This is a genomic window from Streptomyces sp. NPDC102259, assembly GCF_044766465.1.
Taxonomy (GTDB): Bacteria; Actinomycetota; Actinomycetes; order Streptomycetales; family Streptomycetaceae; genus Streptomyces.
The window spans coordinates 1-41,508 of record NZ_JBIWMA010000039.1 but is presented as its reverse complement, the minus strand read 5'-3'; the positions used below and the strand labels follow the sequence as shown (position 1 = coordinate 41,508).

Below are 41,508 nucleotides of genomic sequence, written 5' to 3'. Positions count from 1 at the left end.
CGCCCGCGCGGACCTGCTTCCCGGAGCGCTGCTCGTCACCGAGGCCGGCGGACGGATCTCCGACGCCGAGGGCCGCCCCTGGACCCCACAGAGCCAGAGCTTCCTGGCCGCCGCGCCCGGCGTCCACGCCGAGGCCGTATCCACGCTCTCGCGCTGACCACGCACCACACCCCGCACGCACGGAAGGGCCAAGAACACCATGACCACGATCGCAGTTCTCGGAAACGGCCGCGTCGGCGGCAACCTGGCCGCAGCCCTCACCCGGGCAGGACACGAAGTGACGGTGGCGGACCGCACGCCGGGCGCCGCCGCCGACGCCGCCCGCACAGCCCGGATCGTCATCAACGCCACCCCGGGCGCCGGCTCGCTGGACCGGCTCGCCGCTCTGCGCGAAGAACTCCGGGACAAGATCCTCGTCGACGTCTCCAATGCCACCACCGACGGAGCCGACGGACTGCCCGCCGACCTGATCTACCCCGGCTCCAGCCTCGCCGAACAACTCCAGGAAGCCCTCCCCGACACACACGTCGTCAAGACCCTCAACACCATGCTCTTCCCGGTGATGACCTCGCCGGCCACGCTCGCCCAGACTCCGACCGCGTTCCTCTCCGGCGAGGACCTGCAGGCCAAGCAGACCGTGCGCGAACTGCTCATCGACCTCGGCTGGCAGAAGGAATGGATCACCGACCTCGGCGGGATCCAGACCGCCCGCGCCACAGAGGCCGCGATCCTGTTCGTACCGCACGTCATCCGGTCCGCCGGATTCACACCCTTCGCGATCTCGATCGCCCGCTGACGGTCGAGCTGCGCCGGCTGGAGGTAGCCGGAGACGGCGCGTGGCATGGATGGCTTTTGTACTCGCGCCATGTCCTGGCGGCGGGCTGGTAGGGCTCGGTGAGCCGTTTGAAGCACAGCCCCTCCATGCCGGCGGCTGTCCAGCCCAGCCACTCGAGGCGGTGTGTGGGATGAAGGCCGGCTCGCCTTCGAGGGGCTCCAGTAACGCCTGCCCCGGCGCGGCAGCGCAGCGACCAGTTCCCCGTCGAGGCCGGTGTCGTCGGGCAGCTGCGCGGCCGAGTGACCGGCAGCCAGGCGCCGCCGAGTACCACGCACCCGTGCGTCCGCGTCCCGATCACGACACGTAGCATGACGCCGTCGAACCGCGAAATGGGGGCTGACCTGTGGGACTGATCGTCTGGCTCCTGATGTTGGTTCTCGTCGTTCCGCTGACGATCCTGTCGTATGTGATCGGTAAAAGGACATCCCCGAAGATCGGCCTGCTGTTCGCCGCGGGCTTGGTCGGTCCGCCCCTTGTGCTGCTGATCGCCCCGCTCGTCGAGGCAGGCGGTGCCTCCGAACCGTCGCCCCGCATCATCTACGGGAACCCGTACGAGCCTGGCTCGCTTGCGGACGCCCAATACAAGCGCGGCTTCGACTTCGCCGCAGGTCTCGCCAAGCAGGGGCAGGACCCGGCATCCGGCATGGCGGACGACATCGCTCGCTGGTGCAGCGACCGGCTGACGCCAGCAGCAGGCTTCAAGGGCACGGTCACCACGGCGATGATGCAGGGCTGCATCTCGGGATCCCAGGAGCGCTCCGCACCTCCGTCGACTGCTCCTACAGGCGCAGTCCCCGGGTCGCTGACCAGGATGGATGCCGCCGGAGACGGTGAGGTTGTCGCCGGTGATGTAGCCGGCGGCGTCCGAGGCGAGGAAGGCCACGGCTTCGGCGATGTCGGCGGGAGCGCCGACGCGGCCGAGCGGTACGTCCCGGGCCCAGGAGTCGATCATTTCCTGGGAGACGCCCATCTTGCTGTAGGCAGGGGTGTTGACCAGTCCTGGGCTGACGGCGTTGACGCGGATGCGGCGGGGGGCGAGTTCGAGGGCAAGGGACCGCATGAGGGGCAGCAGAGCGCCCTTGGCCGCTGTCATCGCGGCCCCGAGCCCTTCGGCGGCGCCCACGGTGAACACGACCGAGGCGCCCTCGTTGAGGAGCGGCAGCGCCTTTTGCAGGGTGAAGAAGTTTCCCTTGACGTTGATGTCGAACAGGGCGTCGAAGGCGTCTTCGTCGGTTGACTCGATCGGGCCGGGGCGGGAGATGCCCGCGTTGAGGAAGAGCAGGTCGAGGGAGCCGAGTTGCCGGCGCGCCTGGTCCATCGCCTGGTCGATGTCCGGCAGGGACCGCGCGTCGGCCCGGACAGCCGTGACGTCCTCGGGAAGTCCGGCGTCGGCGACATTGCCGAGGCCGGTGACCATGACGCGGTAGCCGCGGGAGTGGAGCAGTTCGGCGGTCGCCTTGCCGATGCCGCTGGTTCCACCGGTGATCAAAGCTGTGGGTGCAGGCATGATGCGCTCCTTTGCGTACTTCTGGGCGGGGGGCGGCTCTGTCCGTGGGGCAGTGGCGGTGCTGTGCCACCGCCCGCTGGCAGCGTATGACAGTCTGGCAGCGACTGCTAAACAGGATGTGACTGTCGGCCTGGCAGTGCTGAGCTAGTCTGGTGACATGAAGCAGGAAGCCAAGTCAGCGACGGGCGCACCGACCACGCTGTGGGACCGGACGCGGCAGCTGGCTTCCCAGGAGATCCTCGAGACGGCGCTGCGCCTGTTCACCGAGCAGGGCTACGACGAGACGACCATCGCCCAGATCGCCCGGGAGGCCGGCGTCTCCCAACGCACCCTCTTCCGCTACTTCGGCACCAAGGAGGACCTTCTCGGCGGCGGCCAGGACCGGTTCGGCCAGGTCCTGATGGACACGATCAGCGAACAGCCCGCCGATGCCGGTGTCTGGGAGGCCCTGCGCGCAGGGGTTGCTGCCGTACAGGCCTTGCACGACAGCCGCGAGCAGGCACTGGAGCGGTTCCGCCTCCTGCACAACACCGCCTCGCTTCGTGCCGGTTGGCTCGAAAAGCGACTGCGGTTCCAGGAGAACCTGCTGCCGCTCATCGAGACCCGTATGGACGCAGCTGCCGGCAACGAGGGCGCGAAGGCCCGCGCGGTGATCGCGACGGCGTTCGCGTGCCTGGACGCCGCATCGATGACGTGGGTCGCCAACGACGGCAAGGGCGACATCATGGACCTGTACGACGAGTGCCTGGCTGCGGTGCGCGGCTGACCCGCAGCGGCCAACCAGCCCGGAAACCGTGGACGGAAACGGGGCACATCCGCTGCCACAGACCGGGTCCGTATCCGGATCTCCCAGCTGGGTGCAGACGGGCCACGCTGGCGTCATGCGCAACGGCACCGATGGCACGTCCGCTCCGCTACCTGGACTCCACAAGACGGGTGCTCAAGTCAACCCTCGAAGGACTTCCGGAGCCGACCACTAAGGGTGACGCGGGCGATCGGGGCGTACTTCGTCGTGGGCTGTCTGCGGCTGCTTCTGCGGCTGCTTCTGCGTCTCGGCCCAGGTCGCCAGCAGGGTGAGACCGTCAGCGCTGGGCGTACCGGGATCTGCGGTGTAGGTGGTGATGGAGACGTGCGGGTCGCCGGGCAGGGCGAAGTCGTCGTACGCGAGGTGCATCCTGCCGACCGCCGGGTGGTGGACGACCTTGCGTCCGCGCGAGTGCCGGCGCACGTTGTGCTTGGCCCAGCGGGTGCTGAAATCGGTGCTACGCGTGGAGAGCTCGCCGATGAGTTCGGTCACCTGCCGGTCCAGCGGGTCGCGCCCGGCGGTCGCGCGGAGGACCGCGACCACCTGGTCTTTCGCCTCCTCGAGGTCGATGTAGTAGGCCTCCGCACGCGGGTCGAGGAACACGTATCTGGCGAGGTTCGGTGGCTGCCCGGCCATGGTGAAGAGGTCGACGTACAGAGCGCGGCCCAGGTCGTTGGCCGCGAGGAGATCGAGGCGGCCGTTCTGTACGACGGCCGGCACGCTCATGGAGTCGAGGACCTGATGCACCGACGCGGTGATGGGGGAGGTGCGCTCGGGGCGTTTGCGGCGTGAGCCGGGTGCGACGCTGCGTGCCAGGTCGTACAGGTGGGCACGCTCGTCGTCGTCGAGTTGCAGCGCACGGGCGATCGCGTCGAGGACGCTCTCGGACGCGCCGCCGAGCTGGCCGCGCTCCATGCGGGTGTAGTACTCGACGCTGAGGCCGGCGAGCATCGCGACCTCCTCGCGCCGCAGTCCTTTGACGCGGCGGTTGCCTCCGACGTAGGGCAGCCCGGCCTGCTCGGGCGTGATCCGGGCCCGGCGGCTCATGAGGAAGCCCCGGATCTCCTGCTGAAACTCCATGCCTTCAAGGCTAGGGCGGCTGTTCCTGATGTGGGGGTCCCTGAGAGTGCCTGGCAGGCATCCGCGAGGCGAGGGACGGTGGTCAGGAACCCCAGAAAATCTGTGTGAAAAGGAATGCTGCAATATGCGTGGAGCTGTCATTCATGCCCCGGGCGACGTCCGGGTGGAAGAGCGCGAGAACCCCACGATCGTCGCACCGACGGATGCGATCATCCGTGTGTCGGCGGCCTGTGTGTGCGGTTCGGACCTGTGGGACTACCGCGGCATCAACGAGGTGACACAGCCGACCCCGATCGGGCACGAGTACGTCGGCGTGGTCACCGAGATCGGCGACGAGGTGAAGAACATCGCGGTCGGTGACTTCGTCATCGGTTCGTTCTTCGCCTCGGACAACACCTGTGAGATCTGCCAGGCCGGCTATCAGTCGCGGTGCGCGCATGCCGAGTTCGTCCGCGCCGGCGGGGCGCAGGCGGAGTTCCTGCGGGTGCCGCTGGCCGACGGCGCCCTCGTCGCCACCCCCGGAACGCCGGACGACGACCTGATCCCTCGCTCCTGGCCGCCTCCGACGTGCTGGGGACGGGCTGGTTCGGCGCCGTGGCCGCCGAGGCCGGGCCGGGCAAGACCGTGGCCGTGGTCGGCGACGGAGCCGTGGGCCTGCTCGCCGTCCTGGCCGCGAAGCAGCTGGGAGCGGAGCGGATCATCGCCATGTCGCGGCACGCGTCGCGTCAGAAGCTCGCCCGTGAGTTCGGCGCGACCGACATCGTCGAAGAGCGCGGCGACGAGGGCGTAGCCAGGATCAAGGAGCTCACCGGCGGACACGGCGCCCACAGCGTGATCGAGGCCGTCGGCACCCAGGAGTCGATGATGCAGGCCATCCGCTCCACCCGCCCGGGCGGACACGTGGGATACGTGGGTGTGGCCCACGGGGTGGAGCTTCCGGGCGAGGAACTGTTCTTCGCCAACGTGCACCTGCACGGCGGCCCCGCTCCCGTGCGCCGGTTCCTGCCCGAGCTGGTCCAGCTCATCTGGGACCGCAAGATCGACCCGGGCAAGGTCTTCGACCTCACCCTCCCACTCGATGAGGCCGCAGAGGGATTCAAGGCGATGGACGAGCGCCGCGCCATCAAGACCCTGCTCAAGCCCTGACCCCTCACCTGCACATGTCAGACGCCTCCGCCTGGGACCTCGAAGATTCTGGGCAGGTGGCTGGACCTTGTTGTTTCACCGGGAGAACATCATGAACCCCACCTACGACTTCTCCGGGCAGGTCGCCTTCGTCACCGGCGCCGCCTCCGGCATGGGCCTGGCAGCCGCCCGCGCCTTCGCCGACTCCGGCGCCGCCGTGGTGCTGGCCGACCGCGACCCCGATGCCGTCCACAAAGCAGCCGAGGAAATCACCGGCCGCGGAGGGCGCGCGATCGGTGTGGTCTGCGACGTCACCGACGAACAGCAAGTGGAAGCGGCAGTGCGGCGCGCGGTGACGGAGTACGGCCGGCTGGACATGGCGTTCAACAATGCCGGCATCCAGGTGCCGCCGACCGACGCGGCCGACGAGACGGCCGACTCCTTCGACCGGGTCAACGCCGTCAACCTGCGTGGTGTCTGGGCGTCGATGAAGCACGAACTGCGGCAGATGCGAGAGCAGGGCAGCGGCGCCATCGTCAACTGCTCGTCCCTGGGCGGGCTCGTCGGGCTGCCCGAGCGTGCGGCCTACCACGCCTCCAAGCACGGCGTCATCGGCCTGACCCGCAGCGCCGCGGTCGAGTACGCGCCCCGGGGCATCCGCATCAACGCCGTGTGCCCCGGCGTCATCGAGACCCCGATGGTCGCCGACATGGTCGAGAACCAGGCCGACGCCATGGCCGCGATCCTCAAGGAACAGCCCATCGGCCGCCTGGGCGCAGCGGACGAGGCCGCAGCGGCCGTCCTGTGGTTGTGCAGTCCCGGCGCCAGCTTTGTCACCGCCACCGCTCTCCCCGTCGATGGCGGCTTCACCGCCCACTGAGGTGTGAGGCCGGCCGCAGAGCCAGCACCGTACAGGAGACGACAAGGGCCGGCTTTCACTCCGTCCCCGGCGCCGGACACGTGGGCCCCTACGACAAGACGGCCCTGATGCTGTTCGACACGCTGGAGGAGTTGTTCACCAAGAACCCCCCGTGAGCACCACCTTGCGGCCCGGTGCTGGTGCGGGCCCGCATCACGGAACGGATGCCCGACATCCTCGGCTCAGCAGCCGGATTCTTCCCGCCTCACCCGCACCCTCTCCCCGGGCATCCGTCACCACTCCGCCTCATGGCGACGCACATAACGCACATAACGCCCCCTGCAAACGACGACACCTCCTCCTGCCCAGCCGCGGTCGCGGCTGATCCGCCCAGCGATGCGAAGGCGTACCCATGTCCAGTGAATCTGTGTCTGCTGTTCCATCGCCCACTGAACCGGGCGATCCCTCCTCGGCGCCCACTCGGCGGACCTTCATCGCCACCACCACCGCGGTTGGTGGCGTTGCTGTCGCGGGCGGCGTGATCGGAGGGTCCTTCCTCGTCGGCTCGGAGGAAGCGGCAGCTACCGTGCCGCCGGCGAGCCAAGTGTCCCTGACGGTGAACGGCACCCGGCGGGCGGTGACGGTGGACAACCGCACCTCGCTGCTGGACCTGCTGCGCGAGCACTTCGGTCTCACCGGTTCCAAGAAGGGCTGCAACGCCGGAGCGTGCGGTGCGTGCACGGTGCTGGTCGACGGGCAGCGCCACAACGCCTGCCTGACGCTCGCGGTGCGTCTGGAGGGCGCCGAGGTCACCACGATCGAGGGCCTGGCGGACGGGGAGCGACTGCACCCGCTGCAGCAGGCGTTCATCGACGAGGACGCCTTCCAGTGCGGCTACTGCACCCCCGGCCAGATCATGTCGGGCGTCGGGTGCATCAAGGAGGGCCACACCGGCTCCCCGGAGGAGATCCGGGAGTGGATGAGCGGCAACATCTGCCGCTGCGGCTGTTACGTGAAGATCGTGCGCGCGGTCGAACAGACCGCCGGCCGGAAGTGAGGAGCGGCCTTTCATGCATCCCTTCTCCTACACTCGCGTCTCCGACACGCGTGAGGCCATCGACGCCGGTCGCCGCGGCGGCCGTTACATCGCCGGGGGCACCACCCTGGTCGACCTGATGCGCGAGACCGTGGAGCGCCCCGAGAGCCTGGTCGACATCAGCGGCCTGCCGCTGCGTCAGGTCAGAGCCACCGAGGGGGGTGGACTGCGGATCGGTGCGCTGGTGCGGATGGCCGAAGCTGCCGCCCAAGGTACGCGCCCTGTATCCCGTGATCTCCGAGTCGCTGGAACTGAGCGCGTCCGCCCAGCTGAGCAACATGGCCACCATCGGCGGCAACATCATGCAGCGCACCCGCTGCACCTACTTCCGTGACGTGACGGCCGCCTGCAACAAGCGCGAACCGGGCTTGGGTTGTGCCGCGCTGAAGGGCCACAACCGCACCCACGCGATCCTCGGCACCTCCGACGCCTGCGTGGCCACGCACCCCTCCGACGTCGCCGTGGCGTTCGCCGCCCTGGACGCGACCGTGCACCTGCTGGGCCGGGACGGGGAACGCCGTATCCCCTTCGCTGACTTCCTGCTGCAGCCCGGCAGTACCCCCAACCGTGAACAGGCCATCCGACAGGGCGAGTTGATCACCGCTGTCGAGATCCCCGCGCTCCCGCGTCCGCTGAAGTCGGGCTATCTGAAGGTGCGCGACCGGCAGTCCTACGAGTTCGCCCTCACCTCGGCGGCCGTCGCCCTGCACATACGCGGCGGGGTCATCCGCGAGGCCAAGGTCGCCGCCGGAGGCGTAGGCACCGTGCCCTGGAAGCTGCCCGCCGTGGAACGGCACCTGGTCGGCGAACGCCCGTCCGCAGCCCTCTGGGCAGCCGCCGCGGACAAGGCAGCCGACGGGGCACGACCGCTGCGGTACAACCGGTTCAAGCCCGAGTTGCTCAAGCGGACCGTCGAGCGTCAGCTGCGCGTCGTGGGAGGCACGAAGTGAGTCCCTAGCCCCAGGCCGCCGTCGGCGCGCCGCTGTCCCGGGTGGACGGACGGCTCAAGGTCACCGGCCAGGCCCTGTACGCCGCCGAGCACGACGTCGAGAACGTCCTGCACGCGGTCATCGTCGACGCGAGCATCGGCCTGGGCCGCATCACCTCCGTCGACACCGGTGCCGCCGAAACGCACCCTGGCGTGCTGCGGGTGATCCATCACCGCAACGCGCCGAAGCTGCCGTACCTCGACAACCCCGGTTCGAACAACCCTGAGGGCCGGCGGCTGCGGATCTTCCAGGACGACGGGGTCCTCTTCCACGGCCAGCCGGTCGCCGTCGTCGTCGCCACCACCCTGGAGGCCGCGCAGCACGGCGCGAGCCTGGTGAAAGTCGGCTACGACGCGAAGAAGCCCTCGACCGACATGGCCAAGGCGAAGCCGGACGCGCCGACCAGGTACGCGCGCGGTGACGCCGCCGCCGGGCTGCGCGACGCGGCGGTGCGCATGGACCTCGACTACCGCATGGCGCGCAACCACCAGAACCCCATGGAACCGCACGCCACCATCGCCCGCTGGAACGGCGACGAGCTGACCGTGTGGGACAAGACCCAGTGGGTGGTCGGCACCCAGACCGAACTCTCCACGGTGTTCGACCTGCCCATGAAGTCGGTGCGGGTCATCTCGCCGTTCGTCGGGGGCGGCTTCGGCAGCGGGCTGCGCTGCTGGCCGCACACCGTGGTCGCAGCCCTCGCCGCCCGCGAGCTGAAACGTCCCGTCAAAGTCGTCCTGACCGGTCGTCAGATGTACTTCGGCACCGGCTTTCGGCCCTCCTACGACTACCGCCTGCGGCTCGGCAGCGACCGGCGGGGCCGGCTGACCGCCATGGTGCACGAGAGGGACGCGGAGACCTCGTCGTACGAAAAGTTCGAAGAGGCCATCATGCGCGCCGGCCAGATGTTCTACAGCACGCCCAACGTCAGCCAGGCGTACCGGAAGGTACCGCTGGACGTGAACACCCCGCTGTACATGCGGGGCCCCGGCTTCGCGAACGCGTCCTTCGCCATCGAGTCGGCCATGGACGAGCTCGCGAACAGGCTCGGCGTCGACCCGATCGAGCTGCGGCTGCGCAACGAGCCGGCCGAGGACGAGTCGAACGGGCTGCCCTGGTCCACCCGCAAGCTGCGCGAGTGTTACACCGTGGGCGCCCGGGAGTTCGGCTGGGACCGGCGCAACGCCAAGCCGCGCTCGACGCGTGACGGCGACTGGCTGATCGGTCTGGGCATGGCCGCGGCCGTGTACGACCCCGGGCGTTTCCCCGCGCAGGCCCGGGTCCGCCTGGACGCCGACGGTACCGCGGTGGCCGAGGCCGCCACCATCGACATGGGGCCGGGCACCTACACCTCCCAGACCCAGGTCGCCGCGGACGCCCTCGGGCTGACCATGCGCAACGTGACCTTCAGGCTCGGCGACTCCCTCTACCCGCCGACTCCGCCGCACGGCGGCTCGATGACCATGACGGTCGTCGGCTCCGCCGTTCTCGACGGGTGCGACAAGGTCCGCGGCCAGGCGATCAAGCTGGCCGTCGAGGACGAGCAGTCGCCCCTGTACGGCGTGAAGGCCGAGGAGGTCGTCGTCCGCAACGGCCGGCTGCACGTGCAGGACGCCCCGGCCCGCGGCGAGACCTACCAGCGGCTGCTGTCCCGCAACAGGCTCACCCACCTGGAGGCCGTCGGCGCGTACGCCGGGGCGCCGGAACCAGCGCGGCACTCGTACTTCTCCTACGGCGCGGTCTTCACCGAGGTCGGCGTGGACGCCACGCTCGGCCTGGTCCGGGTGCGGCGGATGCTCGGGGTGTACGACGTGGGCCGCATCGTCAGCCCCAAGCTGGCCGACAGCCAGGCACTGGGCGGCATGGTGGGCGGCATCGGCCAGGCGCTGCTGGAGCACACGGTCACCGACCACCGCGACGGCAGGATCGTGAACGCGAGCCTCGCCGACTACCTCGTGCCCGTGAACGCCGACATCCCCGACCTCAAGGCGATCTACCTGGAGGGCGAGGACCCCGATGCCGACCCGCTCGGCGTCAAGGGGATCGGAGAGATCGTCCAGGTCGGTGTGGCAGCCGCCATCGCCAACGAGGTCCACAACGCCACCGGCCGCCGCATCCGCGAACTCCCCATCACCGCGGAGGCGTTGCTCTGAGCCGGGGCGCCCTGGTCCATGGAGGAGAAGCCCAGTGCCCAGGGCGTCCCCCTGCCCGTCCGGCAGTCGGTCCCCCCGTCCGGCTGCCGGACCTTCCAGGGCCGCCGCCGCGTTCCCGCCCCCGTGGAGCGCAGCGGCGGCCCTTCCCCATACCCACGGAGACAGGCCCATGTTCAACATCGCGGACATACTGCACCGCTGGTGCCGTGAAGCACGCCCCTTCGCCCTGGCCACCGTCGTCGACGTCCACGGCAGCGCACCCCTGCCGGCCGGTACGTCGGTCGCGGTGGACATGGACGGCAACGCCGCCGGCAGCATCTCCGGTGGCTGCGTCGAGGGTGCCGTCTACGAGCTGTGCCGGCAGGTACTAGAGGAAGAGGGCGAGCCCAAGCGCGCCTGGTTCGGCTACTCCGACGACGACGCCTTCGCCGTCGGACTGACCTGCGGCGGCGAACTCGACGTCCTGGTCCAGCGCATCGACCCCGCAGCGCAGCCCCACCTGGCCGTCGCGTTCGACGAGGTCCGTCGGGGCAGGCCCACGGCTGTGGCACAGATAGTCAACGGTCCCGAGAGACTCCTTGGACGCACGTCGTGTGTCCTCGGAGACGTCGACACCGCCCACGCAACCCTGGACGACGGGGAGCTGGACCGGACGGTGACGGACCAAGCCGCTGTCCTACTGCGAGCCGGACGCACCGCACGCGTCGAGGTCGGCGGCGACGCGGACACCTGCCCCGATAAGCTGTCCGTCCTCGTCCACGTCCACGCGTCCCGGCCGCGCATGCTGATCTTCGGCGCCGTCGACTTCGCCGCAGCCCTCAGCCGGATCGGACACCTCCTGGGCTACCGGGTCACCGTGTGCGACGCACGCCCGGTCTTCGCCACGGCGGACCGGTTCCCGGAGGCGGACGACGTCGTGGTCGACTGGCCCCACCGGTACCTGGAACGAACCCGGGTCGACGCCCGCACCGCGATCTGCGTCCTCACGCACGACGCCAAGTTCGACATCCCCCTGCTGCGCCTCGCTCTCGACCTGCCCGTCGGCTACGTCGGCGCGATGGGATCCCGGCGCACCCACGACGAACGCCTGCGACGCCTGCGCGAAGCCGGTGTGCCCGAGGCCCGGCTGGCCCGGCTGCGCTCACCGATCGGGCTCGACCTCGGCGCCCGCACACCGGAGGGGACGGCTGTCTCCATCACCGCGGAGATCATCTCCCACGCCAACCACGCCACCGGCCTGCCTCTGTCCGACGGCAGGGGTCCGATTCATGGACCGCTCGTCCGACGCCAGGTCGACGGTCGGAGTAGCCCCTACCTTGCCGCACGCGTCGGCGTGGACCGCTGAGGCCAACAGACCGGCCTGCGCACGGCTCGGCGGTTCGGATGTGGTCCAGGCCGGGGGATCGGTGCTCGAGCACCACGCATTTTCCCAGGAGGACGTCCTTCGGCGTGGTGCGCAAGGTGGTGGGATCGCTGCCCCGGCGTTGGTTGCGTGCCTGCGGGCGACAAGGCGGCGGCCCCACAGCCGGCTCAGCTCGCGGGCGCGCCCCTTGTGCGGGGCCGTTACCCCTGCGGGGTGATGCGCAAGGTCCGGATGAGCTGGGCCAGTTCTTCACGAAAGAGCTTTCCCGGGCTAAGGGCCTGGGTCTGTAGGTGGCCGTAGATCTCAAGTGACACCAGGCCGTGCAGGTGGCTCCAGATGCGCAGGGCGAGAGCCACGGCGGCCGGGGGCAGGTCGGGGAAGGCCGGGCGGACCTTGTCGAGGAGACCGGTGTCGAAGTCGGACCACTCGAAGTCGCTGTCCGCGTAGCGGTGTTCGGCGTGCGGCCAGGCGGCGGCCGCCAGCGCGGTGATGCCGGTACAGACACGGTGGGCGGCGTCCGGGGCGGCGCCGCCCTCGGGGGGCCGGTAGCCGGGCACGGGGTCACCGTAGATGAGACGGAAGCCCTCGGGGTTGGCCAGCGCCCAGTTCCTGAAGGCGCAGGCCCATGCCTGGATCCGGGCGGCCGGGTTCTCGGCGGGGGCGGCGTCCCAGGCGGCGTCCACCGTGTCGGCCAGCGAGGTGTAGACGTTGTTGATCAGCGTGGTGACCAAGTCGTCACGGGTGGCGAAGTAGCCGTAGATGGCGTTGGCCGTCATCCCCATCTCGCGAGCGATGGCCCGCAGCGTGATCGCGTCGGGTCCTCCCGAGGCCATCAGCTCCAGCGCGACCTTCTTGATCTCGGCGGTCGTCTCGGCCCGCAAACGCTCGCGGCGCCCTTTGATGCTTCCCACGCTTCCCACGATCACTCACTCTACAGCGTCACAATACTGGGTGCCGTATCAATACTTCACGCCGTATAGTCACTGCGTGCCGTGAAGAGAAGATGACGGCACGGGCAACTGACGCATGAGCAACCAGGGGAGAGCCATGCACATCGGAGTCATCGGGGCCACGGGCGGCATCGGCAGTCGCGTCGTCACCGAAGCACTCGGCCGGGGGCACCACGTCAGGGCCTTCAGCCGCGACGCCACGCGGATCGACGAGGACCGGAGGAACGTCGTCTGGCAGAGCGTCGACGTCCTCGACGCCGACGCCATCGCCGCCGTCATACCCGGCCTCGACGTCCTGATCAGCGGGTTCCAGCCCGGAAATGCCGCCAAGGACATCGCCGACACGGTGGCCCGCTCGATCGCCGATCCCACGGTGTACGCCACAGCCGCGCGAGCACTCCTGAAGGCGCTGGAGAGCCATCCCCGGACCCGGCTTATCGTCATCGGCGGCGCCGGCAGTCTGGAGATCGAGCCCGGACTCGTACGGGCCGACTCCGACGAGCTATTGCGCGAAACCCTCGACGCGATCGGCCTGCCGAGGGAGTACACCGCCGCGGTGCGCGGCCACCGGGACGCCTTGGACGTCCTGCGTACCTCCAACCGGTTGTGGACCTACTTCAGCCCCGCGGAGGACATAGCGCCCGGCGAGCGTACGGGCCGGTTCCGGATCGGCGGTGATCAGCCCGTACTCGACGCGGACGGGCGCAGCCGCATCTCGGTTGAGGACGCCGCCGTCGCCCTCGTCGATGAGGCCGAACTGCCCCGTTTCGTCCAGCGCCGCTTCACCATCGGCTACTGAACCGACGGCTGCGGACCAACCCGGGGATACGAGGCAGCAGCGCTGGATGGCCACGGGGGCCGAGGACTTGTGCGGAGCCGCCTGGGTGGAGCTTCCACAGCGGTGGCTGAGCGAGCGCGGGCCCTCACCGGCCCATGACCGGGAAGACCTGGCCTCTGAGCTGCTCATGCTGATCTGCGGAGTCGCCGTCCGTCCTGCTCTGCCGTGGATGCTCACCCGCACGCACCGGCAACTCGCCACTGTGATGGCTCAGGTCCGAGACCCGGACGGATTCGCGCGCCTGCACCAGCTGGCCGCCGCCGGGCCGGCGAGCTCGCGCAAGGATGCGCAGATCGCCGCGACGCGGATCGCCACCCTGCTGGCGCCGGCCACGGTGGCTGCGGCAGCCGTCTGTCTTTTCCCGTGCTTCCTGTGCGGCTTCAGCCGCTCGGCCACCGAGGGGCGGTGTGCGGCCGGAAGCATGTGATGGTTCGCGCCGTCGAGGTGGAAAGGGAGCCCGGGCGTGTCACCGGGGCACGGGGTCACCGGGTCCGGTGAGACGGTGCGACCACGTCTCGGCGAAAAAACGATTGAGCCGGCAACCTTTTCGCTCTGACTGGCCACTTACGGGTGTACCGACGAGGGCGAGCCGTGGTCAGCGGCGCTACGCCCTCTGTGTCAACACCCGATCGGAGCACAACGTGTCACCAAACGACCCGAGATCCGCCGAGCAGCCGACGCCTTGGGATCGCACGCCCCGCCGTAGCCGGATGCGCCGGCGCTTTGTCGTGGGGGCGGTGGCGGTGCTCGCCGCCTCGGCCGGTGTCGGAGCCCTGGCGCCCAGTGCGGGCGCCGCGGCGACCGTCAACATCCGTGTGGATGCCGGTATCTCCCTGGGCAGGGTGCCCAGCAGTGGTGTCGGCCTCAATACGGGCGTGGGCGACGACCACATGGGCACCGCCAAGGTGACATCGCTGATGAAAGGCGCGGGAGTTCGGCAGCTGCGCTTTCCCGGCGGCTCCGGCGCGGACGGCTACCACTGGAAGACCCACACCATGGTCGGTGGCGGCTACGTCGCGCCCAACACCGACTTCGACCACTTCATGGCGACCGCGAAGAAGGTCGGCGCCCAGCCGATCGTGACCGCGAACTACGGTTCCGGCACCCCCCAGGAGGCTGCCGACTGGGTCAAGTACGCCAACGTCGACAAGGGTTACGGCGTGAAGTACTGGGAGATCGGCAACGAGGTATACGGCAACGGGCACTACAGCGACGGCAAGGGCTGGGAAATCGACAACCACGCCGACAAAAGCCCGACGGCGTACGCGAAGAACCTGGTCGCCTACGCGAAGGCGATGAAGGCCGTGGACCCCAAGGTGAAGATCGGAGCGGTGCTCACCACCCCCAGTGGCTGGCCGGATTCGATCAAGGCCCCCGGTGACAGCGCCGACTGGAACCACACGGTGCTCTCCATCGCCGGAAGCTCGATCGACTTCGCCATCGTCCACTGGTATCCGGGCGGCACCACCACGGCCGACCTGCTGAACACCCCCTCCCGGATCGCCGGTGTCACGTCCACGCTGCGCTCGCTGATCACCACCTACGCGGGCTCGCACGCCGCCTCGGTCGAGATCGCGGTCACCGAGACCGACGCTGCCTTCTCGCCCGCCCTGACCAGCCAGGCCGCGGCCCTGTTCGCGCCGGACACCTACATGACCTGGTTCGAGCAGGGTGCCACCCACGTGGACTGGTGGAACCTGCACAACGGCACGAGCGAAGCACCCACCACCGTCAACGGCCAGACCGACTACCAGGACGGGGGCATGCTCTCCGCCGGCACCTGCGCCGGGGGGAAGTGCGAACCGGCGCGCGACACGCCTTTCCCCACCTACTGGGGCATCCGCTCGCTGACCGCACTGGCGCAGCCCGGCGACACCATGGTCAAGTCGTCCTCGGGCAAATCGTCGGTCGCTGTGCACGCGGTGCGAAGCAGCAACGGCGGTCTGAACGTCATGCTGATCAACAAGAGCCCGCAGAACGCGGCGCAGGTGTCGCTCTCGTACGCCGGATTCACCCCGGCCGCAGGGGCGGTCACGACCGTGTCGTATGCCAAGGGCGGCACCGCCCTGACGACGGCGAAGCGGGGCACGGCGGTCGCACAGACGCTGCCGCCGTACTCGATCACGACCCTTCAGCTGAAGTCCGCGCCGGGGACCGCCAGCGCTGACAAGCCGTCAGCCGCCCCCACACCGACTGCCGCCGCGCCGGTTGTCTCCGCCTCCAGCATGACCGGCACCCGTGCCCAGGGGGAATTCGGCACACCCGTCGGCCAGCCGACCCCGAGCAGCACGTCCGGCGGCCTGGCTTCCACCGGGGCAAGCAGCGCTGTCACGTACAGCGGCCTCGGTGGCCTGCTGGTCATCGCTGCCGGCGGGGTGCTGGTGCTTCGCGGACGTCGCCGCAGGGGGTTGCACGGGAAGTGAGACCGCGGAGTGACTGACGGCCCGGCAGCAACGCAACCCACCCGTGGCGTGCGCGCCGGGCCGTCGGCCTCCGCGCCGGCGTCGGCGGTCAGGAAACAAACAAGGCCCGGGTCGTTGACCTGGACCTGGCCTACCTCGGCACCGGTCCCGACCCGTGGGGCGGCCCACGGGCCGCGTTCCGGGCCACCGTGGAACTGCCGCGCGAGGACTTCGCGATGAGCTACAACCAGGCCGGCACGGCCGCCATCGGCACCACGCTCCGCGTCGGGATCGACCTCCAGGCCGTCCACGGCCCGAGCGAGTTCTGGGCCAGGGGCCTGGACGACCAGCAGAATCGGCCGAGAGGGTCCTCCTCCTCTCCGGCGCCAAGCTGCCGGCCAAGCCATGATCGTTCTCGGCGCCAACGGCTGTTCCGATGTCCCAAGGCCGGCCCCAACGGCCGAGGTCCTGCCGACTGAAGACCCGCCCGCTCACGTCGAGCCCGCCTGGCGCCGGCTGCCGGCCGAGCGGGAACGGGCGCCACAGAGACCGCGCCCAGAGTGTCTCTCCGGCTGTTTCCTCCGGCTGGTCGCCTCCGTCGCTCCCGGCATCCGACCCGACCTACGAATCGGCGGCAACCTTTTCGGCGGCTGCGGCCACTGAGCAGTGCAACAGCAACACGCCCTTCCGAACGGATGGATATGCAAGAGACACGCCGGGCCGCACGCCAACGCAGGCGCAGACGCGGTCTGCTGGTGGCCACCACCACGGGGCTGGCCGTCACGGGTCTTCTCGTCTGCCTGGTCATGACGATGCAACCCGACGGCAACAACGATGCCGGGGCGGCTCCGGCCACGGCCGTGGCCAACTCACAGGAGACGCCCACGCCGACACCGCCGGAGGAGAAGCCCGCCACAGCCTCCCCGTCGGCCGGCGCTTCGTCCCCGTCGGCGAGCGCCACGGCCCTGAAAGCTTCGGCGACCCCGTCGGCGGCGCCGACCTCGGCCGCCCCGCGGACAGCTCCCGCCACGTCATCCCTGGCCGGACGGATCCGGCCCAAGAGCACCTACCAGGGGGTCGCCACCGTCTACCCGGCCGGGGTCGGGGACGGCGCCTGCTCGTTCGGCCCGAGCGCCGACATGATGATCGCGGCGATGAACGCCACCGACTACGAGACAGCCGCGGCCTGCGGAGCGTACGTGCTCGTCCACGCGGCGAACGGAACCTCCGTCACTGTCAAGATCACCAACGTGTGCCCCCTGCCCTGCGCACCCGGTCAACTCGACCTCAGCGAGCAGGCCTTCGCCAAACTCGCCCCCATCAAGACCGGCCGGATCGCGATCACCTGGAGCTTGCTGAGCGCCGACTCGGTCGGCACGGTCTCGATCCGCTACAAGGACGGATCCAGCCCCTACTGGTGCGGCATCCAGGCCCTCGGTCACCGCAACCCGCTCGCCCGGCTGGAGGTCCGCACCAGCAGCGGCTGGCGCCAACTCGCCCGCACCGGCTACAACTACTTCCTCTCCCCCGACGGCAGCGGGTGCGGTGGCGCGATCAGGATCACCGACATCTACGGAGAACGGCTGACCGTCAACGGGATCGCTCTGCGCCCCCATGTCGTGCAGCCGACACAGGTCCAGTTCGCACGGCACTGACCCCGCCGCAGACAGTGAGCCAGGGCCCCTCCGAACCGGGCCCTGTTCTCGTATAGCTACCGCCAGGTGGCGTGTAACGGTAAGTCACTACTTGGGGCCGCGGTCGCGCTGATGAAGAGCGGTGAAGTCAGCGTGCGCGGTCTCGACGGCCTCGGGGTACGCCTGGGTCTTCTCGTGCTCAGCGAGGACGGGTGAGCGTACAGACCCCCTCCCGCGTGGCGAGCCATGACGGGCACGGTCTCGCCTGCCCTTTGATCTCCTTGGGGACATCGACGGCCAACGCTGGAACCGTGTGGCGGTCAGGGCTGTGATGGCGCCTGTCGCGAAGGCCCCTGCGTGGGGGCCAGGTCATCCGCGGGAGCCGATGCCGGGCGGGTGGCGCAGGTCGGTCCAGCCGATGGCGCAACCACCGCCGACGGGAGCATGCCGGACAGTCACGAGGGGGTGATGGTGGGGCTACTTCCTTTCGTCGGCGGCACGTGCGCCGACTCGGGGGTGGTTGAAGTTCGCGATGGCGGTGTACGCGGCGGTGGTGACGTCGGCGAGGGTGCCGGCGTCGGGGTCACCGGCCCAGTATTCGAGGGCGGTGGTCGCGGCGTTGACGAGCATGCCGGCGGTGGCCGATGCGGCGAGGGCGTCGGCACTCGGGCCGAGCCGCTCGGCGATGACGGGGGTCAGCAGGTCCTGGGCGCGGCGGCCGGCGGCGAGCCAGCGGGCCTTGAGAGCGGGTTCGCCGAGCATCAGCCGTGCGATACGGCGCAGGTCGCCTGTAGATGTGCTGCTACTGCTGGCCAGGAGTGCGGCCCTGGGCGGCGTCGCGCAGGGGCTCGTCCGCGGGGCGTTCCGCGAGGACCTCCACAAGGGTGTTGACGCCCTGGACGAGTAGGGGGGTAAGCGCCTCCTCCTTGCCGCGCAGTGCCAGGAATTCGCCCTCATCCCCTGAGCAGGCGAGCGCCTGTACTTTTTCCCGTCCGAAGACTGTGCTGCGTAGCGGCACAGTCTTCGGACGGGAAGGCCGGAATCCTTGGGCTTCAGCCCGAGGCGCAAGTCGATGCGGTGCGGTTACGCGGCGCGGGTGAACTGCCACCAGTTCATGTTGGACAGGTAGCCGCTGCCGCCGGTGAACCTGAGGTAGAGGTCCTGGGTTCCCGTCACGCCGCTCACTGGGCAGGTCACCGTGGTCCAGGCCTGCCAGCCGCCGGTGTTCGGCACACTGCACCGGCCCACGACCGTCCCGCTCGGACTGCCCAGGCGCAGCTCGACGGTGCCGCCGTCGGTGGCGGAGGCCACGCGCGCAGTGTAGGAGGACGGGCCCGGCCCGAAGGCCACTCCCTTGACCTTGATGTAGTCGCCGTTGTCGATCCAGCCGACGTTCATTCCGCCGTCACTGGTCCATTCGGTCTCGATCCCGGAACCCCAGGCGATCGTCTCGGCCTCCTGGCGTACGTACGGGTCAAGCGCACCGAGCTGGGGTGCACCGGTGTCCGTCATGTTGATCGTCGGGATCGTTCCGTCAGCGTTGTAGGAGAACTTCTCCACTGCGACCGAGCGGGTGAAGTTGCCGCCGCCCGGGAGGGCGCCGTTGTGATAGAAGAAATACGAGTTGCCCTGAAAGTCCACGATGCCCGCGTGGTTGGTGAAGCTGTTGCCCTGGGCGGGCATGACTGTTCCACGGTAGGTCCACGGGCCGGTCGGACCAGGCGCTGTGGAGTAGGCGATGAACTCCGAGCAGCACTTGGCCGCATACACCATGTAGTACAGGCCGTTCCGCTTGTATACCCAGGGTGCTTCTTCGTACAGCGTGGGGCGGTCGGGGTTGTCGGTGCGGGTTCCGAAGCCCGCGGTGGTGAGCGGAATTTGGACGGGGCTGCCTGCGTAGGACGTCATGTCCGCGTTCAGCTTGACGTACCACAGGTTCGGATTGCCCCAGTACAGGTAGGCCTGGCCGTCGTCGTCGATGAAGACGGTCGGGTCGATCTCACTGTTCTCCACCAGCGGGTGGCCGAGGGCGTCCCGGAACGGGCCGGTGGGGCTGTCCGACACCGCCACGCCGATGGCGAATTGGCCGGTCGCCCGGACCGTCACCGGTACGTACCAGTAGAATTTGCCGCCCCGTTCGACGGCCTGGCCCGCCCACGCGTTGGCGCCCGCCCAGCTGAAGGTGTTCAGGCTGAGCGGTGAGCCGTGGTCGGTCCAGTTGACCATGTCGGCGGAGGACCACACCCGCCAGTCCTTCATCACGAAGGAGGAGGTGGAGCCGTCCTCGTCGTGCCCGGTGTAGAGGTAGACCCGTCCGTTGTACACCAGTGGGGCAGGGTCGGCGGTGTAGACGTTCTGCACGATCGGATTGTCCGCCCTGGCCGCTGTGGGATGCACCACGGCGGGAAGGACGGCGAACGCCAATATGAGGATCAGCCCCCAGGTTGCCCGGGCGAGTCTCGTACCGGTGGCGGGTGATCTCACTGCGGTCGGGTGAGCCGTTGGCCTGAGGACGGCGGTACTGGCCATGGTGTGGTCCTTCCTGGTGCTGCGGGGTCGGGGGCTGAGCAGCTGGTCAGATGCGGGGGGAGGGGCGTTGCTGCGCTCGGGTGTGGTCAGCGCGAACCGTGCGATGCGGACGGAGCCGCCGAGTGTCTGCGTGGCGTAGTGGTAAAGGGCGAAGCGGTAGCCCGTGAAGAACTGCCAGGTGTGGCCCCTGGTGAACCCGGGCCCCAGGCGGGTGCAGCTGGTGCCGTCGGTGCTGTGGAGAAGGTTCCTGACGGACCACTTGTCGTGGTCCGGATTGTGGTTCCCTTCCCACTTCGGTTTCACGGTCGTTCCGTCGAAGGTGTCGCCGCCGGTCAGCGGGGTGACCTGGCGGGGTGGGGGCGGCAGGACGGGGCTGGGGCACGACGTGCCCCAGGCGCCGCCTACGAGTTGGACGACGGGCCGGACGCGCCAGGCCTAACAGGAGGACCACGGCCGCGCGGCACAGGCGCGGGCATGGTGCGGGCGACGTCACACGATGCTTCAGGAGGCGATCACGGCTCGCCGCACGAACACCAGGTGCACCCGTCCAAGTCCGGCACTTGGCGTGTGGGGGAGAGCCTTACTGGTCGGATGATGCGGGTGCTGTCATGCCCGGCATGCGCACCATGCGCAAGCCGCTTCGGCCGGGCGTGTTCGATAGTGCGAACGTGAACCGGTCCTTCGGACGGCATGGATCCTAGGAGTTGATAGCGGACAGCGCAAGATCCTTGATCGACCCATTCATGCCGAAGACTGAGGAGTGGGTCGACCGGTCGCAGCGCACGGTGCGAGCCGACAAGCTCACGAACGCCTCCAGCTACTGGGTTCACCGGGGAGGAGCGGACGACGCGGCGGGCGGTCGCGCGGGCGAAGGGAACAGTGGCGGGCCGGCCACCGTCGTACTTAGCGGCCGTGGATCGCCGAGTCCGGTCTCTGGTTGCAGTTCGACTGGGGATGGGGCCCGAAAGTGCCTGGTCCGGGCGGTGGAAGCGAGCGCGAGACGCCATTGTTCTGCGCGTGGCCGGCGTGGTCCGGTTTCCGGGTGGTGATCCCGGTCTGGGACCGGACCCCGCCCACGGTGATCTCGTGGATCGACTCCACCTTGTGGGCGATCGCGGCGGCTACCAGTACTGCAACGGTGCTTGTTCCAAGCCCGCGCCCGCGCCATTACCTGACGCGTAGTCAAAGGTCCGTACAAGCAAGGGACTTGAGGCCAGCTGGTTTCAGTCTGTGAATGTTCGCTTGCGAATTTTGCGAGAGGTGTTGACGCTGATCACCGGAACCCTATTATCCAGTTGCTCGACACTTCGACCTGTGTTCGCTATGCCGAACACTTCAGGGCCGCACTACACCGCTTCCGGACAGCCCTGACGGGCCGAACCGGTGTCGCTTGCTCAAGGATGACGAGGTCCTTATGCGCAGACGTAGTTTCAGTCTCAGACGCCCGTCCGCGGTGTTGGCCGCCGTGGTCGCGGCCCTGGCGGCGTTGGCGGCGCTGCTCGTCGCCGGCCCGGCTCAGGCGGCCACCACCAGCGACGTGCGCGGTGTTGATTCCGGCCGGTGTCTCGATGTGGCGGGCTTCAGCCAGACCGACGGCGCGAACGTGCACGTCTGGGACTGCCACGGTGGCACCAACCAGCAGTGGACGTTGTCGGACAGCAACCAGCTGACCGTGTACGGCAACAAGTGCCTGGATGTCCGGGGCGGCGCCACCACGTCCGGGACCCCGGTGCAGATCTGGACGTGCAACGGCAGCGACAACCAGCAGTGGCGGGTGAACTCCGACGGCACGATCGTCGGCGTGCGGTCCGGGCTGTGCCTGGAGGTCTCGGGCTGGGGTAAGGCCAACGGCACGGGGGTGCAGATGTGGTCGTGCCACGGCGGCAACAACCAGAAGTGGACCGGCCTGTCCGGGGCGAGCAACGCGTGTGCCCTTCCGTCGACCTACCGCTGGACATCGACCGGCCCGCTGGCGGAGCCGAAGGCGGGGTGGGTCGCGCTCAAGGACTTCACCACCGTGCCGCACAACGGCAAGCACATCGTCTATGCCACGACGCACAACACCCTCGGCGGTAACGACGGGCGCTGGGGACTGACGACCTTCAGCCCCTTCGCGAACTGGTCCGACATGGCCACCGCCACCCAGAACACGATCCCCTTCGACGGCATCGCGCCGACGCTGCTCTACTTCGCCCCGAAGGACACCTGGGTGCTCGCCTACAACGGGGGTTGGCCATACAGCTTCTCCTACCGCACATCGAGCGACCCCACCAACCCCAACGGCTGGTCCGCGCAGCAGGAGCTGTTCACGGGCACCCTCCCGAAGGGGGGCCCTCTCGACGTGACCCTCATCGGCGACGACACGAACATGTACATGTTCTTCGCCGACGATGAGGGCGGCATCTACCGCGCCAGCATGCCCATCGGCAACTTCCCGGGCACCTTCGGTTCGTTCACGAAGATCATGAGCGACACGCCGCTCAACCTGTTCGAGGCGGTCGAGGTCTACAAGGTTCAGGGTCAGAACCAGTACCTCATGATCGTCGAGGCCCAGAATTACACAGGGTATGGTCGCTACTTCCGCTCGTTCACGGCCACCAGCCTGGGCGGCACGTGGACACCGCAGCCGCAGGCCGACACCGTGACCAGCCCCTTCGCCGGCAGTGCCAACAGCGGCGCGACGGCCTGGACAAGGGACATCAGCCACGGCGATCTGGTTCGCACCAACCCCGACCAGACCAAGACCATTGACCCTTGCAATCTGCAGTTCCTCTACCAGGGGCGCGACCCCAGCACAGACGGCATGGACTACGGCCTCCTGCCTTACCGGCCGGGCGTGCTGACACTGCAGCGCTAGTCGGTGGCGTGACGCAGGTTCTGGTGTTCCTGACGTTCGCGGGCAACGACGTACGCCGAACCGGGTGAGCAGCGTCATGGCGAGCGATCAGGAACGGGTCGAGTTGGAGCGGCGGGCTCGGTGCAAGGCCGAGCCCGCCCGTGCACGTGGAGAACTCGGATGGTGGCGGCCTCGTCCTGGTCGACGACGAGACGCGGAACGTGTCAAGCCTGGTGAGTCGGTCGGTTTCAGGGTTCGTCGAGTGAGCCGGGGTCGTCGGCGTCCGAGGTGATCACTGGGTGGCGTGGTCGTCCGGCTGGTTGATCCACACGTTGGTGAGGGCGATCGGCGGGGTGGGTGGCTTGTGACGAACCGTTCAGGGGCGCGCTGGTAGACGGCGGTCAGGACGTCGGCGCGGACGGCGACCATCCGTGGGGGGCCTGGCCGAACTTTGTGGACGAGGCCGCCGGCGGCCCACCGATTCAGTTGCCTGTACATGCTTCCCAGGCGGACGTCGCCGAAGTGGGCAGCGATTTCACGGGGTTGCCAGAAGCGAGTGGGGTCTTCCTGGTGGAGTGTCAGGATGCGGTGTCGGCGCCGCGTGGCAGGGGGAGCGGGCCGCTCGTCCCGGGAAAGCCGTGGGCAGCGCGGGTTGATCCACGGGTTCGGGGACGGTGACGTTGAGGCGGGTCATGGTGCGGCTGCACTCTTCGAAGGCATCCGCAGGCCTCGAAGTACATCACCCAAGGTGCTGTGAGGAATTGACGGGAGTCCTCGCTCCTTCGCCATGTTCTCCAGGCGTTGAAGTGTGGGCTTTTCCACAGGCAGCCCGGAGGAGGCGCATCACCTCGATGATCTGGTCGGGATGCCTAATGAGAAGCGGATTGGGTGCGATCTTGCCAGCGGGCCGTCCAGTCGGCAGGGCCGGATTCGAGCCCGTGACCGACACCAGGCACTCGATCCACGAGCGGCGGCGGAGAGTGCCCGCCGGACGTTCGGATTGACAGCCTATTGATTGTTTTACTGACCCGTCAGATGCTGCTGCGTCAGATAAATTCGTCACCAGAGATCACCCTGCCCCCACGCAGAAAGAGACATCCCGTGACCAGCTTGCCCAGCCGACGACGCCTTCTCGCCACCGGAGCGGGGGCTGCGCTCAGCCTCGGCGCACTCGGCACCACCGCATCCCCCGCCTCGGCCGCTTCCGCCAAGTCCGCGACCGGCAGCGGCTCCGAGGAGACCAGGACCCTCGACGAGCTGTACCAGGACGCGCTCGCCGAGGGCGGCAAACTCGTGGTCTACGCGGGCGGCGACCTCGCCGACGCGGGCAGCGGTGCGAGCGCGCGCAATGCCTTCCGCGCACGGTTCCCGGAGATAGACCTCCAGCTGATCGTGGACTACAGCAAGTACCACGATGTCCGGATCGACAACCAGTTCGCAACCGACACCCTCGTCCCCGACGTTGTCCAGCTGCAGACGCTGCAGGACTTCACCCGCTGGAAGCGCGAGGGCCGGCTGCTGCACTACAAGCCCGCCGGCTTCAGCAAGCTCTACAAGAAGTTCCGGGACTCCGACGGCGCCTGGATCTCTGCGGCGGTCATCGCCTTCAGTTACGTCTACGACATCGCGGCGGCCGGCGCGAACGCGCCTCGGTCTCCGCTGGACCTGATCGACCCGCGCTGGAAGGGCAAGGTCGCCTCCTCCTACCCGCACGACGACGATGCGGTCCTCTACCTCTACGCCCTCTACGCGGAGAAGTACGGCTGGGACTGGATGGCGGCCCTCGCCGCCCAGCAGCCGCAGTTCGCTCGTGGTTCGTTCTCGCCCAGCACCGCGATCAACAACAAGACGGCGGTCGTCGGTCTCGGTACCGGAGCCAGTGCGACGGCCACCACCGGGATCCGTATGGGCATGCCCGACGGGCACCCCTTCATGGCCTGGGGCCAACGACTCGCGATCTTCAAGCAGGCCGCCAACCCGACCGCGGCCAAGCTCTTCCTGAACTGGCAGATCTCCACCGAGCGCCAGACTTCCAACAGCTGGTCGGTGCGTACGGACATCGCCGCACCCACCGGCCTCCGGCCCGTCTGGGAGTACCCCGACGCCAACGTGGACGGCTTCCCCCGCTTCATGGAAGACCGCGCCAAGGTCGAGCGGCTCAAGCAGACCTTCGCCCTGTACTTCGGCGAGGTCAAGGGTGACCCGACACCCGGTTGGCTCGGTCTGCACCCGGGGGCCTGACCTGCCAGGCCAAGCATTGTGCCGCACCCGAAGGCTCAGCAGTCTCAGGGTGCGGCATCTTCGACGCTGAACCTTCCACCCGACTCGAAGGTCAAGCCGTGGTCGGCGCACCCAACGGCGAGTGCTCCCCTCTGGGCACGGTACCTGCGCCCGCTCTCCGCTTATTGGTCGAGCTTCATCATGAAGCCGGTATTCGTCAGCCGCGGCCTGGGCGCGGCGTACGACACGGTCGGCGGGAGCACGGGCGGCAACGGCGACCGGCAGCCCGCCATCGATGCCGGATCAGCGGGCGGGTTTCTCCCAGGTCAGCGAGTACCGGCGCAGCACATGCCGGCGATACCGCACGCCGGGCAACAGTCGCTGGGCAGCAGCCCGCACCTGCCCATAACTCATCTGCGGGTCGGCGACCGGCATGCCCTGCGGGCCACGCGCGCGGCGCAGCACCTTCGTGATCCGAACGATCGGGGCAGCCGCGATCAACGCCGCCCACTCCGTCACGCTCGCCTCACGGGCCAGACCGACCACCATCAGCGTGCCGCCAGGCCGCAGCAGCTCACGCATGCGGACGAGTGCCGCCTCGAAGTCCATGTGATGGATCGTGGTCACCGAGCAGACGAAGTCGTACTCCGCACAGGGAAGTTCCTCGGTGAGGAAGTCTCCTTCGACGAAGGTGAGTTGTGGGTGGCCGGCAGCGGACTCGCGTGCGCAGGCGATCATGTCCGGCGACTTGTCGATCCCGGTGACGTGTTTCGCCCGACCGCCAAGCTTCCGTGCCAGCAGCCCATCCCCGCAGCCAACGTCCAACGCGTCACGGCATCCCTCGGGAACGGCGCGGAGGATGCCCGGATGCCGGGCAACGTTGGTGTTCCAGTACGGCTCTGCGGCGGGCTGACGCATTGGATCATCGTAAAGGCCGGTCATGGCCCGCCGAGTGCACACCGACGGATTCGCCGTCCCCATGGGGAGTCGTGATCGCACCGGTGGCTGAGCGGCTGCGCGCGCAGAAGTACGTCCTGCTGCCGACCGCCGTCGCCCCCGCCGTCGGCCCCGTCCTCGGCGGCTGGCTCGTGGACACCGCCTCCTGGCACTGGGTCTTCCTCGTCAACCTGCCCGTCGAAGTGCGCGCCCTGCTCTTCGGGTTGTGGGTCCTGCCCGACTTCCCCGGCCCGGGCGCACCCCGCTTCGACCTCATCGGCTTCGTCCCGGCGGGCGGCGGCCTCGCGTCGGTCCTGTACGCCTTGACCAGGGCCTCGGACCGGGGGTGGGGGAGCGGGTACATCCTGGTCCCGCTGGTGAGCGGTGTCGTGCTGCTGGCGCTGATGGTGCCGTGGGAGCTGCGTGCCAGGTATCCCATGATCGATCTGCGGATCGTCGAGCACCAGCTCTTCCGTACGACGCGGTCTGTCCTGCTCCCCCTGGACACTCGGACTCAACTGGGCGAGGGCATAGGGCACCGACAGAGCAAGCCTGACCAGCACCTTCGCAACAGGAGGCCACCGATCTCGAAGCAAGAACCGACGACCTGAGGAGACCCCCGGCCACAGCTTGCGCACTCGACATGCCCGATGCAACCTGTGCATCGGACGCGACAGCGACCCGCGCTACAACCCCCGGCGGCTGATCGAACTGCTCCTGCAGGGACTGCAGCGACCGCAGCCATCCTGATGTCGACGCTCAATGGCTCCTGGGCGTCTGTTGGAGACGACACGAGAAATGAGATCCCACACCCATCACGGACGAGGAACTGCGGGAGCTGCCGTTGCCGACGGCCAAGGCGATCGAGATCGAGGCGTTCGTGCCGCTGGAGTCGGTGGACCCGATCCGGATCGCGGAGGGCTACTACCTGCAGCCCGCCAGTCAGGTCGCGGCGAAACCGTACAAGCTACTGCGCCTGGCCCTGGAGCGCTCGTCGAAGGTGGCGGTTGCCAAGTACGCGTGGTCGGGGCGCAAGCGCCTGGGCCTGCTCAGGTGCGGGGGGACACGATCGTTTTGCACGCGATGCGCTGGCCGGACGAGATCCGCGACCCCGCCGAGCTGCTGCCGCCGGCGGTCGAGGTGTCGGAGGGGGAGATCGAGGGCGCGCTGGCGCTGATGGAGTCCATGACCCGCGAGGACCTGCAAGGCGAGGAGTTCCAAGACGCCTACACCGAGGCCGTCGCGAAGATCATCGAGTCCAAGCGGGAGGACAGGCCGCTGCCCGAGGCGCCGGAGCCCAAGGAGCAGGGTCAGGTCCTGGGATCTGATGGCCGCGCTGCAGGAGCCGGTACGCAAGGCCCAGGCCTCCCGCGGCGAAACCGACGACACCACCGTGGCCGACGTCCACGACCTCACGCAGCCGAAGAAGAAGACCGCGGCCAAGAAGACGACCGCCAAGAAGACGACGGCCAAGAAGGCGACCGAGCCCGGGCGGTTGGGCAGCGCCTATCTGCACCCATCTGTGGGTGCTGCTGACGGCCTGGTTGGCTGCGGCAAAGGCCGTGATGCCGTTGTGGTGGGTGGATAGGCTGGTCAGGCCGGTGGGGGGAAGCGGACGGTGAGCAGGGCTCGGTCGTCGGGGAACGCCGCTTCGGGCTGGTGGTGCAGGAAGCGGTTGCACAGTTCGGCGATGTCCAGGCCGGTGGTGGTGCGGGCGCAGGCGGTGAGCCGTTGCAGGCCGATGGCGAGGTCTTCGCGGCGGCGCTCGATCAGGCCGTCGGTATACAGCAGGAGGGTGTCGTTCTCGCCCATGGTGGTGGCGGCCTGTCGGTAGCAGATGTCCCGGACGGGTCCGAGCGGTGGTGCGATGGCGTGGTCGAGGTAGGCGCTGGTGCCGTCGGCGTGGATGAGCAGCGGCGGCGGATGGCCGGCTCTGGCGTAGGTCAGGACGCGTGTGCGGCGGTTGAAGACCAGGTAGCAGGCGGTGGCCATGCGGGTGGGGTGGTAGCGGCCCAGGAAGGTGTTGAGTTCGTCGAGGACTGCGGCGGGGTCGGTGCCGCGGCGCGGCACGATGTTGCGCAGGGCGGCGGTGATCTGTGCCATGACGGTCGCTTCGTGCAGTCCGTGGCCGGCGACGTCGCCGATGCTCAGGCCGATGTGATCGGCGTCCACGTCGTAGCCGTCGTACCAGTCGCCGCCGACCGAGAGCAGGTCGCTTCCCGGGGCGTAGCAGGTGGCCGTCTCCAGGCCGGGCAGGTGCGGCAGCTGGGGAAGCAGGCTGAGCTGGAGGCGTTCGGCGACCCGGTGTTCGTGCTCGTGCAGGCCCGCTCGGCGCAGGGCCTGGGCGATCTGCTGGGCCACAGCAGTCACATGCTCGGGAGCGGTGAAGCTGTCTGAGCCGTAGATGATCAGCATGCCCAGGTGGACGCCGTCCGCTTCCAGCGACAGCGCGAGCGGAACCGCGTCCGCTGCTTCGCCCGGAGGCGGGCCGCCCGAGGAGGAGGGCTGGTCCAGGTCGGTCCAGCCCCCCGCGCCGACCGGAAGGCCATGGTCGTCCGGCTGCAGGGGCGGCACGAGCCGCGCCGAGTGCAGGTAGAGCTCTGCGGCGGCGGCCCCCAGGGCGGGCGGCGCCACCTCGGTGACGGCGCGGGACACCTGGGCGAGGGTGATCGCGCCGGCGAGGGCGGCGGTCAGGTCGTACAGGTGCTGCAGCTGGGCACGGGAGGCCTGTTCGGCGGCCAGCAGCCGAGCCCGGTCCACTTCGATGGCCCGGCGGAAGGCCACCTCCCGGTTCAAGGCCTCCACCTGCTGGCTGAGCACGACGAACCGGTCGGACGCCCCGGCCTCGACGAGATGCAGCTGTGCCGCCGGCTGCGGGCCGTCCCACCACGTGGCCCGCGCCCCGTGACAGCGAAAACGCCGCAGCCGGCCGTCGGCGTCCTTGACGACGAGCGCGCCGGGCATCGGGCTGCCGCTGCGCAGCCACACGGTCAGCTGCTGGCGTAGCAGCGGGGTGTCGTCGGGCCGCAGTTCGAACAGGCTGGCGCCCGGGCGCAGCCGGTCGTCGCAGCGACCGGCTGCCGGGTTGGCGGCCAGCACGCGGCCGTCGGCCCCGCACAGCAGCACCGGGTGAGGCAGCGGCTTGGTGATGGCCCGGAAGAGGCCAAGGGTCATGGAGCCACAACCGGGTCGCCGAAGTACTCACGGCCACTCACCGTCTCGACGTCCACGTCGGGCACGAGGTGCACCACCACCCGGCAGCCCGCGCCGCCGCGCGCGATGGTCTCCTCCAGCTCCACGCGCGCATAGCCCAGGTTGCGGGCGGCGATGGTGCCGAAGACGTTCGACGTCATCATGCACATCGACTCCCGGCCCACCACCTTCTCGGCGAACGGGCACACCCGGTTGCCCAGCACGATCTTCTTCCTGTCGTGCTCGATCACGTAGAAGTCACCGTTGATGCGTCGCTTGAGGTCCACGAGCGCCTCGGCGACCTGCTCACCCGTGAGCCGGTCGGCTCCCAGCGCCTTGAGGTACATCTCGTCGATCTGCGTGCCGACGGCGTGCCCCACCAGGCTGACGTAACCGGACGCCTCCTCCAGACCGATCACCGACTCCAGCGACGTCGCCAACTCACGCACCAAAGTCCGCAGGAACACATCACGGTCCAGTGGAATCTCCACATCCGAAACCTGTCCCATGCCGGCTCCCTCACCCTCACACCACGGCCCACAACGCGAACGGCGCGGCCCCAATTCCTGCGACGGGACCTGATTCTGCCAGCGCCCTTCATCCCGCCACCACCAGCCCAGCTCACGATCTGACCAAGGGCCTTCACATGATCTGACGGTCCCTCGGGCCGGTGCAGACGGTTCACCGGGCGGGCAGGGGTCACCCGGCAGATGGCCGTCAGCACCTACGAGCCGTGCCCGTCCCGGCGGAGCGGGACCACCCATGCTGGAGGAGGGCTCGTGAACGGCGAACCGACAATCTCATCCTGCGAGGTGCGTTTGCCCGCGGTCACGGCGAGCATCGCGCTCGCCCGGCAGTGGGTCCACGACTGCGTGGAAGGCTTCGGCGGGCCGCTGCGCCGGCACCCGGTGATCCAGACCGCCGAACTGCTCGTCTCGGAACTGATCACCAACGCCATCCGCCACGGCGCCGACCCACCCCTGATCCGCGTCACCTGGACTGACCAGCTGCTGCGCATCGCGGTCAGCGACGACAGCGATCGCCAGCCCCGCACACGCGTCACTGCGAACTGCGAGCCTGGTGGCTTCGGCTTGCAGCTCCTTGAACGGCTCGCCCTACGGTGGGGCGTGGCCCCCGTCTGCCCGGCAAATCGGTCTGGGTCGAACTCGGGCTCGATTCCTGAGCTCACTTCGCCCGCAGGCAGAGCAGGGCCGGTGCCCGCGGCTTGCCGACAGTGCCGACGACCAGAACGCAGGACAAACCGACCGGGCAAAGATCTGGGATGCGCCTTCGTGAGTTAAGGGAAGCCTTCAGTGGTCTGACAGCCGCCGCACGATGTCACCCGATGCACGGTCCCAGGAGGATTCCCATCAGGGGAGAGTGGCTGAATGACGATCTCGCCGGACTCCCCTGTTGTGCTCGTGGTGGCGGGAGAGCAGGTAGCCATCGCTGTGGATCTCGGGCTATTTTCCCCGGCGGACCCTGTGGAGTGGGGTGGTGTCCTTCGAGGTGTGCCAGTGCACCTTGCGGCGGCGATCCAGGCGAGTGGTGATGCGCGGCTTCATTTTCCCGATGATCAAGAACGCACGATCCGTCCGGCGGGGCCGACTCGTCTGGATCATCGGGGACGTCTGCTGGTGCCCTTCACGGGTGAGGGACCGGCGCCGTTCGGGTGACGCGGGAGGCAAGTCCCGCTCGTGCGTGTCCTGGCTCACGATGGCGCGCTGAACGGGGTGACACGGTGCGAAATGGGTCGCTGGTCCGGCCACGTCAGCGGTCCGGGAACCGGTTTGGGTGTGACGAGGAGGGGGTCGTCTCTCGCCCGCCTCTGCGAAGCGCTAGAGCGCGACCTCCGCACCCGTGTGCAGGCGAACCTGTACGCCTCGTGGACCAACACCGAGGGCTTCGGCGTCCATTGGGACGACCACGACACCGTCGTCGTCCAGCTGGACGGCGCGAAGCGGTGGCGGATCTACGGCACGACCCGACCGTTCCCGCTCTACCGCGACATCGAGGACCCCGGCGAGGCGCCCACCGAGCCGGTCGCCGACCTGGTCCTGTGGCCGGGCGAGATCCTGTACGTGCCGCGCGGCGTGTGGCACGCGGTCTCCGCCGACCAGGGCACCCGCTCCCTGCACGTCACCTGCGGACTGCGAACCCACACCGCGACCGACCTGATGGCATGGGTGTCCGAGCAGCTGCTCACGCACGAGGACTGGCGGCGCGACCTGCCGCTGCTCGCCGCACCGGACGTCCAGGCCGACGCCGTGGACGGGATGCGCAAGCGGCTCGCCGAACTGCTGGACGACCCGACGCTGCTCGCCCGCTACCGGGCGGCGATGGACGGGCAGGCCGTCGGCCGGATGGTGCCGAGCCTGCCGTACATCGACGGCGTTCCCGTCGACAGCGGTCTGCGGGTGCGGCTGACAACCGCCCGCGCGGTGCTGGGGGTCGGTGAGGACGCGGTGACGGCGGTGCTGCGCACCGGGCGCGCGTCGTCGAATCCCGCTCCATCACCGTGCGGACGAGGCCGGCGCCTCCGCCGCGGCCCTCTGCCTTCCCGGCAGTCTCGCGTCAGCGGCCCAGAGCGTTGGCCAGTTCCTTTTTGTTCATCGACGAGCGGCCGCTGATGCCACGCTTCTTCGCCTCCGCGTACAACTGGTCCTTCGTCGGCCCCTGGGCGCCGCGGTGCGAGCGCTCACCGCCGCGCTGGGAAGCGGACTTCGTGTCCTGGGTAGATGTCTTGCGCGCCGTCTTCGACTCGCCGGAGCGGGCTCGCTCCTTGTTCACCGTGCGCGCCGCGATCTCTTTCGCCCGGCCCTTGGAGGTACCGCGCTTCTCGGCGCTCTCCTTGATGTGCTCGTACTGACGCTCACGCTTCGCGCTGGAGCCCTGCGGCATGACGCTCTCCTTTCAGGTCGGTGCGGCCCCCTCGGCCGCACCGGCATCCGGTTGTCCTTTGCTGCGTACCCGTCGTCCGCTGCTCCTCACCCGGCTCCGGGGCAGCCTTGATCCCATCTGATGTGGGGGTGCCGGGATCTGCGAGCAGGCAGCCACTGAACGGATGAGGAGACATCTCACCGCGCGCCCGCTCGGACGTCTTCTGAAGATCGACGGACGACCATGCGCGTGTCACAGAGGGCGAGACAGGGCGTGTCCGTCAGCGGTCGGGGTAGACGGCAGCCACGATGAGACAGGACGTGCAACAGGGACGTGCATCTGCCGACAGGGGGCCCAGCGTGAGCCGACAAGGCCGACGTCTCACCAGGGTGCGGGCCCTTTCGCTCTGCGTGATCCTGCTGGTCCTGGCCGCCTGCGGCGGCACCGGGCAGCGCAGTGCGAAAGCCTCCGACGCGGCCACGGCTTTCGAGAAGGCACTGAGCAAAGGCGACCGGGTGGCACTGTGTGCGGCTCTCGCCCCGCAGACGCGCAAGGAAGTGGAGAACTCAGCGAAGAAGGCATGCACCGCCGCGATGACCGCGCAAGAAATTCCCGCCGGAGGCCCGGTCCGCGGCGTTGATATCCACGGCCGTCAGGCTCGTGCCGTGCTGGCTTCGGACACGTTGTTCCTCTCGCAGTTCCCGGACGGCTGGAAGATCGTTGCCGCCGGATGCAAGCCTCGCCCCGGTCGGCCCTACGAGTGCTCGGTCAAGGGAAGCTGACCCATGCGCACCATGTTTATCCTCTGCCTGACCGTCGTCCTGGGCGGCCTGGCCTACTTCACCGCGGTGGGACTGATGCAGCGATGACCGCCGCCACGCCTCCACCTCCACCTGACGCTTCGGACCGGAACGACGCCAGCACCGTAAGGAAGCACAGTGTGAGCCGCTTCGTACGGGACAACGGCATAACGCTGGCTTTCGGATTCGCTTTCCTGCTCGCCCTCACCGGACAGGCGATCGCGGGCTGGACAGAGTTCAACAACCAGCTCGCCACGGACAGCCTCGCGCAGATCGGCTTCCTCGACTACCTGGCCTCCTCGGACTTCGCCGTGGACGTGACGGAGAACTGGCAGTCGGAGTACCTGCAGTTCTTCCTGTACATCTTCGCCACCGTGTGGCTGCTTCAGCGAGGTTCGCCGGAATCGAAGGAGATGCACAAGGCCGGCCCTGAATCGGATGAGGATCAGCGAGTCGGTGAGCACGCGGGCCCGGAATCCCCGCGCTGGGCAGCGGGGGGCGGGGTGCGCCAGGCGGTGTTCTCCCGGTCGCTCGGCCTCGTGATGGCGGCGCTGTTCCTGCTCTCCTGGTTGGCGCAGTCGATCGCGGGCGTCGCCGCCTACAACGAGCAGCAGCTGAGGCAGCTGCAAGCTCCCGTCGGCTGGACGCAGTACGTCGTGTCCGCAGACTTCTGGAGCCGCAGCCTGCAGAACTGGCAGTCCGAGCTGCTGGCCGTCGCGTCCATGGCCATCCTCTCCGTCTACCTGCGCCAGCGCGGTTCCCCGGAGTCCAAACCCGTCGGCGCCCCCCACACCTCCACCGGCGTCGAGGGATGAGCCAACGTGCCCTCATCCTCTGACACGAGCGAGCTTCGTGTAAGCCACGCGAAGCCTGCTCGGCTCAGGATGCGATCCGCGACCAAGGAAGGGACGGGCGGCGTTGACCGGCCCACCCAGACGGCCGCCGTTCCTGCACCAGGCGCCCGTATGTCCCAGGCCTCCTCCGGCTCGCAGCCGCAGTCCGCCATCAGCGCTCTGCGGGCCATGTCGATGACCATGACCGGCCGGCGGATCTTCATCGCCCGCTTGAGCTGCGCCTTCTCCCGCAGCGGCTCTGCTTCGGCACGGCCGCGTTGGACACGACCCAGGCAAGGCCCCACGTCCTGAGCCTGCCCCACGCTCACGAGCCGCCATCCCGCGGGCCTGGCCTGATGATCTCCGGACGGCTTGGAGAGGCAGAGGTTCAGCCAGCCTGGCACATCGAAAGCGGCGACATCGCCCTTGCAGACGCTGAGTGAAACTACGGCCGGCGGTCACCAGATTGCGTCGCGGACCCGCAGCCGACCGGGCCTGACGAGAGGGGACATCGCCCCGTTGTGCACCACTCGGAGGCGACCCGATCCTGACGCAGCGCGTCCTGCACAGGCCAGCGCGTCCTGCACAGGCCAGGCTCTCAGCCGCACGCGGGGCTCACGAGAGAGGTGTTTCGTACTGGCAGGCAGGGGCAGACGAAGATCGTGCTTCGGACTGGAGGCACAGCCCCCGCGGGATTGGGGCTGCCGGCTTCCTCCAGTTGCCGGACGCTCTGGACCGTTGTGGCTTCCTTGACCAACGTCTCGCGCCCCGCTGGACACCACGCACCGGCTGGGGCTGCAGAATCAGCTCAGGAGCGATCCCATGCTGACTCACACGTCGACAGGCCACCCCACGCCTGACATCCCCAGCGCCCCGCAGACGCAGCGCAGGCACGACGACAGCCCCGACACCGCCTGCCTGTTCGCCCGCCTGTCCCAGCTGAAGGCGGGTCCTGAGCGCTATGCCGTCCGCGACGAACTGGTCGCGGCCTGGCTGCCGATGGCGCACCGGATCGCCGGCCGGTTCCGGGACCGCGGAGAATCCATCGAAGATCTGCGCCAAGTGGCCGCACTGGGTTTGGTCAAGGCCGTCGACCGGTTCGACCCGGCTGTTGGGGCCTTCGAGAGCTACGCGGTGCCGACCATCACGGGCGAGGTGAAGCGGCATTTCCGCGACCGGACGTGGGCTGTCCGCGTGCCACGACGGGTACAGCAACTGCGCAACCAGGTCCGCCTGGCCCGCCGCGAACTCATGCAGCAGCCTGGCAGCCCCGAACCCACTCTCGCCGCTCTCGCTTCCTACACGGGCCTCACCGAGAAAGAGGTCAAAACGGCCCTAGAGGCGCTGGAAAGCTTCAGCGCCCTCTCCCTGGACGCCGAACTCACCGCCGACGACGGCGGAGCCAGCCTCGCGGACTACCTCAGCGTCACGGATACGTCCTACGACACGGTGGTAGACCGCGAGGCGGTGAAACGCGGACTGCGTCGGCTGGCGGAACGGGAGCGGGCCATCCTCTACATGCGCTTCTTCCAGGACATGACACAAAGCAGCATCGCCGACCGGCTCGGACTCTCTCAGATGCACGTCTCCCGCCTCATCAGCACCAGCTGCGCCAGCGTCCGCAATGACGCCCTGTCCGATTGCGTCCCCGTGCCTGATTCCGGCCGCCGCCCGGTCTGAAGGAGACCACCCGATGCTGATGCCACTGCCCGCGACGCTGCGCCGCCTCGTCAAGGACTACGAAGTCCTTGCCTCCGATCAGGGCGCCTCCACAGCCGGTACCTCGAGTGCCCGGCTGCGCGACCTCACTTACACCCTGTGTGTGTCCACCGGGACGCGGGACATCTCGGAGGCATTGCAGGCCGCACAAACCTACCTCGAGAGCGCCCCGGCCACCCGGCCCGCACCCGCCGGGTCTCTTCCCGGATCACCCGCTCCCGCCGGTGCCCCGGCCCCGCCATCCAGCACCGAGCCGCAGCCGCTTTCGCGGGAGATCCGATCAGTAGTGGCCCGCGAGCCCGTCGGGCACCCGATCGCTGCAGTGGACCTCGAGCCATCCGAGAAGCGGACCATGGCCAGCCACTAGAGAGCCCTCGCCGGCCGCGAACCGAGCGCGGCATGGCGTAGGCACCAGGAGCCTGCACACATCCGGACGAGAGGCCTACGATGAGTGAGCACCCCACCGACAAGCACCCCCAGCCCGACTTTCCGCAGCAGGAGCAGGAGCATCCTGGCTGGACGGGCCCGATGGACCCTCCTCCCGACCACGGCGAAGAGACATACAAAGGCAGCGGTCTGCTCGACGGGCGCAGTGCCCTCGTCACGGGCGGCGACTCGGGCATCGGCCGCGCCGTATGTCTGGCTTTCGCGCGCGAAGGCGCTGACGTCCTGTTCACCCATCTGCCACAGGAGGACAAGGACGCGCACGAGACCACGCGGCTCGTCGAGGCGGCAGGCCGAAAGGCGATTGCGGTGCCGTGCGACATCCGCGAGGAAGCGCAGTGTGACCGGCTGGTCGAGCACGCCGTCGCAGAGTTCGGACACATCGACATCCTTGTGAACAACGCCGCTTACCAAATGTCCCAGCCCGATGGCATCCAGGCGATCACCACAGAACAGTTCGACCGGGTCATCCGAACCAACCTCTACGGCATGTTCTGGCTGTGCAAGAAGGCCCTGCCCCACATCCCAGCAGGCGGATCAATCATCAACACCACCTCCGTGCAGGCATACAAACCCAGTCCTCATCTCCTCGACTACGCAACCACCAAGGGCGCGATCGTCACCTTCACCCAGGGCCTGGCCCAGATGGTCGCGGCCGACGGCATCAGGGTCAATGCCGTGGCTCCCGGCCCTGTGTGGACCCCGTTGATCCCCGCCACCATGCCGGACACCAAGGAGTTCGGTAAGCAAGCACCTCTGGGACGGCCGGCACAGCCCGCGGAGATGGCACCTGCCTACGTATTCCTTGCGTCCGACCGCGCGAGCTTCATCACGGCGGAAATCCTTAATGCCACCGGCGGGACGCCGCTGCCCTGACCGCTTCCCATTTCCCGCCATCGGCTGCGGAACCCCGAACAGCCGGACGCATACGCGGAGGGCTTGGCCGGCACCGGTCCAAGGCAGTGCGCCAGGGTGATCGAACGCGGCACAGTCCATCGCTGACCATCGGGTATCTGCCGGAATGTCGAGTTGGCTGCCGTTCGGATCGGGAACTGGTAAGTCATGAGAGTGCTGATGGTTCTGTGTGAGGATGATCATCGGTTGGCGCGGTGGGTGGCGTCATACGCCTCGCCGGTGACGAGGACCCGCCCGACGTAGACCCCGGGCGTGCCCTTTGCGCCACCAGGAGGCGTCACGCGGTGACGCCTCCTGAACGCGACCGCCTGCCGCGGCTGCACGGCGGCGATCTTCGCATCGATGCGGGTCAGCCACAGGGCGTGCCACACCCACAGTGTCTCCAGGCGCTGCTTGTCCTCCGAACACATATTTGATTCAGGTCTACGGGCCTGCCGGTTCGACTGGGGGCGCGTCAGCGAACCACCCGACCATGTCGCGGGTCTGGCCGGCCGTGGGTCGGGCCGGGGCAGCCGCAGGCACGGCGATCCGAGGAGCGCGGGCAGCCGCGTGGCCTCCCGTGGCGGAGGCGGATCTGTGGCGAGGCGCGCCGCGGGTCCGGTGGGTCAGGGCAGGGCCTCCCGGATGTTCTCGCGGGTGTCGAGCACGGTGTCGGCGCCGGTGATCTCGAAGAGGTGTCGTAGTTGGCGGGGCGGGCCTGCTACGCGTAGCGAGGTCATGTGGTGGATGCGCAGCAGCAGGTTCAGGAAGGTCGAGTCGGCGAAGGAGACTCCAGAGACGTCGATCACCACGCGGGCGTGCTTGCGTGCGGCGGTGTCGAGTGCTTCCTCGAGCGGGGTGATCGTGTTGGTGTCGTAGTCGCCGTGTGCCACGACGACCCACGCCCCCTCCCGCTCGTACTGCACCGTCGTGCCTTTGTCGTCAGGTCCGTGGCTCATGCCGAGAGCATGCCCTTCGCTGCGGACGATGGGGTAAGAGCATCGTGAAAATGCGGCCGGGGGATTAAGACGCTGCGGCGTGGCTTCCTCGAAGCTGCCTTCTTCGCCGTGGTCTTCTTGGCCGGCTGCTTCTTCGCCGTGGTCTTCTTCGCGGCCGTCTTCTTCCTGGGGTTCTGCAGTTCGTGAACGTCGGCATCCTCGCCGCGGGACGCTTTCGCCGTGGACACGGATTCCTCGAGCGCGGCCATCAGGTCGAGGACCCGGCCCGGCTGCTGCGGCTCGGGCATCTCGGGGAGTGGCTTCTCCTCCCGCTTGGCTTCGATGATCTTTTCCATGGCTTCGGTGTAGGTGTCCTTCCTCGGACACGTCGACGGGTTCGGGGAGGAGTTCGGTGGGGTCGCGGATCTCGTCGGGCTAGGTCGTGTCTTCAATTGATCTTGAGTGATGGATCATGGTCGGGTGATACGTCGCCATGAACTGTCCGATGAGGAGTGGGAGTTCCTCCGTCCGCTGCTGCCCGCGTCCTTGCGTGGGCGGAAGCGTTTGGACGATCGAACCGTGCTCAACGGGATCGTGTGGAAGTTCCGGACGGGCACGGCCTGGCGGGACGTGCCTGAGCGGTACGGCCCCTGGCACACGCTGCACACCCGCTTTCGCCGGTGGGCCCTGGACGGCACCTTCGAGCGGATGCTCCAGGCCGCCCAGGCCCGGGCGGACGCGGCGGGAGAGGTCGACTGGCTGGTGTCGGTCGACTCCACCGTCGTACGCGCCCACCAGCATGCCGCCGGGGCCCGAAAAGGGGGCGCCGCAGTCCCGCACTCGGACGCTCCCGGGGCGGCCTGACCAGCAAGATTCACCTGGCCTGCGATGCCTTCGGGCGTCCGCTCGCCGTCGTGCTCACGGGCGGCAACACCAACGACTGCACCCAGTTCACCACCGTGATGGAGGCGATCCGGGTGCCTCGCATGGGCCCGGGCCGTCCCCGGGCGCGGCCCACACATGTGCTGGGCGACAACGGCTACAGCTCCCGCGCGATACGGACCTGGCTGCGAGGCCGCGGCATCAGCCACACCATCCCCGAGCGGGCCGACCAGATCCGCAACCGGCTCCGGCGCGGCAGCCGGGGCGGGCGCCCGCCGGCCTTCGACAAACAGCTCTACAAGCGGCGCAACGTCGTGGAACGGTGCTTCAACCGCCTCAAGCAGTGGCGCGGCATCGCGACCCGCTACGACAAGACCGCCGAGTCCTACCAGGCAGCCGTCACTCTCGCCTCGCTCCTGATGTGGGCGTGACATTGAAGACAACTCCTAGTGCATGGCGTGCAGGACGATGGAGTTGCCGCGGACTCGGAGCATGCCGAGTGGCGAATGCGCGTGATGCCAACGAGCACCCGGCGTCGAGCTGGAGCACTGAGGACCTCGTTCCTCAGCCTGACTCGCGGTCCGGCTCGGCGCGCACCCCCATCACCCCGCCACCCGTTTCCTGGACCTCTGAAAGCTGCCCCGATGCCTGTACCGCCCACCAGCGGCCGTCTGCAATGGACCGACGTCCCCACGCCTTTGCGCGCCCGCCTCGAAGCCGGACCTGCTGGGCATCCACCGCGCCGCCGACTGGACCGCCGTCGTCATCGCCCACCTGGACGGCCCGCACCCCGACCTCTCCCCGGCCTCCGGCGACGCCGAACAGACCTGGGCTCTGCTGGACAAGCTCACCTCCAGCCCCGCCCCGGCCCCCTACGCCGCAGCGGTGAACAGCACACCCTCCACCACGGCAGCCCTGCACGGCTGGGACGAACTCCTCTCCGACCCGCCCGCCGACCTCGCTCCCGCCGCCCGCGACCGCCTGCCGCAGCTCGCCGAACTCGAGGCGGCCTGGCCCGCCCTCGCCCACGGCGACCGCATCGTCCACGGCGACCTGCGCGCCGACAACATGGTCCGCGACCACCACCTTGGCGTCACCTTCGTCGACTGGGCACACGCCACCACCGGCCCGGCCTGCACCGACGCCACCTCCCTCACCCCGCAGCTCATCCTCGCCGGACACACACCCGCAGACATCGCCCGTCTGCTGCGCGACCACCCCGCCACGGCCGGCAGCGCCGACACCACTACTGCCTTCCTCGCCGCGCTCACCGGCCACTGGCACCGCAACGCCCGCAAGCCCGCACCCCCCGGTGCCCCGGGACTGCGCACCTACCAGCACCGCGCCGCTGCCGCCGGACTTGCGCTCCTCGGCTACTGCTTGAGCTGAAACAGCGGTTGTCTCACCCCGGGTACCGCGGCTGCCGGTAGGGCGGGACGACGAAGCCTCCGGCAGTTGCCGGCGGCTGGGTAGGCGGTTATTCCTTCATGACTCTTCCGCGCGGCGCCAGGCCCCGACCACGCCAGGTCATCGCCGTCGATGGCCTGTGCATACTGCTGGACATGACGTTTGCGCCCGCCACCCGCATAAACGCGATACTCGTGTCGATGACGGTGTGCTGGACGGGCTTCGGCGCATGCCTGGGTTTTCTCCTGGGTCGTTGGTCGGGTGCCGTGGCAGGGGCGGGTGTAGCCGGCCCGAGTGCGGCAGCCGGGTTGTTTCTCTACCGCCGCCGTGCGGTGGCCTCCCGGCGAACCGCTGAAAGCAGGGGCCACACTGAGGGGACAGCCGATGTGGTTCTGCTGGGCATCGCGCTGTACGAGGCCGCGGTCTTCCCTCTTGTTCCTGACGGAGTGAACGAGGAAGAGCAAGAGGCCCGCCGTACGGTCGCCTACCGAGTTGCCCCCTATGACGGCCTGCCCCAAGCGGTTCGGTTGTCGGCTGCCGCGGCGCTGGAGGCCATCGATGAGGGCCTGGACATCGAACGCGTCCGGGCGGCGTTCAAGGAGCTGACGCTCAGGGTCTACGACTGCCGCGTCGACCGCTGACGTATCCAGCTGTACATCTGACAGGTGGATTTGTGCCCGCTCCGGGAGTCACCGCCGATGCTGTCGAATCACCCGCGCGGGTAAATGAAACTGCCACGTGGTGTCGGTACGCTCCAGAGCGGCAGGTCAGCGTCTGCCGGTGCCCTGCCGAACTGCCCACGTCAGTCGGCGTTGCGGTCAAGGTTCTCCGAATCACGCGATCAAGAGACGGCACTCTCAGCCGGTCGCAGGCGTGGGCGACGCGACCGGGCCCAGGGAGTTGTTGTGACGACCAACCGAGCGCGCAAGCAGGCCACCCGGCACCGTGCAGCGCAGGAGAACATCCGCTACTCGCAAGCCCGGCACCAGCAGGAACAAGAGGCAGAGACAGATGCTGGCCTCGCCAAGCTGGCCGAGTGCGAGGCTGGGATCATCGCAGCGAAGGAGCGGCACGACCGCAGCACCATGGAAGCCTCGATCGAGTTTGCTGAGGTCTTTGGCTTGGCTGACGTGCAGATGACCTACTTTCGTCTGGCCATCAGGTTTCTCTACCGAGCTGACGATCCCTACAACTGCGGCCTCATCGGGGCTCAGATGACACGCCAGCATGTCGATGACTCGATGGCAAAGGTGCGGTGTGCCGATCCTGCGGGAGTGTAAATCTAACGGCGGATCCGACGATCATGGGAGAGACGTCAAGTGACTGACACCGCCGTGGAGTTGGAGACCGTGGAACCTGTCG

At 68.7% G+C, this 41,508-nt stretch carries 40 protein-coding genes and 6 pseudogenes; 33 read left to right on the top strand and 13 right to left on the bottom strand.

Annotated features, from left to right (window positions below; all coding sequences use genetic code 11):
- Both ACIRPU_RS42110 and ACIRPU_RS42105 read left to right on the top strand, forming a co-directional pair.
- Positions 1 to 157 (top strand): inositol monophosphatase family protein (locus ACIRPU_RS42110; RefSeq protein ID WP_403877859.1); only part of this gene is annotated, 157 nt, incomplete at its 5' end.
- A 42-nt stretch (positions 158 to 199) separates the two neighbouring features.
- Positions 200 to 796 (top strand): NADPH-dependent F420 reductase, encoded by a 597-nt coding sequence (locus ACIRPU_RS42105; protein WP_403877849.1) that lies wholly within the window; start codon positions 200 to 202, stop codon positions 794 to 796.
- On the opposite strand, the gene ACIRPU_RS42100 is transcribed toward ACIRPU_RS42105, so the two are convergent.
- Positions 765 to 2,324, bottom strand: a complete 1,560-nt coding sequence (locus ACIRPU_RS42100; protein WP_403877846.1) for an SDR family oxidoreductase — start codon at positions 2,322 to 2,324, stop codon at positions 765 to 767. The two genes, ACIRPU_RS42105 and ACIRPU_RS42100, sit on opposite strands and share 32 nt — an antisense overlap.
- Before the next feature lie 175 nt (positions 2,325 to 2,499).
- Between ACIRPU_RS42100 and ACIRPU_RS42095 the strand changes: the two genes are divergently transcribed.
- Positions 2,500 to 3,108: a TetR/AcrR family transcriptional regulator gene (locus ACIRPU_RS42095; RefSeq protein ID WP_403877843.1), complete on the top strand. Its 609-nt coding sequence runs from the start codon at positions 2,500 to 2,502 to the stop codon at positions 3,106 to 3,108.
- A 210-nt stretch (positions 3,109 to 3,318) separates the two neighbouring features.
- Here ACIRPU_RS42095 and ACIRPU_RS42090 read toward each other — a convergent pair whose 3' ends face one another.
- Complete coding sequence (locus ACIRPU_RS42090; protein WP_403877840.1) at positions 3,319 to 4,227, bottom strand: helix-turn-helix transcriptional regulator; 909 nt, start codon at positions 4,225 to 4,227, stop codon at positions 3,319 to 3,321.
- 124 nt (positions 4,228 to 4,351) lie between these two features.
- On the opposite strand from ACIRPU_RS42090, the pseudogene ACIRPU_RS42085 reads away from it, so the two are divergent.
- From ACIRPU_RS42085 to ACIRPU_RS42060, 6 genes and pseudogenes are all read left to right on the top strand, one after another.
- Positions 4,352 to 5,373: pseudogene (locus ACIRPU_RS42085) on the top strand (zinc-dependent alcohol dehydrogenase family protein).
- Positions 5,374 to 5,464: 91 nt separating this feature from the next.
- Positions 5,465 to 6,232, top strand: coding sequence for a glucose 1-dehydrogenase (locus tag ACIRPU_RS42080; RefSeq protein WP_403877837.1), 768 nt, complete (start codon positions 5,465 to 5,467; stop codon positions 6,230 to 6,232).
- A 391-nt stretch (positions 6,233 to 6,623) separates the two neighbouring features.
- Entirely contained in the window at positions 6,624 to 7,268 is a 645-nt protein-coding gene (locus ACIRPU_RS42075) for a (2Fe-2S)-binding protein (RefSeq protein WP_403877834.1), read from the top strand.
- A gap of 13 nt (positions 7,269 to 7,281) precedes the next feature.
- Positions 7,282 to 8,257 (top strand): annotated as a pseudogene (locus ACIRPU_RS42070) (FAD binding domain-containing protein).
- Positions 8,258 to 8,298: 41 nt separating this feature from the next.
- Positions 8,299 to 10,449 carry a xanthine dehydrogenase family protein molybdopterin-binding subunit gene (locus ACIRPU_RS42065; RefSeq protein WP_403877831.1) on the top strand — a complete coding sequence of 717 codons (2,151 nt, stop codon included), beginning with the start codon at positions 8,299 to 8,301 and terminating at the stop codon, positions 10,447 to 10,449.
- Positions 10,450 to 10,618: 169 nt separating this feature from the next.
- Positions 10,619 to 11,794: an XdhC family protein gene (locus ACIRPU_RS42060; protein ID WP_403877828.1), complete on the top strand. Its 1,176-nt coding sequence runs from the start codon at positions 10,619 to 10,621 to the stop codon at positions 11,792 to 11,794.
- Between the two features lie 218 nt (positions 11,795 to 12,012).
- On the opposite strand, the gene ACIRPU_RS42055 is transcribed toward ACIRPU_RS42060, so the two are convergent.
- The gene (locus ACIRPU_RS42055; RefSeq protein WP_403877825.1) at positions 12,013 to 12,723 is read right to left on the bottom strand and encodes a TetR/AcrR family transcriptional regulator; all 711 of its coding nucleotides are present in this window, start codon (positions 12,721 to 12,723) and stop codon (positions 12,013 to 12,015) included.
- Positions 12,724 to 12,859: 136 nt separating this feature from the next.
- On the opposite strand from ACIRPU_RS42055, the gene ACIRPU_RS42050 reads away from it, so the two are divergent.
- From ACIRPU_RS42050 to ACIRPU_RS42030, 5 genes and pseudogenes are all read left to right on the top strand, one after another.
- The gene (locus ACIRPU_RS42050) at positions 12,860 to 13,561 is read left to right on the top strand and encodes an NAD(P)-dependent oxidoreductase (RefSeq protein ID WP_403877821.1); all 702 of its coding nucleotides are present in this window, start codon (positions 12,860 to 12,862) and stop codon (positions 13,559 to 13,561) included.
- 85 nt (positions 13,562 to 13,646) lie between these two features.
- A complete protein-coding gene (locus ACIRPU_RS42045) occupies positions 13,647 to 14,027 on the top strand; it encodes a hypothetical protein (RefSeq protein ID WP_403877818.1) in 381 nt (126 codons plus the stop codon).
- A gap of 283 nt (positions 14,028 to 14,310) precedes the next feature.
- Entirely contained in the window at positions 14,311 to 16,023 is a 1,713-nt protein-coding gene (locus tag ACIRPU_RS42040; RefSeq protein WP_403877815.1) for an LPXTG cell wall anchor domain-containing protein, read from the top strand.
- Positions 16,024 to 16,130: 107 nt separating this feature from the next.
- Positions 16,131 to 16,322, top strand: a pseudogene (locus ACIRPU_RS42035) (hypothetical protein); the annotation flags it as partial.
- 381 nt (positions 16,323 to 16,703) lie between these two features.
- Positions 16,704 to 17,657: an expansin EXLX1 family cellulose-binding protein gene (locus tag ACIRPU_RS42030; RefSeq protein ID WP_403877812.1), complete on the top strand. Its 954-nt coding sequence runs from the start codon at positions 16,704 to 16,706 to the stop codon at positions 17,655 to 17,657.
- 456 nt (positions 17,658 to 18,113) lie between these two features.
- Here ACIRPU_RS42030 and ACIRPU_RS42025 read toward each other — a convergent pair whose 3' ends face one another.
- Together ACIRPU_RS42025 and ACIRPU_RS42020 are read right to left on the bottom strand one after the other, a co-directional pair.
- Positions 18,114 to 18,398, bottom strand: coding sequence for a hypothetical protein (locus tag ACIRPU_RS42025; protein ID WP_403877809.1), 285 nt, complete (start codon positions 18,396 to 18,398; stop codon positions 18,114 to 18,116).
- A gap of 321 nt (positions 18,399 to 18,719) precedes the next feature.
- Entirely contained in the window at positions 18,720 to 20,468 is a 1,749-nt protein-coding gene (locus ACIRPU_RS42020) for a glycoside hydrolase family 43 protein (RefSeq protein WP_403877806.1), read from the bottom strand.
- Between the two features lie 428 nt (positions 20,469 to 20,896).
- Between ACIRPU_RS42020 and ACIRPU_RS42015 the strand changes: the two are divergent.
- From ACIRPU_RS42015 to ACIRPU_RS42005, 3 genes and pseudogenes are all read left to right on the top strand, one after another.
- A pseudogene (locus ACIRPU_RS42015) lies at positions 20,897 to 21,267 on the top strand (IS21 family transposase); the annotation flags it as partial.
- 312 nt (positions 21,268 to 21,579) lie between these two features.
- Complete coding sequence (locus ACIRPU_RS42010) at positions 21,580 to 23,022, top strand: non-reducing end alpha-L-arabinofuranosidase family hydrolase (protein WP_403877857.1); 1,443 nt, start codon at positions 21,580 to 21,582, stop codon at positions 23,020 to 23,022.
- Between the two features lie 1,080 nt (positions 23,023 to 24,102).
- Complete coding sequence (locus ACIRPU_RS42005; protein ID WP_403877803.1) at positions 24,103 to 25,242, top strand: ABC transporter substrate-binding protein; 1,140 nt, start codon at positions 24,103 to 24,105, stop codon at positions 25,240 to 25,242.
- 282 nt (positions 25,243 to 25,524) lie between these two features.
- Here ACIRPU_RS42005 and ACIRPU_RS42000 read toward each other — a convergent pair whose 3' ends face one another.
- Positions 25,525 to 26,163 carry a class I SAM-dependent methyltransferase gene (locus ACIRPU_RS42000; protein WP_403877800.1) on the bottom strand — a complete coding sequence of 213 codons (639 nt, stop codon included), beginning with the start codon at positions 26,161 to 26,163 and terminating at the stop codon, positions 25,525 to 25,527.
- A 47-nt stretch (positions 26,164 to 26,210) separates the two neighbouring features.
- Between ACIRPU_RS42000 and ACIRPU_RS41995 the strand changes: the two genes are divergently transcribed.
- The 3 genes and pseudogenes from ACIRPU_RS41995 to ACIRPU_RS41985 all read left to right on the top strand — a co-directional run.
- Positions 26,211 to 26,768 (top strand): hypothetical protein, encoded by a 558-nt coding sequence (locus ACIRPU_RS41995; RefSeq protein ID WP_403877797.1) that lies wholly within the window; start codon positions 26,211 to 26,213, stop codon positions 26,766 to 26,768.
- A gap of 43 nt (positions 26,769 to 26,811) precedes the next feature.
- Positions 26,812 to 26,907, top strand: a pseudogene (locus ACIRPU_RS41990) (TetR family transcriptional regulator); the annotation flags it as partial.
- Positions 26,908 to 27,001: 94 nt separating this feature from the next.
- A pseudogene (locus ACIRPU_RS41985) lies at positions 27,002 to 27,151 on the top strand (Ku protein); the annotation flags it as partial.
- 55 nt (positions 27,152 to 27,206) lie between these two features.
- Here the strand turns inward: ACIRPU_RS41985 and ACIRPU_RS41980 are convergent.
- Positions 27,207 to 27,344 (bottom strand): hypothetical protein, encoded by a 138-nt coding sequence (locus ACIRPU_RS41980; RefSeq protein WP_403877862.1) that lies wholly within the window; start codon positions 27,342 to 27,344, stop codon positions 27,207 to 27,209.
- A gap of 140 nt (positions 27,345 to 27,484) precedes the next feature.
- On the opposite strand from ACIRPU_RS41980, the gene ACIRPU_RS41975 reads away from it, so the two are divergent.
- Positions 27,485 to 27,745, top strand: coding sequence for a hypothetical protein (locus ACIRPU_RS41975; RefSeq protein WP_403877794.1), 261 nt, complete (start codon positions 27,485 to 27,487; stop codon positions 27,743 to 27,745).
- Between the two features lie 5 nt (positions 27,746 to 27,750).
- Here the strand turns inward: ACIRPU_RS41975 and ACIRPU_RS41970 are convergent, their stop codons facing one another.
- Positions 27,751 to 29,331 carry a SpoIIE family protein phosphatase gene (locus ACIRPU_RS41970; protein WP_403877791.1) on the bottom strand — a complete coding sequence of 527 codons (1,581 nt, stop codon included), beginning with the start codon at positions 29,329 to 29,331 and terminating at the stop codon, positions 27,751 to 27,753.
- On the bottom strand, positions 29,328 to 29,858 hold the full coding sequence (locus ACIRPU_RS41965; protein ID WP_403877788.1) for a methanogen output domain 1-containing protein: 531 nt from the start codon (positions 29,856 to 29,858) through the stop codon (positions 29,328 to 29,330). The genes ACIRPU_RS41970 and ACIRPU_RS41965 overlap by 4 nt, the downstream gene beginning before the upstream one ends.
- 270 nt (positions 29,859 to 30,128) lie before the next feature.
- Here ACIRPU_RS41965 and ACIRPU_RS41960 point away from each other — a divergent pair, with 270 nt between their 5' ends.
- The 3 genes from ACIRPU_RS41960 (at position 30,129) to ACIRPU_RS41950 (ending at position 31,979) form a co-directional block, all read left to right on the top strand.
- A complete protein-coding gene (locus ACIRPU_RS41960; protein WP_403877785.1) occupies positions 30,129 to 30,650 on the top strand; it encodes an ATP-binding protein in 522 nt (173 codons plus the stop codon).
- Positions 30,651 to 30,737: 87 nt separating this feature from the next.
- Positions 30,738 to 31,025 (top strand): hypothetical protein, encoded by a 288-nt coding sequence (locus ACIRPU_RS41955; RefSeq protein WP_403877782.1) that lies wholly within the window; start codon positions 30,738 to 30,740, stop codon positions 31,023 to 31,025.
- Between the two features lie 72 nt (positions 31,026 to 31,097).
- On the top strand, positions 31,098 to 31,979 hold the full coding sequence (locus ACIRPU_RS41950; RefSeq protein WP_403877779.1) for a cupin domain-containing protein: 882 nt from the start codon (positions 31,098 to 31,100) through the stop codon (positions 31,977 to 31,979).
- Here ACIRPU_RS41950 and ACIRPU_RS41945 read toward each other — a convergent pair.
- Positions 31,924 to 32,250 carry a plasmid stabilization protein gene (locus ACIRPU_RS41945; protein ID WP_403877776.1) on the bottom strand — a complete coding sequence of 109 codons (327 nt, stop codon included), beginning with the start codon at positions 32,248 to 32,250 and terminating at the stop codon, positions 31,924 to 31,926. The genes ACIRPU_RS41950 and ACIRPU_RS41945 overlap by 56 nt on opposite strands.
- A 389-nt stretch (positions 32,251 to 32,639) precedes the next feature.
- Here ACIRPU_RS41945 and ACIRPU_RS41940 point away from each other — a divergent pair, with 389 nt between their 5' ends.
- The 5 genes from ACIRPU_RS41940 (at position 32,640) to ACIRPU_RS41920 (ending at position 36,901) form a co-directional block, all read left to right on the top strand.
- On the top strand, positions 32,640 to 33,011 hold the full coding sequence (locus ACIRPU_RS41940) for a hypothetical protein (RefSeq protein ID WP_403877773.1): 372 nt from the start codon (positions 32,640 to 32,642) through the stop codon (positions 33,009 to 33,011).
- A gap of 158 nt (positions 33,012 to 33,169) precedes the next feature.
- Positions 33,170 to 33,844 carry a DUF6766 family protein gene (locus tag ACIRPU_RS41935; RefSeq protein ID WP_403877770.1) on the top strand — a complete coding sequence of 225 codons (675 nt, stop codon included), beginning with the start codon at positions 33,170 to 33,172 and terminating at the stop codon, positions 33,842 to 33,844.
- An 840-nt stretch (positions 33,845 to 34,684) separates the two neighbouring features.
- Positions 34,685 to 35,542 (top strand): SigB/SigF/SigG family RNA polymerase sigma factor, encoded by an 858-nt coding sequence (locus ACIRPU_RS41930; RefSeq protein WP_403877768.1) that lies wholly within the window; start codon positions 34,685 to 34,687, stop codon positions 35,540 to 35,542.
- A 13-nt stretch (positions 35,543 to 35,555) separates the two neighbouring features.
- Positions 35,556 to 35,948 carry a DUF5133 domain-containing protein gene (locus ACIRPU_RS41925; RefSeq protein WP_403877765.1) on the top strand — a complete coding sequence of 131 codons (393 nt, stop codon included), beginning with the start codon at positions 35,556 to 35,558 and terminating at the stop codon, positions 35,946 to 35,948.
- Between the two features lie 80 nt (positions 35,949 to 36,028).
- Positions 36,029 to 36,901: an SDR family oxidoreductase gene (locus ACIRPU_RS41920; protein ID WP_403877762.1), complete on the top strand. Its 873-nt coding sequence runs from the start codon at positions 36,029 to 36,031 to the stop codon at positions 36,899 to 36,901.
- A 218-nt stretch (positions 36,902 to 37,119) separates the two neighbouring features.
- On the opposite strand, the gene ACIRPU_RS41915 is transcribed toward ACIRPU_RS41920, so the two are convergent.
- The 3 genes from ACIRPU_RS41915 to ACIRPU_RS41905 all read right to left on the bottom strand — a co-directional run bounded on the left by ACIRPU_RS41915 (position 37,120) and on the right by ACIRPU_RS41905 (position 38,213).
- Positions 37,120 to 37,350, bottom strand: a complete 231-nt coding sequence (locus ACIRPU_RS41915; RefSeq protein WP_403877759.1) for a hypothetical protein — start codon at positions 37,348 to 37,350, stop codon at positions 37,120 to 37,122.
- A 195-nt stretch (positions 37,351 to 37,545) separates the two neighbouring features.
- Positions 37,546 to 37,878 carry an STAS domain-containing protein gene (locus ACIRPU_RS41910; protein ID WP_403877756.1) on the bottom strand — a complete coding sequence of 111 codons (333 nt, stop codon included), beginning with the start codon at positions 37,876 to 37,878 and terminating at the stop codon, positions 37,546 to 37,548.
- Positions 37,875 to 38,213, bottom strand: coding sequence for a hypothetical protein (locus ACIRPU_RS41905; RefSeq protein ID WP_403877753.1), 339 nt, complete (start codon positions 38,211 to 38,213; stop codon positions 37,875 to 37,877). Before ACIRPU_RS41905 ends, ACIRPU_RS41910 begins: the two co-directional genes overlap by 4 nt.
- A 127-nt stretch (positions 38,214 to 38,340) precedes the next feature.
- On the opposite strand from ACIRPU_RS41905, the gene ACIRPU_RS41900 reads away from it, so the two are divergent.
- From ACIRPU_RS41900 to ACIRPU_RS41885, 4 genes are all read left to right on the top strand, one after another.
- Positions 38,341 to 39,170 (top strand): IS5 family transposase gene (locus tag ACIRPU_RS41900; protein ID WP_403877854.1). Its coding sequence is split into 2 segments (ribosomal slippage): positions 38,341 to 38,677 and positions 38,677 to 39,170, totalling 831 coding nucleotides; the frame shifts between segments, so codons are not numbered across the junction.
- A 205-nt stretch (positions 39,171 to 39,375) separates the two neighbouring features.
- Positions 39,376 to 40,128, top strand: coding sequence for a phosphotransferase family protein (locus ACIRPU_RS41895; protein WP_403877852.1), 753 nt, complete (start codon positions 39,376 to 39,378; stop codon positions 40,126 to 40,128).
- 173 nt (positions 40,129 to 40,301) lie between these two features.
- Positions 40,302 to 40,787 carry a hypothetical protein gene (locus ACIRPU_RS41890; protein WP_403877750.1) on the top strand — a complete coding sequence of 162 codons (486 nt, stop codon included), beginning with the start codon at positions 40,302 to 40,304 and terminating at the stop codon, positions 40,785 to 40,787.
- 264 nt (positions 40,788 to 41,051) lie between these two features.
- Positions 41,052 to 41,426, top strand: a complete 375-nt coding sequence (locus ACIRPU_RS41885) for a hypothetical protein (protein WP_403877747.1) — start codon at positions 41,052 to 41,054, stop codon at positions 41,424 to 41,426.
- The last annotated feature ends 82 nt before the right edge of the window (positions 41,427 to 41,508 follow it).

Coding starts and splice junctions, on each gene's coding strand:
- ACIRPU_RS41925 (WP_403877765.1), top strand. CDS start 35,556: ATGCTGATGCCACTGCCCGCGACGCTGCGCCGCCTCGTCAAGGACTAC.
- ACIRPU_RS41975 (WP_403877794.1), top strand. CDS start 27,485: ATGGCCGCGCTGCAGGAGCCGGTACGCAAGGCCCAGGCCTCCCGCGGC.
- ACIRPU_RS42025 (WP_403877809.1), bottom strand. CDS start 18,398: ATGCTCGGCGAACCCGCTCTCAAGGCCCGCTGGCTCGCCGCCGGCCGC.
- ACIRPU_RS42075 (WP_403877834.1), top strand. CDS start 6,624: ATGTCCAGTGAATCTGTGTCTGCTGTTCCATCGCCCACTGAACCGGGC.
- ACIRPU_RS42050 (WP_403877821.1), top strand. CDS start 12,860: ATGCACATCGGAGTCATCGGGGCCACGGGCGGCATCGGCAGTCGCGTC.
- ACIRPU_RS41905 (WP_403877753.1), bottom strand. CDS start 38,213: ATGGAAAAGATCATCGAAGCCAAGCGGGAGGAGAAGCCACTCCCCGAG.
- ACIRPU_RS42040 (WP_403877815.1), top strand. CDS start 14,311: ATGCGCCGGCGCTTTGTCGTGGGGGCGGTGGCGGTGCTCGCCGCCTCG.
- ACIRPU_RS42010 (WP_403877857.1), top strand. CDS start 21,580: ATGCGCAGACGTAGTTTCAGTCTCAGACGCCCGTCCGCGGTGTTGGCC.
- ACIRPU_RS41970 (WP_403877791.1), bottom strand. CDS start 29,331: ATGACCCTTGGCCTCTTCCGGGCCATCACCAAGCCGCTGCCTCACCCG.
- ACIRPU_RS41910 (WP_403877756.1), bottom strand. CDS start 37,878: ATGAGCCACGGACCTGACGACAAAGGCACGACGGTGCAGTACGAGCGG.
- ACIRPU_RS41965 (WP_403877788.1), bottom strand. CDS start 29,858: ATGGGACAGGTTTCGGATGTGGAGATTCCACTGGACCGTGATGTGTTC.
- ACIRPU_RS41890 (WP_403877750.1), top strand. CDS start 40,302: ATGACGTTTGCGCCCGCCACCCGCATAAACGCGATACTCGTGTCGATG.
- ACIRPU_RS42090 (WP_403877840.1), bottom strand. CDS start 4,227: ATGGAGTTTCAGCAGGAGATCCGGGGCTTCCTCATGAGCCGCCGGGCC.
- ACIRPU_RS41950 (WP_403877779.1), top strand. CDS start 31,098: ATGGGTCGCTGGTCCGGCCACGTCAGCGGTCCGGGAACCGGTTTGGGT.
- ACIRPU_RS41980 (WP_403877862.1), bottom strand. CDS start 27,344: ATGGACTCCATCAGCGCCAGCGCGCCCTCGATCTCCCCCTCCGACACC.
- ACIRPU_RS42080 (WP_403877837.1), top strand. CDS start 5,465: ATGAACCCCACCTACGACTTCTCCGGGCAGGTCGCCTTCGTCACCGGC.
- ACIRPU_RS41920 (WP_403877762.1), top strand. CDS start 36,029: ATGAGTGAGCACCCCACCGACAAGCACCCCCAGCCCGACTTTCCGCAG.
- ACIRPU_RS42000 (WP_403877800.1), bottom strand. CDS start 26,163: ATGACCGGCCTTTACGATGATCCAATGCGTCAGCCCGCCGCAGAGCCG.
- ACIRPU_RS41930 (WP_403877768.1), top strand. CDS start 34,685: ATGCTGACTCACACGTCGACAGGCCACCCCACGCCTGACATCCCCAGC.
- ACIRPU_RS41915 (WP_403877759.1), bottom strand. CDS start 37,350: ATGTGTTCGGAGGACAAGCAGCGCCTGGAGACACTGTGGGTGTGGCAC.
- ACIRPU_RS41955 (WP_403877782.1), top strand. CDS start 30,738: ATGACGATCTCGCCGGACTCCCCTGTTGTGCTCGTGGTGGCGGGAGAG.
- ACIRPU_RS42030 (WP_403877812.1), top strand. CDS start 16,704: ATGCAAGAGACACGCCGGGCCGCACGCCAACGCAGGCGCAGACGCGGT.
- ACIRPU_RS42060 (WP_403877828.1), top strand. CDS start 10,619: ATGTTCAACATCGCGGACATACTGCACCGCTGGTGCCGTGAAGCACGC.
- ACIRPU_RS42105 (WP_403877849.1), top strand. CDS start 200: ATGACCACGATCGCAGTTCTCGGAAACGGCCGCGTCGGCGGCAACCTG.
- ACIRPU_RS42095 (WP_403877843.1), top strand. CDS start 2,500: ATGAAGCAGGAAGCCAAGTCAGCGACGGGCGCACCGACCACGCTGTGG.
- ACIRPU_RS41945 (WP_403877776.1), bottom strand. CDS start 32,250: ATGCCGCAGGGCTCCAGCGCGAAGCGTGAGCGTCAGTACGAGCACATC.